The 56,719-nt window shown below is 68.7% G+C and carries 56 protein-coding genes and 1 tRNA gene (2 of these 57 cut by a window edge); 34 read left to right on the top strand and 23 right to left on the bottom strand.

From position 1 onward, the window contains the following. Nucleotides 1–641: the 5' portion of a transglycosylase domain-containing protein gene (locus tag HNR40_RS07345; RefSeq protein ID WP_184959144.1), read on the bottom strand. The gene continues 1,669 nt to the left of window position 1, outside the view; only the first 641 of its 2,310 coding nucleotides appear in the window; the start codon lies at nt 639–641; its stop codon lies beyond the left edge, outside the window. 12 nt (nt 642–653) lie between these two features. Between HNR40_RS07345 and HNR40_RS07340 the strand changes: the two genes are divergently transcribed. Next, on the top strand, nt 654–1,010 hold the full coding sequence (locus HNR40_RS07340) for a hypothetical protein (RefSeq protein ID WP_184959143.1): 357 nt from the start codon (nt 654–656) through the stop codon (nt 1,008–1,010). 130 nt (nt 1,011–1,140) lie between these two features. Here the strand turns inward: HNR40_RS07340 and HNR40_RS07335 are convergent, their stop codons facing one another. Continuing rightward, complete coding sequence (locus HNR40_RS07335) at nt 1,141–1,527, bottom strand: DUF5318 family protein (RefSeq protein ID WP_184959142.1); 387 nt, start codon at nt 1,525–1,527, stop codon at nt 1,141–1,143. 134 nt (nt 1,528–1,661) lie between these two features. Here HNR40_RS07335 and HNR40_RS07330 point away from each other — a divergent pair, with 134 nt between their 5' ends. Together HNR40_RS07330 and HNR40_RS07325 are read left to right on the top strand one after the other, a co-directional pair. Further along, a complete protein-coding gene (locus tag HNR40_RS07330; RefSeq protein WP_184959141.1) occupies nt 1,662–2,228 on the top strand; it encodes a PadR family transcriptional regulator in 567 nt (188 codons plus the stop codon). A gap of 13 nt (nt 2,229–2,241) precedes the next feature. Continuing rightward, nucleotides 2,242–3,321 carry an inositol-3-phosphate synthase gene (locus HNR40_RS07325; RefSeq protein WP_184959140.1) on the top strand — a complete coding sequence of 360 codons (1,080 nt, stop codon included), beginning with the start codon at nt 2,242–2,244 and terminating at the stop codon, nt 3,319–3,321. A 112-nt stretch (nt 3,322–3,433) separates the two neighbouring features. Here the strand turns inward: HNR40_RS07325 and idi are convergent, their stop codons facing one another. Then, nucleotides 3,434–4,024 (bottom strand): isopentenyl-diphosphate Delta-isomerase, encoded by a 591-nt coding sequence (gene idi / locus HNR40_RS07320; RefSeq protein WP_184959139.1) that lies wholly within the window; start codon nt 4,022–4,024, stop codon nt 3,434–3,436. 86 nt (nt 4,025–4,110) lie between these two features. Here idi and HNR40_RS07315 point away from each other — a divergent pair, with 86 nt between their 5' ends. Continuing rightward, the gene (locus HNR40_RS07315) at nt 4,111–5,400 is read left to right on the top strand and encodes an MFS transporter (protein ID WP_184959138.1); all 1,290 of its coding nucleotides are present in this window, start codon (nt 4,111–4,113) and stop codon (nt 5,398–5,400) included. 19 nt (nt 5,401–5,419) lie between these two features. On the opposite strand, the gene HNR40_RS07310 is transcribed toward HNR40_RS07315, so the two are convergent. Continuing rightward, nucleotides 5,420–6,823: a CCA tRNA nucleotidyltransferase gene (locus tag HNR40_RS07310; RefSeq protein ID WP_221339953.1), complete on the bottom strand. Its 1,404-nt coding sequence runs from the start codon at nt 6,821–6,823 to the stop codon at nt 5,420–5,422. Between the two features lie 112 nt (nt 6,824–6,935). Between HNR40_RS07310 and HNR40_RS07305 the strand changes: the two genes are divergently transcribed. The 8 genes from HNR40_RS07305 to trxA all read left to right on the top strand — a co-directional run bounded on the left by HNR40_RS07305 (nt 6,936) and on the right by trxA (nt 15,732). After that, nucleotides 6,936–7,457 (top strand): YbaK/EbsC family protein, encoded by a 522-nt coding sequence (locus HNR40_RS07305; RefSeq protein WP_184959136.1) that lies wholly within the window; start codon nt 6,936–6,938, stop codon nt 7,455–7,457. 47 nt (nt 7,458–7,504) lie between these two features. Continuing rightward, on the top strand, nt 7,505–9,598 hold the full coding sequence (locus HNR40_RS07300; RefSeq protein ID WP_184959135.1) for a DUF6049 family protein: 2,094 nt from the start codon (nt 7,505–7,507) through the stop codon (nt 9,596–9,598). Beyond that, nucleotides 9,595–11,190, top strand: coding sequence for a murein biosynthesis integral membrane protein MurJ (murJ, locus tag HNR40_RS07295; protein WP_184959134.1), 1,596 nt, complete (start codon nt 9,595–9,597; stop codon nt 11,188–11,190). Before HNR40_RS07300 ends, murJ begins: the two co-directional genes overlap by 4 nt. 165 nt (nt 11,191–11,355) lie before the next feature. Continuing rightward, nucleotides 11,356–12,861, top strand: coding sequence for a protein kinase family protein (locus HNR40_RS07290; protein ID WP_184959133.1), 1,506 nt, complete (start codon nt 11,356–11,358; stop codon nt 12,859–12,861). Nucleotides 12,862–12,875: 14 nt separating this feature from the next. Beyond that, nucleotides 12,876–13,502: an RNA polymerase sigma factor SigM gene (gene sigM, locus HNR40_RS07285; protein ID WP_184959132.1), complete on the top strand. Its 627-nt coding sequence runs from the start codon at nt 12,876–12,878 to the stop codon at nt 13,500–13,502. Next, the gene (locus tag HNR40_RS07280; RefSeq protein WP_184959131.1) at nt 13,492–14,349 is read left to right on the top strand and encodes an anti-sigma factor family protein; all 858 of its coding nucleotides are present in this window, start codon (nt 13,492–13,494) and stop codon (nt 14,347–14,349) included. The genes sigM and HNR40_RS07280 overlap by 11 nt, the downstream gene beginning before the upstream one ends. A 124-nt stretch (nt 14,350–14,473) precedes the next feature. Continuing rightward, nucleotides 14,474–15,406 (top strand): thioredoxin-disulfide reductase, encoded by a 933-nt coding sequence (gene trxB / locus HNR40_RS07275; RefSeq protein WP_184959130.1) that lies wholly within the window; start codon nt 14,474–14,476, stop codon nt 15,404–15,406. 11 nt (nt 15,407–15,417) lie between these two features. Beyond that, on the top strand, nt 15,418–15,732 hold the full coding sequence (gene trxA, locus HNR40_RS07270; protein ID WP_184959129.1) for a thioredoxin: 315 nt from the start codon (nt 15,418–15,420) through the stop codon (nt 15,730–15,732). A 66-nt stretch (nt 15,733–15,798) separates the two neighbouring features. Here the strand turns inward: trxA and HNR40_RS07265 are convergent, their stop codons facing one another. Continuing rightward, entirely contained in the window at nt 15,799–16,416 is a 618-nt protein-coding gene (locus HNR40_RS07265) for a GNAT family N-acetyltransferase (RefSeq protein ID WP_184959128.1), read from the bottom strand. 248 nt (nt 16,417–16,664) lie between these two features. On the opposite strand from HNR40_RS07265, the gene HNR40_RS07260 reads away from it, so the two are divergent. The 3 genes from HNR40_RS07260 to HNR40_RS07250 all read left to right on the top strand — a co-directional run bounded on the left by HNR40_RS07260 (nt 16,665) and on the right by HNR40_RS07250 (nt 20,887). Beyond that, nucleotides 16,665–17,897, top strand: a complete 1,233-nt coding sequence (locus HNR40_RS07260) for an aminotransferase-like domain-containing protein (protein WP_246508711.1) — start codon at nt 16,665–16,667, stop codon at nt 17,895–17,897. Between the two features lie 635 nt (nt 17,898–18,532). Further along, entirely contained in the window at nt 18,533–19,492 is a 960-nt protein-coding gene (locus HNR40_RS07255) for a D-alanine--D-alanine ligase family protein (RefSeq protein ID WP_184959126.1), read from the top strand. A 348-nt stretch (nt 19,493–19,840) separates the two neighbouring features. Then, entirely contained in the window at nt 19,841–20,887 is a 1,047-nt protein-coding gene (locus HNR40_RS07250) for a threonine aldolase family protein (protein ID WP_184959125.1), read from the top strand. A gap of 490 nt (nt 20,888–21,377) precedes the next feature. Here the strand turns inward: HNR40_RS07250 and HNR40_RS07245 are convergent, their stop codons facing one another. From HNR40_RS07245 to rpmH, 8 genes are all read right to left on the bottom strand, one after another. After that, the gene (locus HNR40_RS07245; RefSeq protein ID WP_184959124.1) at nt 21,378–22,337 is read right to left on the bottom strand and encodes a ParB/RepB/Spo0J family partition protein; all 960 of its coding nucleotides are present in this window, start codon (nt 22,335–22,337) and stop codon (nt 21,378–21,380) included. An 836-nt stretch (nt 22,338–23,173) separates the two neighbouring features. Beyond that, on the bottom strand, nt 23,174–24,109 hold the full coding sequence (locus tag HNR40_RS07240) for a ParA family protein (RefSeq protein ID WP_221339951.1): 936 nt from the start codon (nt 24,107–24,109) through the stop codon (nt 23,174–23,176). 137 nt (nt 24,110–24,246) lie between these two features. After that, a complete protein-coding gene (gene rsmG / locus HNR40_RS07235) occupies nt 24,247–24,918 on the bottom strand; it encodes a 16S rRNA (guanine(527)-N(7))-methyltransferase RsmG (RefSeq protein ID WP_184959122.1) in 672 nt (223 codons plus the stop codon). 674 nt (nt 24,919–25,592) lie between these two features. Then, entirely contained in the window at nt 25,593–26,084 is a 492-nt protein-coding gene (locus HNR40_RS07230; RefSeq protein ID WP_184959121.1) for a Jag family protein, read from the bottom strand. A 20-nt stretch (nt 26,085–26,104) separates the two neighbouring features. After that, nucleotides 26,105–27,034 (bottom strand): membrane protein insertase YidC, encoded by a 930-nt coding sequence (gene yidC, locus HNR40_RS07225; RefSeq protein ID WP_184959120.1) that lies wholly within the window; start codon nt 27,032–27,034, stop codon nt 26,105–26,107. A gap of 4 nt (nt 27,035–27,038) precedes the next feature. Next, nucleotides 27,039–27,317: a membrane protein insertion efficiency factor YidD gene (yidD, locus tag HNR40_RS07220; RefSeq protein WP_184959119.1), complete on the bottom strand. Its 279-nt coding sequence runs from the start codon at nt 27,315–27,317 to the stop codon at nt 27,039–27,041. After that, complete coding sequence (gene rnpA, locus HNR40_RS07215) at nt 27,314–27,676, bottom strand: ribonuclease P protein component (RefSeq protein ID WP_184959118.1); 363 nt, start codon at nt 27,674–27,676, stop codon at nt 27,314–27,316. The genes yidD and rnpA overlap by 4 nt, the downstream gene beginning before the upstream one ends. A gap of 65 nt (nt 27,677–27,741) precedes the next feature. Beyond that, entirely contained in the window at nt 27,742–27,879 is a 138-nt protein-coding gene (rpmH, locus tag HNR40_RS07210; protein ID WP_043614899.1) for a 50S ribosomal protein L34, read from the bottom strand. A 440-nt stretch (nt 27,880–28,319) separates the two neighbouring features. Between rpmH and dnaA the strand changes: the two genes are divergently transcribed. The 10 genes from dnaA (at nt 28,320) to HNR40_RS07160 (ending at nt 41,314) form a co-directional block, all read left to right on the top strand. Continuing rightward, nucleotides 28,320–29,858, top strand: a complete 1,539-nt coding sequence (gene dnaA / locus HNR40_RS07205) for a chromosomal replication initiator protein DnaA (protein WP_184959117.1) — start codon at nt 28,320–28,322, stop codon at nt 29,856–29,858. 523 nt (nt 29,859–30,381) lie between these two features. After that, complete coding sequence (dnaN, locus tag HNR40_RS07200; RefSeq protein WP_184959116.1) at nt 30,382–31,521, top strand: DNA polymerase III subunit beta; 1,140 nt, start codon at nt 30,382–30,384, stop codon at nt 31,519–31,521. A 33-nt stretch (nt 31,522–31,554) separates the two neighbouring features. Beyond that, on the top strand, nt 31,555–32,496 hold the full coding sequence (gnd, locus tag HNR40_RS07195) for a phosphogluconate dehydrogenase (NAD(+)-dependent, decarboxylating) (RefSeq protein WP_184959115.1): 942 nt from the start codon (nt 31,555–31,557) through the stop codon (nt 32,494–32,496). Between the two features lie 62 nt (nt 32,497–32,558). Beyond that, nucleotides 32,559–33,791, top strand: coding sequence for a DNA replication/repair protein RecF (recF, locus tag HNR40_RS07190; RefSeq protein ID WP_184959114.1), 1,233 nt, complete (start codon nt 32,559–32,561; stop codon nt 33,789–33,791). Then, on the top strand, nt 33,781–34,281 hold the full coding sequence (locus HNR40_RS07185) for a DciA family protein (protein ID WP_312896220.1): 501 nt from the start codon (nt 33,781–33,783) through the stop codon (nt 34,279–34,281). The genes recF and HNR40_RS07185 overlap by 11 nt, the downstream gene beginning before the upstream one ends. Before the next feature lie 311 nt (nt 34,282–34,592). Beyond that, a complete protein-coding gene (gyrB, locus tag HNR40_RS07180) occupies nt 34,593–36,536 on the top strand; it encodes a DNA topoisomerase (ATP-hydrolyzing) subunit B (protein WP_184959113.1) in 1,944 nt (647 codons plus the stop codon). A 21-nt stretch (nt 36,537–36,557) separates the two neighbouring features. Next, nucleotides 36,558–39,059 (top strand): DNA gyrase subunit A, encoded by a 2,502-nt coding sequence (gyrA, locus tag HNR40_RS07175; RefSeq protein ID WP_184959112.1) that lies wholly within the window; start codon nt 36,558–36,560, stop codon nt 39,057–39,059. Nucleotides 39,060–39,062: 3 nt separating this feature from the next. After that, nucleotides 39,063–39,713: a DUF3566 domain-containing protein gene (locus HNR40_RS07170; protein WP_221339948.1), complete on the top strand. Its 651-nt coding sequence runs from the start codon at nt 39,063–39,065 to the stop codon at nt 39,711–39,713. A 136-nt stretch (nt 39,714–39,849) separates the two neighbouring features. After that, nucleotides 39,850–39,923: transfer RNA gene (locus tag HNR40_RS07165), tRNA-Ile, on the top strand. A 230-nt stretch (nt 39,924–40,153) separates the two neighbouring features. Then, a complete protein-coding gene (locus HNR40_RS07160) occupies nt 40,154–41,314 on the top strand; it encodes a glycoside hydrolase family 64 protein (protein WP_221339947.1) in 1,161 nt (386 codons plus the stop codon). A 97-nt stretch (nt 41,315–41,411) separates the two neighbouring features. Here the strand turns inward: HNR40_RS07160 and HNR40_RS07155 are convergent, their stop codons facing one another. Next, nucleotides 41,412–41,696, bottom strand: coding sequence for a hypothetical protein (locus HNR40_RS07155; protein ID WP_184959110.1), 285 nt, complete (start codon nt 41,694–41,696; stop codon nt 41,412–41,414). Between the two features lie 18 nt (nt 41,697–41,714). After that, nucleotides 41,715–42,911 carry an MFS transporter gene (locus HNR40_RS07150; RefSeq protein WP_184959109.1) on the bottom strand — a complete coding sequence of 399 codons (1,197 nt, stop codon included), beginning with the start codon at nt 42,909–42,911 and terminating at the stop codon, nt 41,715–41,717. Nucleotides 42,912–42,994: 83 nt separating this feature from the next. Here HNR40_RS07150 and HNR40_RS07145 point away from each other — a divergent pair, with 83 nt between their 5' ends. Beyond that, entirely contained in the window at nt 42,995–43,474 is a 480-nt protein-coding gene (locus HNR40_RS07145) for an RrF2 family transcriptional regulator (protein WP_184959108.1), read from the top strand. A gap of 1 nt (nt 43,475) precedes the next feature. Here the strand turns inward: HNR40_RS07145 and HNR40_RS07140 are convergent, their stop codons facing one another. The 3 genes from HNR40_RS07140 to HNR40_RS07130 are packed head-to-tail and all read right to left on the bottom strand — an operon-like array spanning nt 43,476 to nt 45,542. Beyond that, entirely contained in the window at nt 43,476–44,747 is a 1,272-nt protein-coding gene (locus HNR40_RS07140; RefSeq protein WP_184959107.1) for a cytochrome P450, read from the bottom strand. A gap of 1 nt (nt 44,748) precedes the next feature. Beyond that, complete coding sequence (locus HNR40_RS07135) at nt 44,749–44,946, bottom strand: ferredoxin (RefSeq protein ID WP_184959106.1); 198 nt, start codon at nt 44,944–44,946, stop codon at nt 44,749–44,751. After that, a complete protein-coding gene (locus HNR40_RS07130; RefSeq protein ID WP_184959105.1) occupies nt 44,943–45,542 on the bottom strand; it encodes a TetR family transcriptional regulator in 600 nt (199 codons plus the stop codon). The genes HNR40_RS07135 and HNR40_RS07130 overlap by 4 nt, the downstream gene beginning before the upstream one ends. A 100-nt stretch (nt 45,543–45,642) precedes the next feature. On the opposite strand from HNR40_RS07130, the gene HNR40_RS07125 reads away from it, so the two are divergent. Genes HNR40_RS07125 through HNR40_RS07115 form a run of 3 tightly spaced genes read left to right on the top strand, consistent with a single transcriptional unit; the run spans nt 45,643 to nt 48,382 of the window. Beyond that, the gene (locus tag HNR40_RS07125) at nt 45,643–46,434 is read left to right on the top strand and encodes a DUF6461 domain-containing protein (protein WP_184959104.1); all 792 of its coding nucleotides are present in this window, start codon (nt 45,643–45,645) and stop codon (nt 46,432–46,434) included. A gap of 53 nt (nt 46,435–46,487) precedes the next feature. Next, nucleotides 46,488–47,957 (top strand): MFS transporter, encoded by a 1,470-nt coding sequence (locus tag HNR40_RS07120; protein ID WP_184959103.1) that lies wholly within the window; start codon nt 46,488–46,490, stop codon nt 47,955–47,957. Continuing rightward, the gene (locus HNR40_RS07115; RefSeq protein ID WP_184959102.1) at nt 47,954–48,382 is read left to right on the top strand and encodes a MarR family winged helix-turn-helix transcriptional regulator; all 429 of its coding nucleotides are present in this window, start codon (nt 47,954–47,956) and stop codon (nt 48,380–48,382) included. Before HNR40_RS07120 ends, HNR40_RS07115 begins: the two co-directional genes overlap by 4 nt. On the opposite strand, the gene HNR40_RS07110 is transcribed toward HNR40_RS07115, so the two are convergent. The 3 genes from HNR40_RS07110 to HNR40_RS07100 form a co-directional block, all read right to left on the bottom strand. Further along, nucleotides 48,377–49,123, bottom strand: a complete 747-nt coding sequence (locus HNR40_RS07110; protein ID WP_184959101.1) for a hypothetical protein — start codon at nt 49,121–49,123, stop codon at nt 48,377–48,379. The two genes, HNR40_RS07115 and HNR40_RS07110, sit on opposite strands and share 6 nt — an antisense overlap. 133 nt (nt 49,124–49,256) lie before the next feature. Continuing rightward, nucleotides 49,257–50,039 (bottom strand): class II aldolase/adducin family protein, encoded by a 783-nt coding sequence (locus HNR40_RS07105; RefSeq protein WP_184959100.1) that lies wholly within the window; start codon nt 50,037–50,039, stop codon nt 49,257–49,259. Further along, nucleotides 50,036–51,187, bottom strand: a complete 1,152-nt coding sequence (locus tag HNR40_RS07100; protein ID WP_184959099.1) for a lactate 2-monooxygenase — start codon at nt 51,185–51,187, stop codon at nt 50,036–50,038. Before HNR40_RS07100 ends, HNR40_RS07105 begins: the two co-directional genes overlap by 4 nt. An 89-nt stretch (nt 51,188–51,276) precedes the next feature. Here HNR40_RS07100 and HNR40_RS07095 point away from each other — a divergent pair, with 89 nt between their 5' ends. Together HNR40_RS07095 and HNR40_RS56105 are read left to right on the top strand one after the other, a co-directional pair. Then, nucleotides 51,277–52,350, top strand: coding sequence for a helix-turn-helix domain-containing protein (locus HNR40_RS07095; RefSeq protein WP_184959098.1), 1,074 nt, complete (start codon nt 51,277–51,279; stop codon nt 52,348–52,350). 47 nt (nt 52,351–52,397) lie between these two features. Further along, entirely contained in the window at nt 52,398–52,526 is a 129-nt protein-coding gene (locus HNR40_RS56105; protein ID WP_281395049.1) for a hypothetical protein, read from the top strand. On the opposite strand, the gene HNR40_RS07090 is transcribed toward HNR40_RS56105, so the two are convergent. Further along, nucleotides 52,513–53,244 (bottom strand): peptidylprolyl isomerase, encoded by a 732-nt coding sequence (locus HNR40_RS07090; RefSeq protein ID WP_184959097.1) that lies wholly within the window; start codon nt 53,242–53,244, stop codon nt 52,513–52,515. The two genes, HNR40_RS56105 and HNR40_RS07090, sit on opposite strands and share 14 nt — an antisense overlap. Nucleotides 53,245–53,387: 143 nt before the next feature. Here HNR40_RS07090 and HNR40_RS07085 point away from each other — a divergent pair, with 143 nt between their 5' ends. The 3 genes from HNR40_RS07085 to HNR40_RS07075 all read left to right on the top strand — a co-directional run bounded on the left by HNR40_RS07085 (nt 53,388) and on the right by HNR40_RS07075 (nt 56,081). After that, nucleotides 53,388–53,783, top strand: coding sequence for a DUF1801 domain-containing protein (locus tag HNR40_RS07085; RefSeq protein ID WP_184959096.1), 396 nt, complete (start codon nt 53,388–53,390; stop codon nt 53,781–53,783). Nucleotides 53,784–53,870: 87 nt separating this feature from the next. After that, a complete protein-coding gene (locus HNR40_RS07080; RefSeq protein WP_184959095.1) occupies nt 53,871–55,349 on the top strand; it encodes an MFS transporter in 1,479 nt (492 codons plus the stop codon). Between the two features lie 93 nt (nt 55,350–55,442). Next, nucleotides 55,443–56,081 carry a YoaK family protein gene (locus tag HNR40_RS07075; protein WP_184959094.1) on the top strand — a complete coding sequence of 213 codons (639 nt, stop codon included), beginning with the start codon at nt 55,443–55,445 and terminating at the stop codon, nt 56,079–56,081. Here the strand turns inward: HNR40_RS07075 and HNR40_RS07070 are convergent. After that, nucleotides 56,070–56,719, bottom strand: partial view of an SAM-dependent methyltransferase gene (locus HNR40_RS07070; RefSeq protein WP_184959093.1) — the 3' portion only. 166 nt of this gene lie beyond the right edge of the window; only the last 650 of its 816 coding nucleotides appear in the window; its start codon lies beyond the right edge, outside the window; its stop codon occupies nt 56,070–56,072. The two genes, HNR40_RS07075 and HNR40_RS07070, sit on opposite strands and share 12 nt — an antisense overlap.

The following is a 56,719-nucleotide window of genomic DNA, read 5'->3' as shown; positions in this document are numbered from 1 at the left end:
GCCCCGATGCCGTAGGTGCCACGGCCGAAGTAGATGGTGTTGAGGTACTGCAGAAGGATCTGGTCCTTGGACAGCGACTTGTTCAGCTTGACCGCGACGAAGATCTCCTTGACCTTGCGCTGCAGCGAGCGTTCCTGGGACAGGCCGTCGTAGTAGTTGCGCGCCATCTGCTGGGTGATGGTCGAGGCGCCCTGGACCTGCTGGCCGGTGGCGGTGCTCCACAGCGAGCGGACCATGCCGGAGAAGGAGATGCCGGAGTCCTCGCGGTAGGAGCTGTTCTCGGCGGCGATCACCGCGTCCTGGACGTGCTTGGGGATCTCGGAGATGTTGTCGACCGGCTTGCGCTTGGTGCCGATCCGCGCGAGGACCTTGCCGTTCGCGTAGCGGATCACACTGCCCTGGTCGTCGACGTTGGCCTGCGCCTGTGCCTGTGTGGGCATGGGCGTGAGCGAGTAGCCCACCATGATCATGCCGAACACGCCGGCGGCCACGACCACGACGCCGACCACGAGGATCTTCCAGCTCGGCAGGAACCGGCGCCAGTCGCGGCCCTCGCCGTCGCCCCTGCCGGGGCCGGCGGGCGGCGGCGGGCCTTCAGGTCCGCCACGGCCGCGTCCGCGGCGGGTCGGCACCTGGCTCACGACGGTGTCCTGGTGCTCCTGCGGGCGACGGCGCGAGGTGCGCTGCGGGCCCGTGCCCGGCTGCTCGGGGTGCGCGCCGGGCTGTCCCGGGTACGCCCCAGGGCGCCCCGGTTGCCCGGGTTGTCCAGGCTGGCCGGGTTGTCCAGGCTGCCCGGGACGTGGGCCGGGCTGGCCCTGCTGACCGGGTTGTCCAGGCTGACCGGGTTGACCGGGCTGGGCGCGACGGGGCTGCGGCGGGTCGAAGCCCGGCCCCTGCCCCTGCTGCGCGGCCATCGCGCCGGTCTGCTCGTAGGCTGCCTCCGGACGACGTGGCGGCTGCGCCGTACCCCAGGAACCGGTCTGGGGTGTCTGCCCCTGAGAGGCAGCTGAACGGGGTGAGCTTGAGCGACGGCGCCTTCCTTGGCGTCCCGTCCCCTCGTTGCTGCTGTAACTCACACGTCCTCGCATCGTCGTCGGATGGCACGGCGGGTGGGCGTGAGGCTCCTCGCCGCCCTCGGTCTCACGGTTGGCCGACGAGGTCAGGCGGTCCGTTGCCGAGGACGTACGAGACTGCCAGGTGGTTCCAGGAACAACCTTGGCAGACCTCGACGACGTACACCCTGAACTCGTCGTAATCATGGGCCATGTCGACGAGTTCTGACGTGGCCTTTGCTTGACCAGCATGGCGGCCCAGGGAATCCCCATAGACATAGGTCACGTTGGTGACGTTCTCCCTCTCGCACACCGGGCAGGTGCGTTCGGTGGGCTCGCCTAGGTGGCGCGCCGCGCGAAGGAGGTACGGCTGTGCGTCACAGACGTCACGGGGCACAGTGCGCCCAGAGCGCACCGAGCGGACCACCGCCCGCTTGGCGAGGCCGTAATCCACCACCCTTCGCTGTGACCACATGCGCGCCAGACTACGGCTTTTTACCGATTCATCCCAACGCCTTGGCAAAGTCATTAATTGCGGCCATATAGCGGAGCGACGTATCCTCAAGATGTATCGAGCCGATACATCGACGCGAGAGGAGGGCGGTTCCAATGGTCAGCGGACAGGGCAGAGTGCTGGAACTCGCCGTGCTCGGGTCGCTGCACGAGACGCCGCTTCATGGCTACGAGCTGCGCAAACGGCTCAACGAGCTGCTCGGCATGTTCCGTGCGTTCTCCTACGGTTCGCTGTACCCCTGCTTGAGGTCGCTCCTGGAGCAGGGTCTTATCGTGGAAGAGCAACCCACTCGGGTGAGCGGCAGATCGAAGATCGTCTACAAGCTCACCGGCGAAGGCAAAGAGCGGCTCCAGGAGCTGCTCACCCAGGCCGGGCCGTCCGCGTGGGAGGACGAGAGCTTCGGCATCCACTTCGCCTTCTTCCGCCACACCGAGGCCGAGGTGCGCCTGCGCATCCTCGAAGGCCGCCGCAGCCGGCTCGAGGAACGACTCGACGCCGTCCGCACCGCGCTCGCACGTACCAGGGAACGGCTCGACGCCTACACCCTGGAGTTGCAGCGTCACGGTCTGGAATCGGTCGAACGCGAGGTGCGTTGGCTGAATGAGCTGATCGCGACAGAGAGACGGGCCTCAGAGCCCGCGAGAAATAACACAGATGAGTAAGGGAGCGAGTGCGATGGGTTCGGTTCGCGTGGCCGTTGTCGGTGTCGGCAACTGCGCGGCATCGCTGGTCCAGGGCGTGCACTACTACAAGGACGCCGACCCGGACGCCAGGGTCCCTGGCCTGATGCACGTCAAGTTCGGCGACTACCACGTCGGTGACGTCGAGTTCGTCGCCGCCTTCGACGTGGACGCCAAGAAGGTCGGGCGCGACCTGTCCGAGGCGATCGTGGCAAGCGAGAACAACACGATCAAGATTACGGATGTGCCGCCCACGGGTGTGATCGTGCAGAGGGGCCACACCTTCGACGGTCTCGGCGAGTTCTACCGCGAGATCATCGAGGAGTCCGACGAGGCTCCGGTGGACGTCGTGAAGGTCCTCAAGGAGAACCGGGTGGACGTCCTCGTCTCCTACCTGCCGGTCGGCTCGGAGGAGGCCGACCGCTTCTACGCGCAGTGCGCCATCGACGCCAAGGTCGCCTTCGTCAACGCGCTGCCGGTCTTCATCGCCTCCGACCCCGAGTGGGCCGAGAAGTTCGAGGAGGCGGGCGTGCCGATCATCGGCGACGACATCAAGTCGCAGGTCGGCGCCACCATCACGCACCGCGTCATGGCCAAGCTCTTCGAGGACCGCGGGGTCGAGCTGCTGCGCACGTACCAGCTCAACTTCGGCGGCAACATGGACTTCATGAACATGCTGGAGCGCAAGCGCCTCCAGTCCAAGAAGATCTCCAAGACGCAGTCGGTCACCTCGCAGATCCCGCACGAGATGGGCAAGGCCGACGTGCACATCGGCCCGTCCGACCACGTGCCGTGGCTCGACGACCGCAAGTGGGCCTACGTCCGCCTGGAGGGCCGCTCGTTCGGCGACACCCCGCTGAACCTGGAGTACAAGCTCGAGGTCTGGGACTCCCCCAACTCGGCCGGCATCATCATCGACGCCGTCCGCGCCGCCAAGATCGCCCTCGACCGGGGCATCGGCGGCCCGATCCTGAGCGCCTCCTCGTACTTCATGAAGTCCCCGCCCGTCCAGCACAGCGACGACGAGGCGCGCGACTACGTCGAGAAGTTCATCCGCGGCGAAGTCTCCCGATAAGTTACGGCGAAGCCGCACCACCCCCACCCACCGACCATGGCTGGGGGCCTCCAGGAAGACGCTTCTGATGACGGCACAGGGCTGGGCGCCGCAACGGCGCCCAGCCGGCCCGCTAAGTGGCAGCCCGCGCGGCCGGAGGCAGTTCGGAGTCCGGCGCCGTCTCCCAGGCCAGCGGGTCGGCCCCCAGCTCGGCCAGCAGCGGAACCTGCTCCTTGCACCACGGCGAGATCGCCAGCAGGCCGTTGCCCACGCCCTCGGCGAACTCCTTCCACGGCATCCACAGGACCTCGCCCACCTCGTCGGGGTTGGCGTCCACCGGCCCCTTCACCGTGACTCGGTAGACCGGGCACAGCTCGTGCTCCGCGACGCCGTTGGCCATGACCGCCCGGTAGGAGAAGGCCGGCAGCATCAGGTCGACGTGCTCGACGTCCAGGCCCAGTTCGTAGGAGAGCCTGCGCAGCACCGCGTGCTCGACGGCCTCGCCGGGCAGCGGATGGCCGCAGCAGCTGTTGGTCCAGACTCCCGGCCACGTCAGCTTGTGCCCGGCCCGCCTGGTCAGCAGGACCCGGCCTGCCGGGTCGAAGACGTAGCTGGAGAAGGCCAGGTGGAGAGGGGTGTCCAGGCCGTGCACCGACGTTTTGGGGGCGGCGCCGATCGCGTTTCCCTCGCCGTCGACCAACACCACGTGTTCCTCAGTCGTCACAGAACGAAGCGTACGGGAACCTTTCCCCACGGAGAACGGGCAGAACCCGAAGCCGCGCTACAGCGGGCGGCGGCTAGGCTGGCTGCGTGTCATTTGTCGCCGATCTCCGTGTGGTCCTGCAGGGCCGGGACTACCGACGGTTGTTCGGCACCCGCCTGGTCTCCCAATTCTCCGACGGCATCTTCCAGTTCGGCGTGGCCGGATTCGCCTTCTTCAGCCCCGAGAAACAGACCACCGCACTGCAGGTGGCGGCGGGCATGGCGGTGCTTTTCCTGCCCTACAGCATCCTGGGGCCGTTCGTCGGCGTCTTCATCGACAGGTGGTCGCGCCGCCAGATCCTGGTGATCGCGCCGGTGGTCCGCGGGGTGCTGCTGCTGATCGCCGCCGCCCTCGTCGCCCTCGACACCCCTGACGAGTTCTTCTACGCGGCCGCGCTGGGCGTGCTCGGCGTCAACCGCTTCTTCCTGGCCGCGCTGGGCGCGTCCCTGCCGCACGTGGTGCCCAGGGATCAGCTGATGGCCGCCAACGCGGTCACGCCGACCTCCGGCACCGTCATCACCTTCGTCGGCGTCGGCGTGGCGACGCTGATGCGCGGCGTGTTCGGACCCGGCGACGTGGGCGTCGCCCTCGTGCTGGTCACCTCGGGGGTGCTGTTCAGCCTGAGCGCCCTGGTCGCCAGGACCATGCGACGCGACCTGCTCGGCCCCGACTTCGACCCCAACCGGCCGCAGGTCAAGGAGGCCGTGCGCAACGTGCTCAAGGGCCTGGTTGAGGGCGCCAAGCACCTCGCGCGCCGGCGCAGGGCCGCCGCGGCGATGGGCGCCATGGCCGCGCACCGCTTCATGTACGGCATGGCCACCGCGCTCGGCATCATCCTCTACCGCTACTACTTCACCGACGGCGACTCCGAGGCCGCGCTGAGGGGCATCGGCATCGTCGTGGCCACCTCGGCCGTCGGCTACGCCCTGGCGGTGATCGTCACGCCGCTGGCCACAGAACGTATGCCGGTCGAGCGCTGGGTGCCGATGATGCTGGTCACGGCCGGTGTCCTGAGCGCGATCCTGGTGACGCCCTTCCAGGAGTGGGGCCTGTGGATCTCCGGCTTCGTGCTGGGCCTGGCCGGGCAGAGCGTCAAGATCTGCGCCGACACCTCCGTCCAGCGCGACGTCGAGGACGCCTACCTGGGCCGGGCGTTCTCGCTCTACGACATGTTGTTCAACGGCATGTTCGTGCTGGCCGCCGGGCTCTCGGCGGCGATCCTGCCCGCCAACGGCAAGTCGTACCTGGCCGTCGGCATCATCGCGGTCGGCTACCTGGTCAGCGCGTTGATCTACCGGCTGGTCACGGCGCCGTCGCGCGTCCCCTCCGCGCACTGAGGAGAGGACGCGCCGGGCACTAGCCCTTCTGCTCCGCGGCCCACGTCAGCAACGCCTCCGTGGCCGCGTCCTTGCCGAGCACGCCCTGGTCGAGGCGGAGGTCGAGCAGGAACTTGTAGGCCTTGCCCACCATCGGCCCCGGGCCGATGCCGAGGACCCGCTGGATCTCGTTGCCGTCGAGCTCCGGGCGGATCTTGGCCAGCTCCTCCTCGTCGGCCAGCCTGGCGATGCGCTCTTCGAGCTGGTCGTAGGTACGCGAGAGGTGGGCCGCCTTGCGCTTGTTGCGGGTGGTGCAGTCGGCCCTGGTCAGCTTGTGGAGGCGGTCGAGCAGGTGACCGGCGTCGCGTACGTACCGGCGCACGGCGCTGTCGGTCCACTCCCCCGAGCCGTAGCCGTGGAAGCGCAGGTGGAGCTCGACCAGCCGGGCCACGTCGGCCACCACGTCCTTGGGGAACCTGAGCTCGGTCATGCGCTTCTTGGTCATCTGCGCGCCGACGAGCTCGTGGTGGTGGAAGGAGACGCGGCCACCGGCCTCGTGCCGCCTGGTCTTGGGCTTGCCCACGTCGTGCAGCAGCGCCGCCCAGCGCAGGATGCGGTCGGGCTTGCCGTCCTCCTCCTGGGCGATGGCCTGGTCGAGGACGGTCAGCGAGTGCTCGTAGACGTCCTTGTGCCGGTGGTGCTCGTCGATCTCCAGGCGGAGCATGGGCAGCTCGGGCAGCACGTGCGCGGCCAGACCCGTCTCGACCAAAAGCCCCAGCCCTTCACGCGGGTACGCGCCGCAGACCAGCTTGTCGAGCTCTTCGCGGATGCGTTCGGCGGAGACGATCTCGATCCGCTCGGCCATCTCGGTCATCGCCCTGAGCGCCTCGGGCGCCACCGTGAACCCCAGCTGGGAGGCGAAGCGGGCGGCGCGCAGCATGCGCAGCGGGTCGTCGTCGAAGGACTGCTCGGGCGTGCCCGGCGTGCGCAGCAGCTTCGCGGTCAGGTCGGAGACGCCGCCGTAGGGGTCGACGAACTCGTGGTCGGGCAGCCGCACCGCCATCGCGTTGATCGCGAAGTCCCGGCGCTCCAGGTCGGCTTCGAGCGTTTCGCCGTAGACGACCTCGGGCTTGCGCGACTTGGGGTCGTAGGACTCGCTGCGGTAGGTGGTGATCTCCAGCAGCCAGTTGCCCTTGCGGACGCCGACCGTGCCGAAGTCGATCCCGATGGTCCAGACGGAGTCGGCCCAGTCCTTGACGATCTCGAGCACCCGCTCCGGCCGGGCCTCCGTCGTCAGGTCGAGGTCGTTGCCGATGCGTCCGAGGAGGATGTCGCGCACCGAGCCGCCCACCAGGGCAAGCTCGTGCCCGCGGGCGGCGAACAGCTCGCCGAGCTCGTCGGCGACCGGGGCGATCTTGTGAAAGTGCTGATTTGAGTCGGACAAGCTGGGTAGGTCCTTCACGCATTACGGAACATATCCCCCGAGCCACACCAGGTCCGGGTTACCGTCGGTCAGAGACCGTCGGGGGCCATGGAACGAGGCTAGGAGCTCATCTATGAAGGACGCCCTCGCGATCCACCGCTGGCTCCTCGCACACCAGGTCCATCATGAGATCGTACGCCTTCCGCGCCCCATGACATGCGCGGACGAGCTGCCCGAAACGATCTCCGCAGCCCCCTCCCGCTGCGTGGTCGTGACAGTGTTCGAGGCGGTCACCAGGCTGGGCCGGGAGGCCGTCGCCGTCGTGTCCACCGTCGCCGCACCGCCCAGGCCGGGAGTGGTCGGGGGACTGCTCGGGGCCAGGAAAGTACACCTCGCCCCGGCCTTCGTGGTCAACGAGGTTACCGACTACGCCGCCGGGCTGGTCTGCCCTCTGCTGCTGCCGCCCGCCCTCGCCGTCCTCATCGACGACCGGATAAAACCCGACCATCAGTCCGTCTTCCTCGCCACGGGTGAACGCCACACGGCCCTCACCTTGCGCGCGTACGACCTGCTGTCACTCATGTCTGGCAAGTCCATGGACCTGCGGGCGCGAAGGCCCAGAGGTTCCCGCCAGACGGTCGCGCTACGGCACTGAGCCCGTACCATTGCGGGCGTGCGCCGTACTCCACCCCGGACTGAAGCGTGATCGGAAAGGCCGCGCTTCTCACAGTCCTCTCCGCCGCGTTGCTCGCCCCCGTGGTCGCGACAACGCCGGGTACGGCTGCCGCCATGACGGCCAAGCAGGAGCTGACCCTCACCGTCAAATCGATCACCCCTGAGCTGCCGACCAAACCCACCGACCAGGTCAAGCTGTCGGGCACCTTCCGCAACGGCACGGGGACGCCGCTGACCGGCGTGCGCGTGCGGGTGCGCTACGGCTTCCAGCGCATGACCGACCGCGCCGCGATGAAGGCCTTCGCCGAGGACCAGGCCGCCCAGCTCCCCCAGGCGTCCGACTCGTCGTTCATGGACTTCCCGCTGGTCAACAACGGCACCAGCACCGACTGGACGCTCACCGTCACCCCCATCCAGCTCGGCATGAACACCTTCGGCGTCTACCCGATCACGGTCGAGGTCGTCCCGGTCGCGGCGTCCTGGCAGCCGCTGGCCAAGGCCCACACGTTCATCACCTACATGCCGCCGACCACGCCGAAGCTGCCGCGCAACCGGCTGTCGGTGGCGCTGCCGGTGGTCGACGCGCCGCACCGCTCCGACGACGCCACGTTCGTCGACGACAAGCTCGCCGCCGCGCTGAAGCCCGGCGGGCGCCTGGCCGACCTCGCCGCCCTCGCCAAGACGGCGCCGAAGAACGTCACCTGGTTCGTCGAGCCCGGCCTGCTCGACGACGTGCAGGCGATGACCAAGGGCTACACGCTCAGAAACGGCAAGAAGCAGCCCGCCGACCCGGCCGCCGCGCCGTGGCTGGACTCCCTGCGCACCTCGCTGACCGGCGCGCCCGTCGTGGCGGTCCCCTACGGCGACCCCGACGTGGCCGCGATGGCCCACCACGGCCTCGACAGCGGCGTGAACACGGCGATCGCGGCCGCGGACGTGGCCGCCGCCCGGCACTTCAAGCGCGACATCCCCACCGCGACCAACTGGCCGGTGGCGGGCAAGCTCGACGACGACGCCCTCGACCTGCTGTCGGTCGGCAAGGTCGGCACCGTCCTGCTCAACCCGGCCAACGTGCCGACCCAGACGCCGGCCACGACCACGCTCGACGCGGCCACCACCCTCGACAGCGTCTCGGGCCCGGTCACCGCGCTCCTGCCGGACGAGGAGCTGAGCCGCATGTTCGAGCTCGACTCGGCCGCCGGGCGCACCGCCGTACTCAACAAGCAGCGTTTCATCGCCGAGACGGCGATGATCGCCGCCGAGCGCGGCCAGGTCAGGCCGAGAAACCTGGTCGTGGCGCCGTCGCGGCGCTGGGACCCGGACCCGGCGTTCGTCTCGGCGCTGCTCAAGACCGCGGCCAGGCTGCCGTGGCTGGCCTCGGCCGAGCTCGGCTCGATCAAGGCGGCCAAGGTGCAGACGCCGCGCACCGGGCTCGTCTACACCGAGCAGGACCGCAAGGAAGAGCTCAGCGAGAAGTACCTCGAACCGGTCAAGGAGGCCGCCGCCGAGGCCGATCTGGCCACGCGGATCACCACCGACAAGCGCTCGGCCGGGTTCGAGAACGCCGTGCTCCGCCTGACCTCCTCCGCCTGGCGCAACAGCACGCGGGCCGGGCGCGCGGCCACCAAGCAGGTCGTCACCGCCCTCAACACCCGGCTCGGCCTCATCACGATCAGCGGGGCCAGCCGCGACCAGCCGCGCACGCTGGCCGGCGTCGACGGCCAGGTGCCCATCAGCGTGCGCAACGGGCTGAGCACGTCGGTCACCCTGATGGTCGAGGTGTCCTCCAACAACCGCGAGCTGCTGCAGATCGACCCCAAGTACGTCAAGAAACGCATGACGATCGGCAAGGGCGAGATCGGCACCGTACAGGTGCCGATGACGGTCAAGACCAGCGGCGACGCGACCATCACCGTTCAGCTGGAGACGGCCGACGGCTTGCCGTACGGTGATCCCGTCAAGCTGACCATCAGGACCACCGGCTACACCGGCATCGCCCTCGTCATCGTGGGCGGCGCGCTGTCGGTCATGCTCGCCGCCGTGGTCACCCGCATCCTGCGGCGGCGCTCGCAGAAGCGTCCGGCGCGAGCGGCGCAGGCCCGGGAGAGTGAGAAGGTATGAGCCGCCTGATGAGGGCGAGCGCGATCATGGCCGCCGGCACGATGGTCTCGCGCGTCACCGGCTTCGTACGCACGATGGTGCTGGCCTCGGCGGTCGGCACCGCGCTGCTCGGCGACGCCTACAACGTCGCCTACGCCATCCCGTACTCCATCCTCGACCTGCTGCTGCTGGGCGTGCTGAGCAGCGTGATCGTGCCGATGATCGTGCAGGCGCAGCAGCGCGACGCCGACGGCGGCCGGGCCTTCGAGCAGCGGCTGCTCACCCTGGCCACGCTCGCGCTCATCGTGGTCGCCGCCCTCGCGGTGCTGGCCGCTCCCCTGCTCATCGACCTCTACACCAACTGGCGGCCCGGCTCCCCGCAGTACGAGGCCGCCGTCCTGCTGGCCCGGCTGATCCTGCCGCAGCTCGCCTTCTTCGGCCTGGGCGCGGTGGCCGGCGCCATCCTCAACACCCGCGACCGCTTCGCCGCCCCGATGTGGGCGCCGGTGCTCAACAACATCGTGGTCATCGGCGTGTTCCTCGCCTACTCCGGCGGCAAGGATCCGGCGACGGTCAGCGACGGCCAGCTCGCCCTGCTCGGCCTGGGCACCACCGCCGGCATCGTCGCCCAGGCGACCGTCCTGGTCATCGCGCTCAAGCGGGCGCGCTTCCAGTTCCGGCCCCGCCTCGACGTGCGCAACGCGCGGCTCGGCCAGATGGCCAAGGCCGGCGGCTGGACGATCGGCTACGTCGTCATCACCCAGCTCGGCTTCATGCTGATCACCAACCTGGCCAGCGCCGCCGGCGACGCGGTGCCCAACCACGGCGTCAGCCCGTACACCTACGCCTTCCAGCTCTTCCAGCTGCCCTACGGCATCATCGGCGTCTCGGTGATCACCGCGATGCTGCCCAAGATGAGCCGCGCGGTCACCGACGGGCGCATGGACGACCTGCGGTCGGAGTTCGGCTCCGGGGTGCGGCTGATCTCGTGCGTGATGGTTCCGGCCTCGCTGCTGCTCATGGTGCTCGGTCCCGCGATCACCGTGCCGATCTACGCCCACGGCGAGACCACCGTCGCCGACGCCGTCTACATCGGCAACGTCCTTCAGGTGTACGGCCTGGCCCTCATGCCCTTCGCCGTCTTCCAGCTCCTGCTCCGGGTCTTCTACAGCTTCGGCGACACCCGCACGCCGGTCTTCATCGGTGCCGGGACCACCGCCGCGGGCGCCGTGCTGATGCTGGTCGCCAATGCGTTGCTGCCTCCGGCCTACGTGGTGATGGGACTCGCGTTCGCCTACGCGTGCGCGTACGGGCTGGGTGCGGTGGTCGCGTGGATGATGGCCTCGCGGCGCGCGGCCGGGCTGGGCGGCTGGACCATCGGCACCGCGCTGACCCGCATGTATCTGGCCGCGATGCCCACCGCGGTGCTCGCGCTGGCCTCGGTCTGGGTCAGCCAGCAGGTCTTCGGGGAGCTCGCCTTCCTCAACTCTCTGATCATCCTGGCGGTCGGCGGCGGTCTCGGCGGGCTGCTCTACTTGGCCATTGCCCATAAGATGCGCATCCCCGAGGTCAACTCAATCGTTGGAATGGTCGCGGGACGGGTAGGCCGGTAAAGAACGCGGGCTTACACGGCGCGGCACTACGATGGTGCGGACACGCGCGAATGGCAGCAGGAGGGGCGTGGGCGGATCCACCCGACATAGCGTGCCTACGTGGGATTCCTCCACGAAGGTGTGTCGAGGCACGGACTCGCCCGATCAGCTGAGCGGAGAAGGTCAGTGAGCACGTCGGCGGTCGAACCGGGCACGCGCCTCGCTGAGCGTTTCCGGCTGGAGGACCGCGTGAGCGAGTCCGACGGTGCAACCCTGTGGAAAGCCATCGACGAGATCCTGGCCCGGCCCGTGGCCGTCCTGACCTTCGCCCCCGACTTCCCGCGTGTCCACGAGGTCGTCACCGCCGCCCGCGCCGCCAGCCGCCTCACCGATCCCCGGCTGACGCAGGTCTTCGACGCCGCCCAGGACGACGACCTCGCGTACGTCGTGAGCGAGTGGGTGACCGGCGAGTCGCTGTCGGACCTGCTGGCCGCCGGGCCGATGGACCCGGAGCGGGCCGCCGGCCTGGTCGCCGAGGCGGCCGAGGCTCTGGCCCACGCGCACGAGGCCGACCTCTACCACCTCTGCCTGCGCCCCGCCCACCTGGTGTGGACCACCGGCAACACGGTCAAGGTGCTGGGCGTGGCGGTCGACGCCGCGCTGGCCGGGCTCACCGCCGACCACCCCGCCCACGAGGACGCCGAGGGCCTGGGCCGGCTGCTTTACGCCGGGCTGACCGGGCACTGGCCGGGCGACGAGGACGAGGGCGGCCTGCCCGCCGCGCCCATGATCGACGGCCACTTCGCCACGCCCCGGCAGGTGACCGCCGGACTGCCCGGCTACCTCGACACGATCACCGTCCGGGCGGTGCTGCCCGAGTCGCGCAAGGGCCATCCGGCGCTGACCACCCCGGCCGAGGTCGCCGAGGAGCTGTCCGGCGTCCCGCGGCCCATGCCCATCTCCATCTCCTACTCCTCGCCCGCGCCGTCGGTCACCACGACCTCCCGCTCCGAGGGCCTCGACACCCGGCACGAGACCCCGCCGCCGCAGACCGTGATCTCCAACCGCCCGCAGAACAGCGGCGGCAGCATGCTCAACCGGCTGCTGATGACCGTGGTCGTGCTCCTGGTCATCGCCGCGGTCGGTGTGGGCGCGTGGACGATCGGCCGCAGCCTGGGCAGCCCGTCGGCGCCCGAGGCGGGCGGCGGCGAGCCGAGCACGTCGAAGACGGCCGCGGCCGAGATCCAGCCGGTCAAGCCGGCCAAGGCCGACGGCTTCGACCCGCTCGGCGACGGCTCGGAGAAGCCGGACCGCGCCTCCGCGGCCATCGACGGCAAGCCGAGCACGTTCTGGAAGACCGAGAACTACAACGACGCCGACCTCGGCGGGCTCAAGGACGGCGTCGGCCTGCTGCTCGACATGGGCAAGCCGGTCCAGGTGAGCGACGTGGTGGCCACGTTGTCGGGGGCTTCCGGCGCCGACGTCGAGCTGAAGGTGGGAGACTCACGGGAGCTGGGTTCGCTGAAGACGGTCGCGCGGCACAAGGACGGCTCCGGAAAGATCACTCTGACGCCTGAGCAGCCCGCAAGCGGCCAGTACGTTTTGATCTGGTTTACGCGTCTTCCTGCGGACGATGGCGGGTTTCATGGCACCATCTATGACGTAGTAGTGCATTCTCCCGGATCAGCATAATCAGGAACCCCCTTGTGAACTCCCCACCCGAGACACCCTCAGGCGCAGAGCAGTCCGATGCGGAGCTGCTCGCCGCGCACATCAACGGGGATCCACATGCGTTCAGCGAGATAGTCAAGAGGCACCGGGACCGCATGTGGGCGGTTGCCCTCCGCACCCTGGGCGACCCGGACGAAGCGGCCGACGCCGTCCAGGACGCCTTCGTCTCCGCATACCGCAAGGCCGCCAGCTTCCGCGGCGAGGCCGCGGTCACCACCTGGCTCCACCGCATCGTGGTCAACGCGTGCCTCGACCGGATGCGCCGCAAATCGGTCCGGCCGGTCGCCGACGACGAGCTCATCGAAGCCGCCGAACGTGACACACCGATGCCCGACCAGACACTCGAACGTGAAGTTTCCATGGAGGTTTCGGCTGCTCTCAAACTCCTGCCCGCCGATCAGCGAGCCGCTCTCGTGCTGGTCGACATGATGGGCTATTCGGTCGAAGACGCAGCTCAGGTGCTCGAAGTCCCCAGTGGGACGGTGAAAAGCCGCTGTGCGCGGGGACGCGCGAAACTTGCCCCAATTCTTTCGCATCTGCGGAACCGTTCGGACCTCGGTCGCGTCTCATCCGCGAAGGGAGCAGAACTTCGTGACGGGTGATACGCACTACGACCTCGAGATCCTGGCCGAGCTGGCCGAGGGTCTTCTAGACGTCGGCACGGCGCGCCAAGTACGCGAACACCTAGCGGTGTGCACCCCCTGCGGGGCGCTTTTGGCGGACTTGGCGGCGGTTCGCGAGGTGCTCGCGGCGACCCCTACACCGGCGATGCCGATGGGAGTCGCGCTACGCATCGACAACGCGCTGGCGGCCGAGGCCACCAGGGGCGGAGTCGGCCTGGCGGAAGCGCCCGACTGGGACGAGCTCATGCGGGACGCGCCGTGGGAAACGGCCGCTGAGGCGCCGGTTCGCCTCGGGGTGGTCTCCGATGACGGCACGATCGTCCCGGCTCGGCGAAGGGCCTCCCGACGGCGCCGGTGGGCCATGCCCGCGGTCGCCTCGGCCGCGGCCGCCGCTGTGGTGGTCGGCACCGCCGTACTGTCGAGTGGGGTGCTCACGGCTTCGGGCGGGAACGGCGGCGGCCTGCAGGTCGCTCAGCCCTCCACGCCTACGGCCACGCGCAACGAGGTCAAGAGCCGCGGCTACGCGCTGACCGACAGCAACCACAACTACAGCGACCAGGACCTGCGCCGGGAGATGGTCGGCTTCATGGGCAACGCCGAGGCACTGGGCGGCGGTGAGACGCCGACCGGCGTCTCCAAGTGCGTCAACCAGGTCTCCGCACGCACGAAGCTCAAGGCGTTCGCGGTCGACCAGGGCCAGTACAACGGTCAGGAGGCGTTGATCGTCGCCTCCTGGAAGAACCAGCCGAAGAACAAGCTCAGGCTGGACGTTGTCGACCCGTTCAACTGCAAGAACCTTCGCAAGCCCACAGTCGGCCGCTGGTAAGCGAAAGTCCACGTCAGAGCCCACTTCGGTGGGCTCTTTCGTTTTGTGGGCAGGGAAGGGAATCACGGCGGCCTAGGATCTGTTGACGCCACAGGCAACAGCAGAAGAGGAAGGCGTGAGAGCGTTGAGCGACGTTCGTAACGTGATCATCATCGGGTCCGGCCCCGCTGGATACACCGCGGCCGTCTACTCCGCGCGCGCCGAACTCAAGCCGCTGGTCTTCGAGGGGTCCGTCACCGCGGGCGGTGCGCTGATGAACACCACCGACGTGGAGAACTTCCCGGGCTTCCCGGACGGCATCATGGGCCCCGACCTCATGGACAACCTGCGCAAGCAGGCCGAACGCTTCGGCGCCGAGCTGGTCGCCGACGACGTGATCGAGGTCGACCTCGAAGCCAACCCCAAGGTCATCAAGACCTACAGCGACACGTACTACGCCAAGTCGGTGATCCTGGCGATGGGCTCCGGTTACCGCGAGCTCGGCCTGGAGAACGAGAAGCGGCTGTCCGGACGCGGCGTGTCGTGGTGCGCCACCTGTGACGGGTTCTTCTTCCGGCAGAAGGACATCGTGGTCGTCGGCGGCGGTGACACCGCCATGGAGGAGGCCACGTTCCTGACCCGGTTCGGGCGGATGGTCACGGTCGTCCACCGTCGTGATGAGCTGCGTGCCAGCAAGATCATGCAGGAGCGCGCGTTCGCCAACGACAAGATCCGCTTCATCTGGGACACCGAGGTCGTGGACGTCCTCGGCGCCGACAAGGTCGAAGCCGTCAAGCTGCGCAACGTCAAGACCGGCGAGCTGAGCGAGCTCGCGACCGACGCGCTGTTCCTCGCGATCGGCCACGACCCGCGCACCGACCTGGTCAAGGGCCAGATCGACCTCGACGAGGACGGCTACGTCCAGGTCTCCGCGCCGACGACCGAGACCAACATCGAAGGCGTCTTCGCCGCGGGCGACGTCGTCGACCACATCTACCGCCAGGCCATCACCGCGGCCGGCACTGGTTGCTCGGCGTCCCTGGACTCCGAGCGCTGGCTGGCCACCCACGAGAACTAAGGAGCGCAATCGTGAAGGCTGTAACCGACGCCACCTTCGAGGCCGAGGTCCTCAAGAGCGACAAGCCGGTGCTGGTCGACTTCTGGGCCGAGTGGTGCGGACCTTGCCGTCAGGTCGCGCCCATTCTCGAGGAGATCGCCAAGGAGCACGGCGACAAGCTGGAGATCGTCAAGCTGAACATCGACGAGAACCCCGAGGTGCCGCGCAACTACGGGGTGCTGCAGATCCCCACGCTCAACGTCTACAAGGGCGGTGAGGTGGTCAAGCAGATCATCGGCGCCAAGCCCAAGGCGATGCTGATGCGCGAGCTCGAGGGCATCATCTAGTCCGACTTCGCGGGCCCGGGAGACCTGGTTCTCCCGGGCTTTCGTCTGTCGGGGCCCAGAACGCCCTCAGACGGGGCGCAATGCCCTTTCCGGGCTCATTGACCCGAGGAGCCTCTCCAGCGCCACCTCGACGTCCTCACGCCACGAGACGGCCGTCTTGAGCTCAAGCCGCAGCCGCGGAAAACGGAGATGCGGCCGCACCGTTTTGAAGCCGACCGAAAGCAGATAGTCGGCGGGCACCACACAGCCCGGCTTCTCCCACTTCAGGTCCCCGAACGCCTCGATCGCCTTGACCCCGCGCCGGGTGAGGTCCTTGGCCACGCCCTGGATCAGCATGCGCCCCAGCCCGCCGCCGGAGAACTCCGGGATGATGTGGGCCGTCATCAGCAGCACCGCGTCCGCGCTGACCGGCGAGGTGGGGAAGGCCACCGAGCGCGGGCTGTAGAGCGGCGGGCTGTAGAGCACGAACCCCGCCGGAACCCCGTCGACGTAAAGAATCTTCCCGCAGCTGCCCCATTCCAGGAGCGTTCCGGAGATCCAGGCTTCTTTCTCAAGCCCGGGGTCGCCCGCGTCGGCCGCACGCTCCCCGCTGACCGGGTCAAGCTCCCAGAAAACACACCGCCGGCAACGGCGCGGCAGATCGTCGAGATTGTCCAGGGTGATGTTGACCAGCCGACGCGACAACTACGGCCCCAATCGTTGACCCGGAAAAGCGCGCGAAATCCGCGTCCCCAGCTGGCATCGTAGCCCAGTGACGAAGCGGGGAGCGGGTGCACGGCGATCGTGGCCAGTCACGTACTCTGGTCTCTCGGCTCCATTTGACACCTAGGAGGTGGACCGTGACGGAAGAGACGGATCACGGTCAGACGCCCGCGACCCAAGGGTCGCGCATCGACGCCTACGTCGATCGGTACGCCGCGCGAGCTACCGGGATGGTCGCCTCCGAGATTCGAGCTCTTTTCGCCGTCGCGTCGAGGCCCGAAGTGGTCTCGCTGGCCGGCGGCATGCCGTACGTCACGGCTCTGCCCCTCGACATGGTCGGCGAGCTGGTCTCCGATCTGGTCACCAGGCGTGGCCCGGTCGCGCTCCAGTACGGCTCCGGCCAGGGCGATCCGCATCTGCGCGAGCAGATCTGCGAGGTCATGCGCCTGGAGGGGATCGAGGCCGGGGCGGACGACGTGGTCGTCACGGTCGGCTCCCAGCAGGCCCTCGATCTGATCACCCGCATCTTCATCGACCCGGGTGACGTGGTGCTGGCCGAGGGGCCCTCGTATGTGGGCGCCCTAGGCACATTCAGCGCATACCAGGCGAAAGTCGTCCATATCACCATGGACGATCAGGGCCTGGTGCCGGAATCCCTGGCCCAGACCATCTACGCGCTCCAGGCCGCCGGCAACACGATCAAGTTCCTCTACACGATCCCGACCTTCCACAACCCCGGCGGCGTCACCCTCAACGTCGCCCGCCGCCAGCAGGTCCTCGACATCTGCCAGCGTGCCGGGGTGCTGATCGTCGAAGACAACCCTTACGGGCTGCTCGGCTTCGACGGCGAGCCCATGCGCGCCCTGCGCGCCGACAACCCCGACGGGGTCGTGTACCTCGGCTCGTTCTCCAAGACGTTGGCCCCGGGCTTCCGCGTCGGCTGGGCCCTTGCCCCGCACGCCATCCGCGACAAGCTGGTCCTCGCCATGGAATCAGCCGTGCTCTCCCACTCCTCCTTCACCCAGCTGGCCGTGGGCCAATACCTCGCCACCCAGCCTTGGCGGGAGCAGATCAAGACGTTCAAAGAGCTCTACCGCGAACGCCGCGACGCCCTCCTTAACGCGCTGACCGACCTCATGCCCACCGGCGTCACCTGGACCCGGCCCGCGGGCGGCTTCTTCGTCTGGGCCAGCCTTCCCGAAGGGCTCGACTCCAAGGCGATCCTGCCTCGGGCGGTGGCGGAGCGGGTGGCGTTCGTACCCGGCACCGGCTTCTTCTCCGACGGCAGCGGCAGCCGGCAGATGCGCCTGTCGTACTGCTACCCGGAGCCAGACCGGATCCGGGAGGGGGTACGACGGTTGGCCGGCGTCATCGAAGGCGAACTCCAACTCCGCGACACCTTCGGCACCGCCTCACCCCCCGGCCACCCCGGCGTAGACACCCCAGGCCCAGACCTCGCCTAACCCCCGGGGCCGAGCCACCTTCTCCAGACCTCGGCCCCACCCCTCCCTTTCCCTCGCCCTCCCCCACGCCCCCTCCCCGCGCCGCTCTCCCTGTGCGCCCCCACCTCATCGCGCCCTCCCCCGACTCCCTCCCCGCGCCGCTCTCCCACGCGCCGCCCGCCTCATCCCGCCCTCCCCCGCACCCCTCCCTTGCCCCGCGCTTCCGCACGCCGCCCGCCTACCTAGCGGCCTTCCCGCCCGCCTCCGCCTCAGCGCCACGGCCAGACGCCCCTCCCCTCCGTTCGCATCCCTCCCCGCGCCACACTCCTGCGCCACCTCCCCACGCCAAGTGTTGGCGGCCTTCCCGTGCCCCATCCCCCGCGCTCCCTTCCCTCCCCATGCGCGTCGATCCCGATAGCTCCCCCGGCCTTGCTTCGCTGGACCCTCAACACCGCTCTCCCGCCCTCCCCGCCTTGGCAATCCCTCCGGACGTTGGCGGTGCCGCTCACGCGCGATCGAGCCGCTGGGCGGGAGGGGAAGGCTGCTGCCTCATCAACGCGCAGGAAATGAGAGCTGACCCCGTCGCCACAGGGAAACGAATGACGGAGCCGAACCGGTACGGTTGGACGGCGTGCTTTTCGGCAGAGGGGAAAGTGATGGGCGAACTGGGTCACGTGCTCGTGCTGGCCGGTGGGCTCTCCTATGAGCGGGAGGTGTCCCTGCGCTCCGGTCGCCGGGTGAGTGAGGTGCTGCGGGCGGCGGGTGTCGACGTCGAGACCCGCGACACCGACGCCTCGCTGGTGCCGACGGTGCTGGCAGACCGGCCGGACGCCGTGTTCGTCACGCTGCATGGCGGAGCCGGCGAGGACGGCGCGATCCGCTCTGTCCTGGAACTGCTGAACGTCCCCTACGTAGGCGCCGATCCCGACGCGTGCCGGGTGGCGTTCGACAAGCCGACGGCCAAAGCGGTAGTACGCTCCGTCGGCCTGCGCACCCCCGACTCCATCACGCTGCCCAAGGAGACCTTCCACGACCTGGGCGCGTCCGTGGTCCTGGGACGCATCGTGGACCACCTCGGTCTGCCCCTGTTCGTCAAGCCCGCGAGGGGCGGTTCCGCGCTGGGCGCCTCGATCGTGCGTACCGCCGAAGAGCTGCCGGCGGCGATGGTCGGCTGCTTCGCGTACGGCGACACCGCGCTCATCGAGCGTTGCATCGAAGGCGTAGAGGTGGCCGTCTCGGTGGTGGACCTGGGCGACGGCCCGGTGGCACTCCCCGCCGTAGAGATCGTCCCAGACGAAGGCGTCTACGATTACGCCGCCCGCTACACCGCCGGCCACACCGAGTTCTTCGCCCCGGCCCGCCTGTCAGAAGCGGCAGCCGCCGCCTGCGCGGAGACCGCCGTCACCGCTCACACCGCGCTGGGCCTGCGCGACATCTCCCGCACCGACCTCATCGTCGACGCCACCGGCGCCCCCCACTTCCTGGAAGTGAACGTCGCCCCCGGCATGACCGAGACCTCCCTCCTCCCGATGGCCGTCGAAGCGGCCGGCCGCGACCTCGGCACCCTGTGCCGCGGCCTCCTGGAAATAGCCGCCACCCGCCACTCCTCCACCTGACCCCGAGACAGCTTCCCCCGCGCCCTCACACGGACTCCCCGCGCCCTCACACGGACTCCCCCGCGCCCTCACACGGACTCTCTCGCACCCTCACGCGGACTCCCTCGCACCCTCACACGGCTCCCCCGAAGCCAAGCGCGCGGAGTCCCTGGAGCGGGGCGCGCAAGCACCCGACTTCGCCGGTCAGCGCGGACGCGGTGCTGCTGATGACGGCCCACATCATCCCGGAGTTCTCCGGCGGCGGGCTGGGGCGCATGCTGACCCCCAATCCACAGAGGCACAGGCGGCAATCCTCACGCGCGGGTACGCGCGAGGCGTTCGCCAGAACCGCCTGAGTAGCCTTGCCATGTGCTGATCGACACGACCTACCCCAAGAGTTTCGCCAGCGACAACCACGCGGGCGTCCACCCGGCCGTCCTGGAGGCGATGGCATCCGCCAACGCGGGCGACGCCCCCGCCTACGGCGGCGACGACTGGACCTCCGCCTTCGAGCGTCAGATCAAACACATCTTCGGCGAGCAGGCGAACGGCTTCGCCGTGCTGAACGGAGCGGGCGCCAACCTGATCGGCCTGGCGCTGTCCCTGGGCCGGTTCGACAGCATCATCTGTCCCGAGAGCGCCCACATCGCCACCCACGAGACCGGCGCCGCCGAACGACTCCTCGGCGTCAAGCTGACCCCAGTCCCCACGATCGACGGCAAGCTCCGCCCGAACGACATCACCGACCGCCTCCACGTACTCGGCGCCCACCACGAGGTCCAGCCGACCGTCGTCTCCATCTCCCAGGTAACCGAACTGGGCACGTGCTACACCCCCGACGAAATCGCCGCCCTGGCCGAAACCGCACACAGCGCGAACCTGCGCCTCCACGTGGACGGCGCCCGCCTGTCCAACGCCGCCGCCCATCTCGACTGCGACCTCCGCACGATCACCACGGACGCCGGTGTGGACATCTTCAGCTTCGGCGGCACCAAGAACGGCGCGATGGCCGCCGAGGCGGTCATCCTTCTCGATCCATCGCTGAGCAAGGCGGTCCCGTTCCTCCGAAGGCAGTCCCTGCAACTGGCCTCGAAGATGCGCTTCATCTCCGCCCAGCTAACCGCTCTCCTGACCGACGACCTCTGGCGCCAGAACGCCACCCACGCGAACACGATGGCCCACCGCCTGGCCGACGGTGTGAAAGATCTCCCGGATGTCGGCATCGCCTTCCCGGTGGAGTCGAACGCCGTCTTCGCCTCGCTCCCCCGCGACGCCGTACGGACACTCAAGGAGCGCTTCCGCTTTGAGTACTGGGACGAGAACATCAACCTCGTCCGCTGGATGACCGCCTTCGACGCGACCCCGGATCACGTGGACGACTTCCTGGCAGCCATCCGCAAAGCCGTCACCCGCTAGCCTCACGCATGCTCCTCAGCGAACGCCGCGCACCCACTGCTCCCCCGTTTCACGTGAAACAGCGCCGGTCCTCCACATCATGTTTCACGTGAAACGACCCTCACAAGGCGTCGGCCGCTCAGCCTGTTTCACGTGAAACAACCCCCCGCGCAACGCCTCCACCGCCCTAGCCACCGAACGCCGGGCGACGCTCAGGACACCAGCCGCTCGGCCTGTTTCACGTGAAACCGCGCGTACCACGCCAAGCTTCGGCTCCCCCATGGGGATGCTCTACGGCGAGAGCACGGCAAAGAACACCTTCGGCGGAATCGGGCCCACTCGGCGTCAGACTGGCTCGCCGGGTTCAGATGAAGCTCACGGTTTCACGTGTAGCTCGTGGTTTCACGTGTAGCTCGTGGTTTCACGTGAAACAGTGCGCCAACACAGGGGGCCGTCGACTGCAGACGCTCTCTACATGTCCACCTGTCGCTCCACGTACAGGCGGAGGCCGTCAGGACTCGTGGTCGCGGATGGCGCGGGCGGCTTCTGGTGCCATCGTGCCGATGATGCGCTCCAGGTCGTCGATCGTGGCGAACTCGACCACGATGCGCCCCTTCCGACGCCCCAGGTCGACCTTGACCTTGGTCTCAAAGTGGTCGGAGAGACGGTCGGCCAGATGAGTCAGGCCGGGCGCGGTGGGCTTGTTGGGCTGGCGTTCGCGGGGAGCCTTACCGGATCCTTTGGAGCCGCCCAGGGCGACGATCTCTTCGACCGCGCGGACTGACAGGAGCTCGGCCACGATTCGCTTGGCCAACTGGATCTGCTCGTCGGCGCTGTCCAACCCGAGAAGGGCGCGGGCGTGGCCCGCGCTGACCGTGCCGGCGGCGACCTTCAGCTGAACGTCCGGCGGGAGATTCAGGAGGCGCAGGGTGTTGGTGATGTGGGAGCGGGAGCGACCGACCTTCTGGGCAAGCTGTTCGTGCGTCGCCTGGAAGTCGTCCAGGAGCTGCTGGTAGGCGGCGGCTTCTTCGAGTGCGTTCAGCTGCTCGCGCTGAAGGTTCTCGATGAGGGCGTCACGGAGGAGCTCGTTGTCCTGGGTGTTCCGGACGATCGCGGGGACGAACTCCAAGCCGGCCAACTTGGACGCGCGCCAGCGCCGTTCTCCCATGATCAGCTCGTAGTTGCCACCACCGACCGAACGGACCACGATCGGCTGGAGAAGTCCGACCTCCTTGATGGAGGCGGCCAGCTCTTCCAGACGCTCCTCGTCGAAGACCTCACGCGGCTGACGCGGGTTGCGGACGATGGCGGTGAGAGCGATCTCCTTGAAGTACGCGCCCGCGATCGGCCTCGGACCGGACTCCGGAGCCGTCCCGTTGTCGGCCGCCAGAGCTCCGGTGCCGTCAACGATGGGACCGGTCGGGATCAGCGCCCCGAGCCCCTTGCCCAATCCCCGCCGCTGCTGACTCACTGCGTCTCCTCACCGTCCCGGTCGTTTCCGGTCACACCACGAGAGGTTACCGGTGCGAACGCCGCACGGTGTCCCGTCGCCACACGCGCTTCACCGCATTTACTCCCGAAGCCCCCAGATTTCCCCCCGATCCCCTCCCCTCTCCTGTCCGCCCCTCGCCCTCCCCCTCAGCTCTCCCAATCCCCACGGGCTCATCGCTGTGCACCCATAGCCTCATGCGTCCCTACAGCCCACCTGACGCACCCCACTCGTTCCCCCGTACCCCCTTCGCCCTTTGTGCGTGGCGGTCCCCCGTATGCGCCTCGCTGCCTCCCGTGGGCACTCATATCCCGACACCCCGAGAGATTGGGTGACGCACTGCCGGATGAGACTCGGCAGTCATCACGAGACAGCTCTCCTGCCATCCCGGCTCGGCGCTGTTGCACACGCTGCTCACACGAGATCGAGGCGCGGAAGCCCCACGCGAGAGGGCACGGGTACCTCGCCCGTGAGCCAGGCACGGGAGCTGTGCGCCAGAAGCGAGAGCCATAGAGCGGCGGGCGCCGCGCGGCGGGGAGGACCGTCGTGGTGAGGGGATGCCAAAGCCTAAGAGCGGCAAGAGCGAGGGCGACCGCGGGATGGGGGGTGCGGGGCCGGGGGCGTGCGCAGGCTGGGGGTGCGGGTCGAGGTGCCCGGGTTGGGATGCCCGGATTGGGGTGCCGGGTGGGGGCGCGGAGTTGCGGGCGTGCGGGGTGAGGCGGAAGCCGAGTGGGGCGGCGAGGTGGAGCGGGAGGCGGGGTGGAGTGGAGAGGCGGAGGTTGGGGGTGGGGGTGGGGGTGGGGGTGGGGGTGGGGGCTTTAGACCTTGCTGGCGCGGTAGGCGATCTCGCGGCTGGCGTCCATGTAGGCCATCGCGCCGCTGGAGCCCGGGTCGTACGTCATGACGGACTGGCCATAGCTGGGCGCCTCGGACAATCGGACGCTGCGTGGGATGACGGTGTTGAGGACCGTGTCGCCGAAGTGGGCTCGGACCTCGTCCGCCACCTGTGAAGCCAGGCGGGTGCGGCCGTCGTACATCGTCAGCAGGATGGTGGAGAGGTTGAGCGTCGGGTTCAGGTGGGCCTTGATGAGGTCGACGTTGCGGAGCAGCTGGCCGAGGCCCTCCAGGGCGTAGTACTCGCACTGGATCGGGATCATCACCTCGTCGGCCGCCACGAGCGCGTTGACGGTCAGGAGGCCGAGCGACGGCGGGCAGTCGATGATGATGTAGTCGAACTCGATGGCGTCGTACGCGGCCAGGGCGCGGCGGAGGCGGGCCTCGCGGGCGACGAGTGAGACGAGTTCGATCTCGGCGCCGGCTAGGTCGATGGTGGCGGGTGCGCAGTATAGGCCGGGCATTTCCGGCACTTCCTTGACGATGTCCGCCATCGGGAGGTCGTCCACCAGGACCTGGTACACGTCGGGGATGTCGCCACGGTGTTCGGTGGCCAGGGCGGTGGAGGCGTTGCCCTGGGGGTCGAGGTCGACGACGAGGACGCGCTGGCCGTTCATCGAGAGGGCGGCGGCGATGTTGACCGATGTGGTCGTTTTGCCGACTCCACCCTTCTGGTTGGCCACGGCGATCACGCGGGTTTTGGACGGTCTTGGCCAGGCGCCTCGGGTATCGCCGGGGGCCTCACCCGCGGCGGGGGCCGATTGGACAGCAGATGTTTCACGTGAAACCACTGAGCTGAGCGCCTCTCGTACCAACGGCGAATCACCGGGGTTAAGGGGGGTCTGGGTCACGATTGCCATCCTTTCAACCAGAGGCACGGTCGTGTCGGGAATTCGCTGTCGCGACACGCCCATTTCGGGCCAACCAACCCCCGCTGGGCTGTCCGAGGAGGGGACGGCGGGCCAGCCAAGGCCACATGCGGCCACTGGCACAACGGTCACCTCCTTCGTCGACGCCTACCACGTTCCGGCGTACGACCTGCTACCACCCGAACCAATGTTGCAGGCGGCTCGACCTTACCGTGCCCAACGGTCACAAGCTCAGCCGTTCGCGCCCCGCCGGCCTTCAACTGCGCGTCGGCCTCGGCAAGTTCCTCGGCCGCGCGCTCTCCCTTCATAGCAATGAGCTCGCCGCCTTCACGAAGAAGCGGCATCGCCCACTTCAAGAGCCGATCAAGCGGCGCCACCGCCCGCGCGCTCGCCACATCGAACTCACGTTTGCCAGCCAGCTCCTCCGCCCGCCCGCGCAACACCTCAACGTTGTCCAGCTTGAGCGCCTCGACGCTCTCCTCCAGGAAGACGGTACGGCGCAGCAGCGGCTCCAGCAGCGTCACCCGGATGTCCGGCCGCACGATCGCCAGCACCAAACCGGGCAATCCCGCCCCCGACCCGATGTCCACCAACCTGACATCCTCCGGTACGGCTTCCGCCACCACCGCGCAGTTGAGCAGGTGCCGATCCCAGATCCGCGGCACCTCCCGCGGGCCGAGCAGCCCACGCACCACACCGGGCCCGGCCAGAATCTCGGCGAAAGCCCTCGCCCGATCCCATGCCTCTCCGGTGAAGACTTCCCGTGCGATGTCGGGCGGAGCCGGTAGCTCTTCGCTCACTGGTTGGTGGCCCTTCCAATAACGCCGATGTCGATGGATACAAGGCTAGGGGTCACAGAGGGGTGCGACGTCGCGGACAGCCCAGCACCACCCGGCCTTCTCACCCCCCGCTCTCGGCATCCCGCCGCCAACCACGGAACCACAAGGGTCAACAGACGGGAGGTGCGCCGGGCGCCGGGTGCCAGGCCGAGTGCGGAGTGCCGGAAGGCGGGTGGTCCCGCCTGGGTGGAGGGTGGGGGCCGCGCCGGGTGGGGTGGAAAGTGCGGAGTGGCAGGTGGGGTGGCGCCGGGCGGGTAGATGGGACCGAGTGCTCGGTGGCAGGTGTGCCAGGTGGCGGGTGCCAGGTGGCAGGTGTGGCAGGTGGCGGGTGCCAGGTGGCAGGTGTGGCAGGTGGCAGGTGTGGCAGGTGGCAGGTGTGGCAGGTGGCAGGTGCCAGGTGGCAGGTGGCAGGTGCCAGGTGCCAGGTGCCAGGTGGCAGGTGCCAGGTGGCAGGTGGCAGGTGCCAGGTGGCAGGTGGCGGGTGCCAGGTGGCGGGTGCCAGGTGGCGGGTGGCGGGTGGCGGGGAGGGCGTGGGTTGGGGGTACGGCGTGGCGGTGCCGTACATGAGAAAGGGGGATAAGGGAAAGGCCGTCGTGTCCGCAGGGGGACAGACGGCCTTTGTGGGGTGGAACTGGTTAAACAGGTAGAACCACTACGAAGCGCAGCGGCTCCTCGCCCTCGGACTCGCTGCGCAGCCCGGCCGCCGCCACCGCGTCGTGCACGATCTTCCGCTCGAACGGCGTCATAGGCTGCAGCGACTTCGGTTCGCCATTCCGCTTGACCTGAGCCGCGATCTCGTTGCCAAGCTTGCTGAGCTCTGCCCGGCGCTTCTCGCGGTACCCGGCGACGTCCAGCATCAGCCGCGACCGCTCCCCCGTCTGCCGATGCACCGCCAGCCGGGTCAGCTCCTGCAGGGCCTCCAGGACCTCTCCCCCAGGCCCGACCAAGTCATCGCCCTTGACCCCGACGACGGAGACGAGCGCGCGGTCGCCCTCGACGTCCATGTCGATGTCGCCGTCGATGTCCGCGATGTCCAGCAGCCCCTCGACGTAGTCGGCGGCGATCTCGCCCTCCTGCTCCAGGGCGTTGAGGTCGGGTGCCGCCTTCTCCTGCTCAGCCTCGGTCATGGCGAGCGTCTCCTTTATGATCAAGACTTCTTGCTGCCGGTGCGCTTGCTGCGAGACTGCCGGCTGGGCTGGTTCCGCACGATCTTAGGCTGCTCGGGCTCCGGTTCGGGAGCCTCCTCCACGGGAGGGGTCTTCCGGAACCTGGCGAGCAGTCCGGGCTTGGCCTTCTCGGGGATCACGTTGCCCTTGGCATCGAACTGCGGCATCGGGTGCCGGCTGTAGAACCAGTGCTGCTGACCGAGCGTCCACAGGTTGGTGGTGACCCAGTAGAGGATCAGACCGAGGGGGAAGTTCAGGCTGAAGAAGGCGAACAGCGGCGAGATGTACATCAGGATCTTCTGCTGCTGCGCCATGGGGTTGTCCGGCATCTGCTGCATGGAGCGGGTGACGCTCTGCCGGACGGTGAGGAAGGTGGTCAGCGAGCTGACCGCGACGAAGACGCCGATGATGACCTTGCTCGTGACAGCCTGGGCGGAGAAGAAGGTCTCCGAGATGCCGGCGCTGAAGATGTGCGCCTGCTTGGCGCTGTCGACGACGGCCTGGGTCATGCCGTACTTGGTCGCCGTGCCGTTGGCGATCGCCTGGAGCACCGTGAACATCGAGATGAAGATCGGGAACTGGGCCACGATCGGCAGACAGCCGCCGAGGGGGTTGGCGCCCGCTCCCTGGTACAGCGCCATGACTTCCTGGTTCATGCGCTGCTTGTCGTTCTTGTAGCGCTTGCGCAGCTCCTGCACCTTCGGCGCGAGCTCCTGCATCTTCTTCGACGAGCGCATCTGCTTGAGGAAGAGCGGGAAGATCAGGATCCGCATGATGACGGTGAGCGTGATGATGGTCAGCGCCCAGTTCAAGCCGCTCGCGGGGTTGATGAAGGTGCTGTAAGCCTGGTGAATCCAGGTGATGACTTGCGCGATGGCTGTGTACAGCCAGTTCAGCCAGGCGAAATCCACCGAGCTAGCTCCCTTGCGTTTCGTGTGACCGGACCGGGCGTGGAGGGACCGGATCCAGTCCTCCGGGGTTGAACGGATGACAACGCCCGATGCGCCGGACGGTCAGCCAGATGCCCCGAAGAGCACCGTGTACGGCTATCGCCTCGAGTCCATAGGCACTGCATGAGGGGTAGAAACGGCAGCGCGGACCCAGCATCGGGCTGATGAAAGCCCGATAGAACCGGATCGGGGCGATAAGGACCCGGGCCGGGAGGCTCGGCTCGCCCTGCGGCTGCTCCGTCATCTGTGTCCATCCGTCGCGGACTCGCGCCTCTTCAGCAAACGATTCAGCGCGGTGTCGAGTTCTCCGGCGAGAACCTCGCTTGGCGCTGACGCCGCCGGTGGGTTGGCGCGTATCACCAGCAGGCTACCTCGCGGGAGGCGGTCGAGACGCTCGCGCATCAGGTGTCGAAGACGGCGCTTGACCCTGTTGCGCACGACAGCCCCGCCGACCGCACGGCTGACCACGAAACCCACCAGAGGTTCTTCTTCACCAGAAACCCTCAGATGAGCCACCAAAGTGGGGCGACCGGCACGCTGGCCGCGCTTGACCGCAGCGGCGAAGTCCTCGCCCCGCCGCATCCGGGAGCTTGGGGATAGCACTGAAGACGCCTATCGCCCGCCGGCGAAGGTCACCGGCGGGCGGACGAATCGGGCGCAGCGAGCCGTCAGGCCGACAGCTTCTCGCGGCCCTTGCGACGCCGGGCGGCGAGGATGGCGCGGCCGGCGCGCGTGCGCATGCGCAGCCGGAAGCCGTGGGTCTTCGCGCGGCGGCGGTTGTTCGGCTGGAAAGTACGCTTGCTCACGGGTGGGCTCCAGGCTTGATGATGCGCCCGAGCTGGGCGCCTAACACTCATGGACGGGCCCGCCACGGGCATGCAGAAGCGCCGTCGTGTGGCAAGCCGACCGTCGTACGTTACGGGTCTTATATGGCCCAGGTCAAACCAGCACCGGTTATCCACGTATCCACATGTGGGTTTTCCACCGCCCCGGCCACGTCCACAGTATGTGCACCGAGGTACCACTAGGCTGTGGACAACGTCTTGAACACAGCTGTGCACATCGATACTGTCGGCCCTTCTAGGCCCGCCGTGAGCCTGTGCACAGCTTGTGGATCACTTGTGGACACTGTGCGGACAACACACGGCCACCCTGTTGTGGACGGTGAGGCTGATCACCGAGCGAGCGGCCATCGGGTGTGGATAAACGATCGCGGGGGGCCGCGAAAGGGAGGAGCAACCGGACTATGGACCTCGGCGGCGTATGGGCGAAGGCACTGGACAACTTCCTCAACGAGAGCGTGCCGGTCCAGCAGCGAACCTGGCTCTCCATGGTCCGGCCGATCGCCCTGGCGGACGACACGATCGTGCTCGGTGTGCCCAATGACTTCCTGAAAGACCTCATCGAGGGCAAGTTGCGGCCGCTGGTGGCGCACGCGCTGTCGCAGGAGCTCGGCCGGGCGATGCGGCTGGCGGTGATGATCGACACCACGGCGCCGGCGCGGCCGGTGCCCGAGGCTCATCCCCAGCCTGTGACTCAGAGTTATCCCCAGAGTGTGGATCACTTTCCACAGCCTCCGCAAACCCCGAGTTACCAGGTCTCAGAGCCACCCCAGTTCTATTCCCCACAGCCTGAGGCACAGCCGGTATCCACCGATTATCCACAGCGCCAGTTCGGTTATGAACAGGAGAAGGCACCGGAGCCGGCCCAGCCCCGATGGGAAGCGAAAAGCAGCAAACCCAGCGAACCGGCCAGGCTCAATCAGAAGTACACCTTTGAGACATTTGTTATCGGCGCCAGCAACCGGTTCGCCCACGCGGCAGCCGTGGCGGTGGCCGAGTCTCCGGCCAAGGCGTACAACCCGCTGTTCATCTACGGCGACTCGGGCCTGGGGAAAACCCACCTTCTCCACGCCATCGGGCATTACGCGCAATCCCTGTACGACGGCGCGCGGGTCAGATACGTGAGCTCCGAGGAGTTCACCAACGACTTCATCAACAGCATCCGCGACCACAAGGCCGACGGGTTCCGCAGCCGCTACCGCGCGATCGACATCCTGCTCGTGGACGACATCCAGTTCTTGGAGGGCAAGGAGCAGACGCAGGAGGAGTTCTTCCACACCTTCAACACGCTCCACAACGCCAACAAGCAGATCGTCATCTCCAGCGACCGGGCGCCCAAGCAGCTGATCACCCTGGAGGACCGGCTGCGCAACCGGTTCGAGTGGGGCCTGATCACCGACGTCCAGCCGCCCGAGCTGGAGACCCGCATCGCGATCCTCAGGAAGAAGGCCATCCAGGAGGGCCTGGCCGCGCCGCCCGAGGTGCTCGAGTACATCGCCAGCCGGATCTCCACCAACATCCGCGAGCTGGAGGGCGCGCTGATTCGGGTCACCGCGTTCGCCAGCCTCAACCGGCAGGGTGTGGATCTCCAACTGGCCGAGGTCGTGCTCAAGGACCTCATCACCTCGGAGTCCGGCCCCGAGATCACGATCGCCAACATCATGGCCAAGACCGCCGAGTACTTCGGCATCAGCATCGACGACCTCTGCGGAAGCTCGCGCAGCCGCGCGCTCGTCAACGCCAGGCAGATCGCGATGTACCTCGCCCGCGAGCTGACGGACCTGAGTCTGCCGAAGATCGGACAGCAGTTCGGCGGCCGCGATCACACCACGGTCATGCACGCCGAGCGGAAGATCCGCTCGCTCATCGCGGAGCGCAGGTCGATGTACAACCAGGTCAACGAGCTAACAATGCGCATAAAGCAGACGTCGCACGGGTCCTAGTCGTCATGCACACCCTGTGGATAACACTGTGGATCAGCGGAAACTCCCGGAGAACGGGGGTTCGCCGCCCTAATGAGCCCGAAAAGTCCTACACGATGCCTGGGGATAAATCTGGGGACATCCTGCGGACAACTTGGGGACTACCAGTGGACGACTTGGGGACAGCCTGTGCACAGTGGTTTCGGGGGTCACCTGGAGCTCCGTTTACCCCGTGGATAACCGGTGGAAACCCAGTGGATAACCCGTGGATGAACACCCTGTGATCTGGGGACGGCCTGTGGGGAACGACTGTTCATCCCCAGGCGCGAGAGTTACCCCCAGGCGTCACCCACACGGGCAGTGGATGAAAACTGGGCCGCTGAGCTGCGGGAACTCGGGTTGTCCACAGTATCCACCGCCCCTAGTGTGATGACCTCTTATCTCTCTTACAAAGAAACTCAAGACCCATAGAGGGGTTCCGCCCGTCCAGAGGTGCGGGAGAGTGAACACTTGAATCAGCGACGAAACCAGGAGGTTGATCACCGTGATGTTCCGAATCGAGCGAGACGTCCTCGCTGAGGCGGTGGCATGGACGGCACGCAGCCTCCCGGCGCGACCGTCGGTGCCCGTCCTGGCCGGCATGCGCCTGGAGGTCACCGGGGAGCAGAAGCTCAAGCTGTCCGGCTTCGACTACGAGGTCTCCGCGGAGGTGACGCTCGAACTACAGACCGGTGAAGCGGGCGTCGTCCTGGTGAGCGGCAAGCTGCTCGCCGAGATCACCCGCGCCCTTCCCGCACAGCCTGTGGACTTCGTGGTGGAAGGCGCGAAGGCCGTGGTCACGTGCGGCAGCGCGCGCTTCACCCTGTTGACCATGCCGGTGGAGGACTACCCGTCCCTGCCGACGATGCCGCCGGCCGCGGGCCGGGTGGGCAGCGACGTGTTCGCCTCGGCCGTCGGCCAGGTCGCCGTCGCCGCCGGGCGCGACGACACGCTGCCCATGCTCACGGGCGTGCGCATGGAGATCGAGGGCGACACCGTGACCCTCGCGGCCACCGACCGCTACCGCCTCGCCGTACGCGAGCTGAGGTGGCAGCCGGGGCAGCCGGACTTCGCCGCGATCGCGATGATCCCCGGCAAGACGCTCGCCGACACGGCCAAGGCTCTCGGTTCCACGGGCGCCGAGGTGGAGATCGCGCTAAGCTCGGCCGGCGGCACCGGCGAGGGCATGATCGGGTTCTCCAGCGCCGGGCGCAGGACCACGACGCGGCTGCTCGACCCCGAGTTCCCCAAGTACCGCTCCCTGCTGCCGACGGAGTTCGCGGCCAAGGCCGAGTTGTCCACAGCCCCGTTCGTCGAGGCGGTCAAGCGCGTGGCCCTGGTGGCCGAGCGCAACACCCCGGTGCGCATGGCGTTCAGGGAGGGCGAGGTCGTGCTGGAGGCGGGAAGTGGCGACGAGGCGCAGGCCGTGGAGGTCCTGCCCGTGGACTACGAGGGCGAGGAGATGAACATCGCCTTCAACCACCAGTTCCTTCTCGAAGGCCTCGGCGCCATCGACTCCGACGTGGCCAGGCTCCAGATGACCACGTCCACCAAGCCCGCTATCCTCACCGGCGGCAAGCCTGTGGATGGCGATGCGGCGCCCGACTACCGATACCTGATCATGCCCATCCGCTTGTCGAGCTGAAATGATGGAAGCCTGACAAGGGGGTTTTAACCAATGCAGATCGGCATGGTCGGACTCGGCAAGATGGGCGGCAACATGGCCGAGCGGCTCCGCCGCGGTGGCCACGACGTGGTCGGCTACGACCGCGACCCGTCCGTCAGCGACGTGGGGAGCCTCAAGGAGCTCGTCGAGCGGCTGAGGGCGCCGCGCGTGGTGTGGGTCATGGTGCCCGCGGGCGCACCGACCCAGCAGACCGTCGACGAGCTGGGCGAACTGCTTGCCGAGGGCGACATCCTCGTCGACGGCGGGAATTCACACTATGTGGATGACCAGAAGCACGCCGAGGAGCTGGCCAAGCGCGGCGTCGGCTTCGTCGACTGCGGCGTGAGCGGCGGTGTCTGGGGGCTGCAGAACGGCTACGCCCTCATGTGCGGCGGCGAGAAGTCCAATGTGGACAAGGTCATGCCGATCTTCGAGACGCTCAAGCCGGAGGGCGAGGACGGCTTCGTCCACGCCGGCGAGGTGGGCGCGGGGCATTTCGCGAAGATGGTCCACAACGGCATCGAGTACGGCATGATGCAGGCCTTCGCCGAGGGCTGGGAACTGCTGGAGGCCTCCGACGTCGTCAAGGACGTGCGCGGCAGCTTCAGCAGCTGGCGCACCGGCACCGTCATCCGCTCGTGGCTGCTCGACCTGATGGTCCGCGCGCTCGACGACGACGAGCACCTGGACGAGCTCAAGGGTTATGCACAGGACTCCGGCGAGGGCCGGTGGACGGTGCAGGCGGCTGTGGATCACGCCGTGCCGCTGCCGGTGATCACCGCCGCGCTGTACGCCCGCTTCGCCTCCCGCCAGGACGACTCGCCGGCGATGAAGGTCGTGGCGGCGCTCCGCAACCAGTTCGGCGGCCACGCGGTCACCGGGACGGCGGGCTCGGACGAAAAGGGAGCCGACTCCCCCGGCGCCGATGTCAAGCCGCCCAAGGAAGCCAGTTAGGTTTTCCACAGGCGGCACGGCGGTGACCCCAGGGACCGGTGTGGCCCACTAACCTTCCTTGGGTGCATGTCGCCCATCTCTCGCTGACCGACTTCCGGTCCTACGCGTCGGTGGAGCTCGGCCTGGAGCCGGGCATCACCGCCCTCGTGGGGCCGAACGGCCAGGGCAAGACCAACCTGGTCGAGGCCCTGGGCTATGTGGCGACGCACTCCAGCCACCGCGTCGCCAACGACGCTCCCCTGGTACGGCAGGGCGCCGCGCGGGCCATCGTCCGCTGCGCCGTACACAGGGATGAAAGGCGGGCACTCGTCGAGCTGGAGATCAACCCGGGCAAGGCCAACCGGGCAAGGCTCAACCGCTCCCCCGTCTCGCGGCCCAGGGACGTGATCGGGCTGCTGCGCACGGTGCTGTTCGCGCCGGAGGACCTGGCGCTGGTCAAGGGCGACCCGTCGGAGCGGCGGCGCTTCCTCGACGACCTGCTGGTGTCCAGGGCGCCGCGGTTCGCGGCGGTGCGGGCCGACTACGACCGGGTGCTCAAGCAGCGCGGCGCGCTGCTGCGCACGGCCGCGCAGGCCCGCAGAGGCTCCAGGAGCGCCCGGCGGGCGGAAAGTGACACCGCGTTCGCGTCGGCGGGCGCCGGGGACGTCCTGAGCACTCTGGAGGTCTGGGACGCGCATCTCGCGCGCCACGGCGCCGAGTTGCTTCAGGCGCGGCTCGATCTCGTGGACGCGCTGCGGCCGCTGGTCGCCGGAGCCTATGCCGCGCTGGCCCCGGCGAGCGGCGCCGCGACCCTGTCGTACCGCAGCACGTTGTCCACAGGTGGGGATGATCCTGAGGGCGAAGAGCCCGGCGGACGTGGATCTTCTGATACACAGACGTTATCCACAGACTTGGGGAAAACCCTTGAAGAGCGGCTGCGCGAGCGGCTACAGGAGGTGCGCTCCGCGGAGCTGGAGCGGGGGGTCACGCTCGTCGGCCCGCACCGCGACGATCTCGTTCTCGGCCTCGGCGAGCTGCCCGCGCGCGGCTACGCCAGCCACGGCGAGTCGTGGTCGTTCGCGCTCGCGCTGCGTCTGGCCGCCTACGACCTGCTGAAGGCCGACGGCGGCGATCCGGTGCTGATCCTGGACGACGTCTTCGCCGAGCTCGACACCCAGCGCAGGCGCCGGCTGGCCGAGATCGTGGCGCCGGCCGAGCAGGTCCTGATCACGGCGGCTGTGGATGACGACGTGCCCGGCGAGCTGGTCGGCGCCCGCTACGACGTCGCTGAGGGGAGTGTGAGCCGTGTCCGATGAGGAGAACCCGGCGGCGCGTGGCGCCGCGATGGCCAGGGAGAAGCTGGCCCAGGCCAAGGCGGACGCGGCCAAGCGCGGCCAGCTCCCCCGGCGCGAGCCCCGCCGCCGGGCCGCCGGGCCGTCGCGCGGAGCGAGTGATCCCCAGCTTTTCGGCCGGGCCATCATGGATTTGCTGTCGGACCGCGGCTGGGAGCGCTCCGCCGCGGTCGGCGGGGTTTTCGGTCGCTGGGCCGACATCGTCGGCACCGATCTCGCCGCGCACACCAAACCGGAGTCCTTCGAGGACGGCGAGGTGCTCGTCGTGGCCGACTCGACGGCATGGGCGACGCAGGTCAGGCTGCTCGCGCGCACCCTCGTACGCAGGCTGAACGAGGAGCTCGGTGACAACACGGTCACAAAAGTGAAGGTCAGGGGCCCACAGAACGCGCCGCGCCCCACCGGCGGCCTGCGCGTGACCGGCAGCCGGGGCCCCGGAGACACCTATGGCTAGCGGCGTCCGGCCGCTCCGGGCGATCAGAGAGCCACAGACGCGATGAGCCCCCCGAGCAAAGGGGGGATGCTTAAGCGGGGGGAAAACGAGCTAGAGAGCATCACAGGCGCGTTCAATGCCACCTTCGGCGCTCCGAGCCGGTAGAATGAAAGCGGATTCCGGACACGTCCGCTTGCGTGTCACCCCGGCAGCAAGCCGACTCCCCCGGGTGACCGCGCATCGGGGCACTCACGACGGTGACGGGCACGGCAGGGGCAGCTCGCAGTTGACTGCTTACCCAGCCGCGTGTCCGCGGCAGGAGGATTTCGCACTTGTCCTACGACGCTAGCTCAATCACCGTACTCGAAGGGCTTGAGGCGGTCCGCAAGCGCCCGGGTATGTATATCGGCTCCACCGGCGAGCGCGGCCTGCACCACCTTGTCCAGGAGATCGTGGACAACGCTGTGGACGAGGCCCTCGCGGGTTTTGCCAAACACATCGACGTCACCCTACTTCCCGACAACGGCGTGCGCGTCGTTGACGACGGCCGCGGCATCCCGACGGGCATCCACCCCGTCGAGAAGCGTTCCGCGGTCGAGGTCGTCCTGACCACGCTGCACGCCGGCGGCAAGTTCGACGGCAGCTCGTACGCCGTCTCCGGCGGCCTGCACGGCGTCGGCTCGGCCGTCGTCAACGCGTTGTCCACAGCCATGGACGTAGTGGTCAAGCAGAACGGCTACTACCACCACCTGCGCCTGGAGAACGCCAAGCCGCTGGCGCCGCTCCAGCAGGGCGAGCCGACCGACGAGACCGGCACCGAGATCACCTTCTGGGCCGACGGCACGATCTTCGAGACCACCACGTGGAACTTCGAGCTGCTCTCGCGCCGCTTCCAGGAGATGGCCTTCCTCAACAAGGGCCTGACGATCACGCTCACCGACGAGCGGCCGGACCACATCAACGGCGAGGTGCACCACGTCGAGTACCTCTACGAGGGCGGTCTGTCCGACTTCGTCAAGCACCTCAACGGCAAGAAGGAGCCGGCGCACGCCTCGATCATCGCCTTCGAGGAAGAGGGCGACGGCATCTCGGTCGAGATCGCGATGCAGTGGAACAACTCCTACTCGGAGTCGGTCTACTCCTTCGCCAACGTCATCAACACCGCCGAGGGCGGCACCCACGAGGAGGGCTTCCGCGCGGCCCTGACGTCGATCGTCAACCGCTACGCGCGCGAGCAGAAGTTCCTCAAGGAGGGCAAGGACGAAAACCTCTCCGGCGAGGACGTCCGCGAGGGCCTGACCGCGATCATCTCGGTGAAGCTGGCCGACCCGCAGTTCGAGGGCCAGACCAAGACCAAGCTGGGCAACACCGAGGCCAAGTCGTTCGTGCAGAAGGCCTGCAACGACCACCTGCGCGACTGGTTCGAGCGCAACCCCGGCGAGGCCAAGGACGTCATCAACAAGTCGCTGCAGGCCGCCCGCGCCCGCGTCGCCGCCCGCCAGGCCCGCGACCTGACCCGGCGCAAGTCGCTGCTGGAGTCCGGCAGCGGCCTGCCGGGCAAGCTGGCCGACTGCCAGTGGAACGACCCGGAGAAGTGCGAGCTCTACATCGTCGAGGGCGACTCGGCCGGTGGTTCCGCCAAGGGCGGGCGCGACTCGCGCTACCAGGCGATCCTCCCGATCCGCGGCAAGATCCTCAACGTGGAGAAGGCCCGCATCGACAAGGTCCTCAAGAACAACGAGGTCCAGGCCCTCATCACCGCGCTCGGCACGGGTGTGCACGACGAGTTCGACATCTCGAAGCTGCGCTACCACAAGGTGATCCTGATGGCCGACGCCGACGTCGACGGCCAGCACATCAACACGCTGCTGCTGACGTTGCTGTTCCGCTTCATGCGGCCGCTGATCGAGGCCGGGCACGTCTACCTGTCCTGCCCGCCGCTGTACAAGATCAAGTGGAACCGCAGCGGTGACGACGCCTCGTACGCCTACTCCGACGCCGAGCGCGACGCGGTCATCCAGGCCGGCATCGACGCGGGCAAGCCCGACCCCCGGCCGCGCGACAACGTCCAGCGCTTCAAGGGTCTCGGCGAGATGAACGCCGGCCAGCTCTGGGAGACCACGATGAACCCGGAGACCCGGCTGCTTCGCCTGGTCACGCTCGACGACGCCGCGCAGGCCGACGACCTGTTCAGCGTGCTGATGGGCGAGGACGTCGAAGCAAGGCGCGACTTCATCATCCGTAACGCCCGCGACGTCCGCTTCCTCGACGTTTAGCCAGAATAAGGATCACCACCTGTGACGGAAGTGAACACCCAGTTCCCGGCTGAGCGCATCGAGCCGGTGGACATCCAGTCCGAGATGCAGCGCAGCTACATGGACTACGCGATGTCCGTCATCGTGTCCCGTGCGCTGCCTGACGTCCGCGACGGCCTCAAGCCGGTGCACCGCCGGGTCCTCTACGCGATGTACGACGGCGGCTACCGTCCCGATCGCGGCTACTTCAAGTGCGCGCGCGTCGTCGGCGACGTGATGGGCACGTACCACCCCCACGGCGACACGTCGATCTACGACGCGCTGGTACGGCTGGCGCAGCCCTGGTCGCTGCGCTACCCGCTGGTCGACGGCCAGGGCAACTTCGGCTCGCCGGGCAACGACCCGGCGGCGGCGATGCGCTACACCGAGTGCAAGCTCGCGCCCATCGCCATGGAGATGCTGCGCGACATCGACAAGGACACCGTCGACTTCCGCCCCAACTACGACGGCAAGTCGCAGGAGCCGGACGTCCTTCCGGCGAGGTTCCCGCAGCTGCTGGTCAACGGCTCGGGCGGCATCGCCGTCGGCATGGCCACCAACATCCCGCCGCACAACCTGCGCGAGGTGGCCGCCGCGGTCAAGTGGTACCTGGAAAACCCCGAGGCCCCCGACGAGGAGCTGCTCGAAGCGGCGATCGGGCTGGTCAAGGGGCCCGACTTCCCGACCCGCGCCCTCATCGTGGGCCGCCGGGGCATCGAGGACGCCTACCGCACCGGCCGAGGTTCGATCACCATGCGCGCGGTGGTCGAGGTCGAGGAGGACGGCAAGGGCCGCCAGGCGCTGGTCGTCACCGAGCTGCCCTATCAGGTCAACCCGGACAACCTGGCGCTGAAGATCGCCGAGCTGGTCCGGGAAGGCAAGCTGACGGGCATCGCCGACGTACGCGATGAGAGCTCTTCGCGGGTCGGGCAGCGGCTGGTGATCGTGCTCAAGCGCGACGCGGTCGCCAAGGTCGTGCTGAACAACCTCTACAAGCACACCCAGCTGCAGGACACCTTCGGGGCCAACATGCTGGCCCTGGTCGACGGCGTGCCGCGTACGCTGCGGCTGGACCAGTTCGTCCGGCACTACGTGGCCCACCAGATCGAGGTCATCGTCCGCCGGACGCGCTACCTGCTGCGCAAGGCCGAGGAGCGGGCGCACATCCTGCGCGCGCTGCTCAAGGCGCTCGACCGGCTGGACGAGGTCATCGCCCTCATCCGCGCCTCCGAGTCGGCCTCGCACGCCCAGCAGGGCCTGATGTCGCTGCTGGACATCGACGAGGTGCAGGCGCAGGCCATCCTCGACATGCAGCTGCGCAAGCTCGCCGCCCTGGAGCGCCGGTCGATCCAGGACGAGTACGACCAGCTGATGACCATGATCGCCGAGTACAACGCGATCCTGGCCAGCGAGGCACGGCAGCGGGAGATCGTCAACGAAGAGCTGACGGAGATCGTCAACAAGTTCGGCGACGAGCGGCGTACCGAGATCATCGCCTACGACGGCGACATGTCGATCGAGGACCTCATCGCCGAGGAGGGCGTGGTCGTCTCGATCACGCGCGACGGCTACGCCAAGCGCACCAAGACCGACCTCTACCGCCAGCAGAAGCGCGGTGGCAAGGGCGTGCGCGGCGCTCAGCTGCGCCAGGACGACATCGTCGACCACTTCTTCGTCACCACGACGCACCACTGGCTGCTGTTCTTCACGAACAAGGGGCGCGTGTACCGGGTCAAGGCATATGAGCTGCCTGACGTGGCACGGGACGCAAGGGGCATGCATCTTGCGAACCTTCTTGCCATGCAGCCCGACGAAACAGTCATGGAAGTTCTGGATTTGCGTGACTACGACGTCGCGCAGTACCTGGTGCTGGCAACACGCAGCGGCCTGGTGAAGAAGACGCGCCTGGAGGAGTATGACTCCCCCAGGACCGGCGGCCTCATCGCGATCAACCTGCGCGACGACGACGAGGTCATCGCCGCCCGGCTGGTGTCGGAGGAGGATGACCTGCTGCTCGTGTCGAAGGGGGCGCAGTCGATCAGGTTCACCGCCTCCGACGACGCGCTACGCCCGATGGGGCGCGCGACCAGCGGTGTCATCGGGATGAGGTTCCTCGAAGGCGACGAACTTCTCGCCATGAATCGCATCGCGGACGGTCAAGATGTGCTTATTGCCACTAAGGCTGGGTACGCGAAGCGGACGCCCGTGGACCAGTATCCAGTTCAGGGCCGTGGCGGTAAGGGCGTGCTGACGGCGAAAATTGTCAGCGCACGTGGCAAGCTGGTTGGAGCCGTCATGGTCAACCCGGAGGACGAGGTCTTCGCGATCACGTCAGCGGGCGGGGTGATCCGGACGAGTGCCGGACAGATCAAGCAGTCCGGCCGCCAGACCATGGGAGTGCGCTTGATGAATCTCGCCGAAGGCGACAGCGTGGTGGCTCTCGCCCGAAACGCCGAGTCGTTGGAGGCTTCGGTCGAGGCAGAGGAAGACGGGGGAGGAGAGTAACGGATGAGCGCCGCCCAGGGTGGTCCGGCCAAGACCAAGCCGGTCGTTCGCGAGAACGGCCAGTCGCAGCAGCAGCCGCCTCAGAAGAACAAGCCGGCGGAGACCGTCGACTCGGTCAGGGAAGAGCAGAGGGCGCCGGAGGCTCCGGCACCTGAAGAGGGCAACGAGACGGTCCGTATCCGGCCGTCCCTCGCCACCGAGGCTCCCCCTCCGCCGGCCAAGATCGAGCTACCCACCAAGAAGAAGCCCGCGGGGGGCGCCGCCGGAGCCAGGCTGCCGCGCAAGGCCCACCTGGTCCTGCGCCGGATCGAGCCTTGGTCGGCCATGAAGTTCAGCTTCGTGGTGTCCCTGGTCTGCTTCGTGGTGCTGTTCGTAGCGGTCGCCGTGCTTTACGGCGTGCTGTCGGCTCTGGGCGTCTTCGACTCGCTGGTCGACCTGGTCAACCAGCTCGGCAAGGGCGAGCAGGGCCAGAACGCCATCCCGATCAACATCGCCTCCTGGTTCGAGCCGGTGCGCATCCTGGGCTACACGGCGCTGATCGGCGCGGTGAACGTCGTGCTGATCACCGCACTGGCCACGTTGGGCGCGGTTATCTACAACATCGCCTCCGATCTGGTGGGCGGCGTCGAGGTGACCTTCAGCGAGGCCGAGTAGCCACCGCTTGTCTTCGCCGCCCCCGTGATTCGTGGATGGGGGCGGCGCAAGCAGTGGGGCGGGCACGGTAAGCTTTTCCTCGTCCGAACAACCGGTTCGCACCCGTTCGGCGGATGCGATAACGTTCGGTGTGCGCGGGGCTATAGCTCAGACGGTTAGAGCGCTTCCCTGATAAGGAAGAGGTCCCAGGTTCAAGTCCTGGTAGCCCCACTCAGCTCAGAGGCCATTTCCCAGACCGGGAAGTGGCCTTTTTTGATCTTCTGGGTGACAAATGATCTCGGAGCGTCCGTTGGAGCACCGTGAGCTGCAGAGTTGAGAGAGCGCTCTTTTGAGGATGTCTCCTCTCGGCGATTGACTTGACCAGGTTCTGACTGGACGCTGAGAGCGCTCTCTCGAAATCCAGTCAGGAGGGTCGACCGATGTTCCGTCCCTTAGCACGAGTGGTTCTCACGGTCGCGCTGACCGCCGGGTCCGTCGCCGTGGTGCAGCCACCGGCGCATGCTGTCCCCGCGACGATCCCGCTCACCGTCAAGAACAACTCGGGCCGCAACGACGCGGTCTATCTCTACGTCCTCGGCACGAATCTGACCACTGGCCGTCTCGGCTGGGCCGACGCCAACGGCGCCTTCCACCAATGGGCGGCCGGCAGCATCCCGCCGTCACCGGCACCGGATGTCTCCATTGCCGGCCCGGCCAACGGCCAGACCAAGACGATCCAGATACCGAAGCTGTCCGGCCGCGTGTATCTCTCGCTCGGTGCGAAGATTCGGTTCTTCCTGACCCCGACCGGTCTCGTGCAGCCCGCGCCCTGGAACCCGTCTGACGTCAACCGCGACGTCCTGTTCGACTGGAGCGAGTACACCCTCAACGACGCCGGGCTCTGGATCAACAGCTCACAGGTCGACATGTTCAGCGTGCCGCATGCCGTTGGCGTGAAGAACACGGCGGGCGCGGTGAAGAACACCGGAAACCTGATCGCCAACGGTCGTAACTCCGTGTTCGACGCCCTTGCCGGCCAGCCGGGCGGCTGGGGCAACCTCATCTACACCCGTCCATCGGACGGCCTGCGCCTTCGTGCTCTGGCGCCGGGCAAGGGCATCGACGCCGGGCGGCTGAGTCCCACGATCATGGACAGTTACGTCACCCGATCCTGGGACTTCTACCGCACCCGCACGCTCACCGTCATCCCGTTCGCCAATGAGCCGAACACCCGCTTCTTCGGGCGGACGGCAGGCAACGCGATGGTGTTCACCAACACCTCCGGGCAGACCGTGGCGACCTTCCAGAAACCGAGCACGGCCAACGTCTTCGGCTGTGACGGGGCGCTGCACGCGCCCAACGATCTGGTGGTCGGACCGATCGCACGCACGCTTTGCGCGGCCCTGAACCGGTCTACTTTGGCCGGCATCACCACACAGCCATCCCTGAACCCGGCGCAGTTCTATCTGGACCCGGTGACGAACCACTACTCCCGCAAGATTCACGCCCGGATGGTGGACGGAAAGGCCTACGGCTTCGCCTTCGATGACGTCGGCGGATTCGAGTCGCTGGTCCACGACGCCGATCCGAACACCGCCTACATCACCCTGACACCGTTCTGACGAAGGATCTCGCGGGTTCAGCCTGAGTTGGTGATGGGCCGTGGTCGGAGAGGTCGGTGAGGTTGCCGTTCGGACAGACGCACATCCCGGAGCGGGTTCAGCAGGGGTAGACGGAGATGCCGGGCGGGTCCTGTAGGCAGGCGAACGTGCCGTCGGGCAGGGCGATGACGACGACCTCGATGGTCTGGCCGTCGTCGGCCTGGGTGCTCTGCTTGGGCTCGTACTTCACCAGCGAGTCGGCGGGGAAGTCGCGGTCCAGGGTGCGGCCCATGATGAGGCTCACCTCGTAGAGGCGGCTCTTGACCTCTTCGGTGAGCCGCTTGACCCGCGCGCGGTCGTCGGTGCTCAGCGGAACGCGGGTCTGTTCTGTGGTGCTCGTCATGATGTGTCCCTTTCCTGGTTACTTGGACTCATCGTGCGGTCGCGGCCCTCCCACCGGCATGAGCATCCCCCTACTCAACCTGGTCACGGGGATGAGGGTCAGCGCCGTCACCGCCGCGAGGGCGCCGAAGGCCAGGCGGAAGTCGCCCGTGGTGTCGCGCAGGGCGCCGACGAGGACGGGGGCGAGGGCGGCGCAGCCGTACCCGATGAAGAAGGCCATCGCGCTGATGCGGCCGGCCTGCGCGGCGTCGCGGCTGAGGACCACGGGCAGCGTGAGGACCAGCGTGAACAGGCCGCCGTGGCCGACGCCCAGCACGGTTATCCACAGCCAGGTCGCGGTGGCGGGGGCGAGGGCCAGGCCGGTGAAGCCGACGGCGGTGAGGGCGGTCGTCAGCGCGAGTCCGACGCGCCGGTCGCGCCGCTCGCCCAGCAGCGCGGGTACGGCCAGCATCGCCGCCACCTGGATGCCGATCATCACGGTCAGCAGGCCGCCGCCGCCGGCGCCGTTCTCCCGGAGGAGGGGCACGATCCAGGCCAGTTCGCAGTAGTAGAGGGCGGAGTTGGCGGCCGACAGGATGGTCACCCGCCGGGCCACGGCGCTGCGCCATGGCAGGCCTCTGGTGGCGGGGCCCGCCGGGGCGGTCACGTCGGACAGGGCCAGTGCGCGGCGCGACGCCGTCCAGACGGCGGTTCCGGCGAGCGCGAGCAGGGACCAGGACGCCAGCGCGCCCGGCCAGGAGCCCAGGAAGCCGGCCAGGGGAGCGCTGACCCCGGCCGCGACGGCGCCGCCCGCGCCGAGCCCGGCGGTGTAGACGCCGGTGGCGAGTCCGGCGCGGTCGGCGAAGCGGGTCTTCACGACGGCGGGCAGCAGGGTCTGGGCGATGGCGATCCCGGCTCCGACCACCGCCGCGCAGCTCAGCTGCAGCCACGTGGACGCGCCGGCGACCCGGGCGGCCGTGGCCAGGGTGATGACGGCCAGGCCGAGCAGTACACCTCGCTGAAGCCCGAGACGCCGGCCGGCCACAGCGGCGAGCGGCGCGCACAGGCCCATGGCCAGGGTCGGGATGGTCGTCAGGAGCGCGACGGCGGTCGCGGTCAGGTCCAGGTCGGCGCGGATGCGGTCCACGAGCGGCGAGACCGCGGCGATCGCGGGCCGCAGGTTGGCCGCCGCCACGAACATCGCCAGCCCGGCCATGCCGAGCGTCTGCTTGCCCATCGTCCAGCCTCCATTGATCTCGGATATTTTCTGTCCGAGTTCTATCACACAACTCGGACAGAAAATGTCCGTAAGATGGAGTCATGAAGCTGTCGAACGGGGTGGAGTGGGCGCTGCACAGCTGCGTCACGCTCAGCCAGAGCCGCGAGCCCGTGCCCGCGGCCCGGCTCGCGGAACTCCACGGCACCCCGCCCGCCTACCTGGCCAAGCAGCTGCAGGCGCTGTCGCGGGCGGGCATCGTGCGCTCCACGGCCGGCCAGGTCGGCGGCTACTCACTGACCAGGCCCGCGGCGGAGATCTCGGCGCTGGAGGTGGTGCGGGCCATCGACGGCACCGAGCCCGCCTACCGGTGCACCGAGATCCGTCAGCGCGGGCCGCTGGCGCTACCGGCCGAGCGGTGCGAGCGGCCGTGCGCGATCGCCCGCGCGATGGCGGCCGCCGAGGAGGCCTGGGCGCGGGCGCTGGGCGAGGTCACGGTCGCGGACCTCGCCGAGCGCATCGACGCCGACAGCGGGGGTACGGCGATGGCCGCCGTCGGCAGGTGGCTCACCACCACCCGTTAGATCACCGGCGCCGGATCGGAAGGGTTCTGGGGCCGCGGACCTGCCCGGTGGCCCAGGTGACCGCGTCCGGATCGGCCAGCGTGAAGGACGGCACACGCTCCAGCCACACCTCCAGCGCGACCCGCATCTCCATGCGGGCCAGGTGCGAGCCGACACAGCGATGGATGCCGAGGCCGAACGCGACGTGCCGGTTGGCCTCGCGGTCGATCACGACCTCGTCGGCGCGCTCGAAGTAGGCGGGGTCGCGGTTGGCGGCGGGGAATGACAGCAGGATCCAGTCCTCCGCCTTCATCTCCACGCCGTTCCAGCTCAGGTCCTCCTTCACCAGCCGCGCCATGGTCACCGGCGCGTAGGCGCGCAGGAACTCCTCCATGGCGGTCGGCAGCAGCTCCGGCTCGGCGACCAGGCGTTCGCGGTCGGCGGGGGTCTTGGCCAGGTGCCACAGCGAGGCGCCGATCGCGCTCCACGTGGTGTCGATGCCCGCGATGAGCAGCAGGGCCATGGTGCCGGCGACGTGGTCGGGGGTGAGCTTCTGGCCGTACAGCTCGGCGTCGATGAGGAACGTGGTCAGGTCCTCGCGCGGGCGGTCGACATGGTCGCGGATCTGGACCAGCAGGTAGTCGAAGAGCCGGCCCATGTTGGCGACGCGCTCGTCCGGCGGCAGGTTGACGCCTTCCAGCGCGCTCTCGATGAACTCGCGGAACCTGGGCCCGTCCTCCTGCGGGAAACCGAGCATGTCGGCGATGACGCGTACTGGGATGTGCTGGGCGTAGTCGCGGGCGGCGTCCACGACCTCCTGACCCTCCATGGCGTCGATCAGCGCATGACAGAACGCCCTGGTCGCCGCCTCCCTCTTGCTCACCTCGGTCTTGGTGAAGGCGGGCAGCAGCAGCTTGCGCGCGTCGTGGTGGAAGGGCGGGTCGGAGGAGATCGGCGGCACGCCGCCCACGGGCGCGATCTCCTTGGGCGGCCGGAAATTGCTCATGATGATCGAGCGCGAGGAGAAGCTCTCGGTGTCGTAGGCGATCGCGGCGACGTCCTCGTAGCGGGTGGGCAGCCATCCGCCGCCGAACCGCTCGGTGTGCGCGATGGGACACCGCTGCCGCAGATCGTCCTGAATGGGGTAGGGATCAGCCGCCCATTCGCCCTCGGTGTGGGAGAAATCCGTCGCCCAGTCGGCGACGGGACCGGTGATGATCTCGTTGCGGGTGCCTTCGAGCGGGGCGTCCTGCCGGTCGTCCGCGGCTGGGGTGAAGCGGTCGTCAACGGTCATCTCACGCCTCCTGTACGGCTATCGCGCGTTCCGGGCAGTTGGCCGCGGCCAGCCGGGCGGCGGCCACGTCCGCGCCCAGCACCAGGCCGTCGCCGGCGACCTGCCCGTAACCCTCGTCGTCCTCGGTGAACAACTCGGGCGACAGGTCGTAGCAGCGCCCGTGACCCTGACATCGTTCGGCGTTGATGTGGACTTTCACTGCTTGTGCTCCTGTGCTCCTAGCGCGGTCACGACGCGGGAGAGCAGCTTGGCCCACTCCCTGGCGTCGACGGCGTGCAGGTCGGGGGTGATCAGGGCGCTGCCCATCGCGAGCAGGAGGCAGAAGTGGGCGAGGGCGTCCGGCGACAGGTCGGACTCGATCTCCCCGGCGTGCTGGGCCGCCTCCACCAGCCCGGCCAGCCAGTCGGCGCGCTCGCCGACGTACCCGCGCATGGGCCTGGCCAGTTCCTCGTCCCGCCGGGCGGCCACCAGGGCCTCGACGATCAGGTAGCCGGCGGCCTCGCGCCGCTCAGGCAGCCGGTCGCCGACGATGAGAAGCAGATCGGTGATCGACCGGTCGGGCTCGGCAGTGAGCAGTTCGGCCAGCAGCCGCGGGCCGTGCATGCGCAGGGCGGCCACGAGCAGGTCGGCCTTGGAACCGAAGTGCGCGTAGAGCGCCCCGTTGCTGACCCCGGCGGCGGCGGCGATGTCGGCCACCCTGGTCCCGTCGTACCCGCGCTCGGCGAACGCCTCGGCGGCGGCGTGCAGCAGCCGTTGACGTGTCTCGGCGGCGGTGACACCGGCGATGCGGCCCATCCCCGAATTAAAAGACCGTTCATTTGATACGTCAAGGTCTCATTTCGGTGATGTCTGAGGCGCGGGGGCAGGGCATCAGATCCATCGATAGTTTCTGCTCATGTCCGATGCCGACTTCACTCCCCTTCGCGTCACCTACCGGGTGCCCCGGCTCGGCCGCACTCAGATCCTGGACTGGGCGAGAGCGAACGGATACCTGGTCAGCGGGCGTGGCCGGATGGCTCCAGAGGTCACCGAGGCCTTCTTCGCCGCCCACCCCGAGATTCTCGAGCAGGCGAGCACGTTCGAGATGGTCCGCGCCACCGCGAGAACCCCCGGCGCGTCACCGGAAGACTACGCGTGGCAGGAGGAGAGCCGGCTCGGGGGCATCTATACGATCTCCTTCGTTCGCGGGCTCGACGAGCACGAGGCGCTACGCCGGCTCGGCGCCGCGGACGAGAACATCCGGCTGATCGACGATGGGGACTACACCTATCCGGAAGGACCTCAGATCATCACCGTGAGGCGGATCGGGGACTGGACGGTCGCGATCGAGGACTGCGGCTGGCGCGGCGCGCAACGGGAGACTTTGGACGCCCTGTCACACGACGGAGGGGAGGCCGTGGCAGTGCTGCGGCATGACTACGCCCAGCACCACGTCGCCTACGCCGTCGACGGCCGGCTCATCACCGACATCAACCCGGGATTTCCCATCCACAGGCAGGGCGCGGATCCCGACCGGCTCAATCGCCACCTCCGCGAGCTGGGCATCGATCCGGCCGCCGACGACAGCATCGACAACCCCATCCCGGCGGCCCTTGCACTCGCCGGCCGCATCACCGGCATCGTCGTGACCCCACAGCACCTTCGCCGCCCCGTTCTCGGCGCCGCCATACCCGGCTCCTCGTTCTGACCATCCAGAGTGCTCTTGGGGCAGGTATTTAGTTATGCGAATATAATTATTGTATGCCTATAACCAATAGGACGTCCGTCGCCCCTGCGCTGAGTGCCCGTCGGCGGATGCTTGTGCTGGCGATCTGCTGTATGAGCCTGTTCATCGTCGGCCTGGACAACACGATCGTGAACGTGGCGCTGCCCGCCATCCGCCGTGATCTGAACGCCTCCGTCTCCGGACTGCAGTGGATCATCGACGCGTACACGGTGGTGCTGGCGAGCCTGCTCATGCTGGCCGGGTCGACCGGTGACCGGGTCGGGCGGCGCCGTACGTTCCAGGTGGGGCTGGCGCTTTTCACGCTTGGCTCGCTCATGTGCTCGCTCGCGCCCGGCCTCGGGTGGCTGATCGCGGCGCGGGCGCTGCAGGCTGTCGGTGGGTCCATGCTCAATCCGGTGGCCATGTCGATCATCACGAACACGTTCACCGAGCCGCGGGAGCGGGCGCGGGCCATCGGTGTGTGGGGGAGCGTGGTCGGGATCAGCATGGCGCTGGGGCCGCTGATCGGCGGGGCGCTGGTGGACTCGGGTGGGTGGCGGGCGATCTTCTGGATCAACATTCCGGTGGGGCTGGCGGTGTTCGTGCTGTGTGCGCGGTTCGTGCCGGAGTCGCGGGCGCCGCGTCCGCGCCGGGTGGATCCGGTCGGGCAGGTGCTGGTGATCGTGTTGCTGGCCGTTCTGACGTTCACGCTCATCGAGGCGCCCGCGGCCGGGTGGGGGTCGCCGCGGACGTTCGGTGGGTTCGCGGTCGCGGCGGTGGCGCTGGGCTGTCTGGTGCCGTACGAGCTGCGCCGTGCCGAACCCTTGATCGACCTGCGGTTTTTTCGGAGTGCGCCGTTCGCCGGTGCCACGGTCATTGCCGTGTGCGGGTTCGCGGCCTTTGCCGGGTTCATGTTCCTCAACACGCTCTACCTGCAGGACGTGCTGGGCCTGTCCGCCCTGCACGCCGGGCTCTACACGTTGCCCATGGCCGGGCTGACCGTGGCCTGTTCGCCGCTGTCCGGCCGGATCGTCGGGACCGCCGGGCCGCGGGTGCCGCTGCTCGTGGCTGGGGTCACCATGGGGGGCAGCGGGCTGATCATGACGGGGCTGACGGCGGACACGCCCGTGTGGCGGCTCATGGCTGCCTATGTGCTGTTCGGGGTGGGATTCGGCATGCTGAACGCGCCGATCACGAACACGGCCGTGTCCGGCATGCCGCGCACTCAGGCCGGGGTGGCCGCGGCGGTGGCCTCCACGAGCCGGCAGATCGGGCAGTCGCTCGGGGTCGCGGTCATCGGGTCGCTGGTGACCTCGGCGGTGGTCGGATCGTTCGCCACCGGGTTCCCTGCGGCCAGCCGTATCGGCTGGTGGATCGTCGTCGGCTGCGGGGCGGCCATCGTGCTGCTCGGTATCCTGACCACGACCGGCTGGGCCCGCCGCAGCGCCGGCCGTACCGCCGAACGGCTCGCCCAAGCTCCCGACAGAACGGCGGACGCCTCATGAGCGACACCCCCGACCAGGAGGCGGTGGCCCGCGTCTGGTCCGCCATGTACGACCTCGTCCTGCGGCAGGAGGACCGGCGCAAGGAGGTGGCCGAGACGCTCGGCGTGAGCTTCTTCCGGGTCAAGGCGCTGCGCCGGTTGCTGGCCGGGCCGAAGACCATGCGGGAGCTGACCGCCGACCTGTCGACCGACAAGCCGTACACGACGCTGATGGTGGACGATCTGGAGCAGCGCGGCTACGTGACCCGCAGCGTCTCGCCCGACGACCGGCGCAGCAAGATCGTCACGCTGACCCCGGCGGGGACGGCCGCCGCCGAGGCCGCCGAGCGCATCCTGGCCCGCCCGCCCCGCTCCATGCTCGCCCTGGACCCCGGCGACCTGGCCACCCTCGACCGCATCATGACCAGCCTGCGCACCCCGTCATGACCGGGGGACGTGGGTGATCTTCTTGGTGGAGCGGCCCGGGTAGACGACGATCAGGTGTTCCTCGCCTGGGGCGTCGGGGTCGTTGTCGCGGGCGTACACGCGCATCCGGTAGTGGCCTGGGCCCTCGGCCAGGTCCGGGAGCGGGCCGAGCGCGCCGCTGTCGCCGTCCTCGGGGTATCGCTCCACCACCAACCGGCCGGTACGGCTCGCGATCCCCACCTCGCTGATCTGCCCGATGCCGATCGTGGCCCTGCTCCAGCGACCGTCGCGGCGCTGTCCGATGAGGATCATCACCATGCAGGCGAGGCCCGGCAGCGCGACCAGAACACGGCCGGCGGAGGGCAGGTAGCCGAGGAAGTCCACCCCGAGGTCGGCCAGGCAGAGCGCGATGGCCATCGCCCGGAACCAGGCCGGGACGCCCGCCATGACGTGGAGCAGCAGGATCACCGTGGCGGCCCACAAGCCCGCGCTCGCGAAGTCCTCCACGGTGTCGGACAGCTCTTCGACGAGCTCCCAGAGGCCCAGGTCGCCGACGATGCCCGCATAGATCAGGCGCCGCAGCCAGATCACGCTCGGCGGTAGGTTCCCCGCGCCCGGCAGTGCCGGACCGCGTAGCACCTGCCACAGCGCCCAGGCGTTGAGTCGGCAGATCCCGGCGAAAATGGGCCCCAGCCAGTCTCTCACCGCGAAGGGGGCGACCCAGAGCGTGGCCATCGACAGCAACCGAAGGTCGCCGGACACGGCGGCGTGCACCGCGGCGGTGGCTGCGGCGATCAGGTAGAGCGTGACGATGACGGCCGCCGCCCGGCCGAAGCGGTATCGGCGGACGGCGGTTCGGAGGCGAGTGACGATGTGGTGATCTTAAGGGGAAAGATCAGTCGAAAAGGTCGGGCTCGGTGCGGATGATCTGCTCGTAGAGCGGCTGGAAGTTGAGCCAGCCGACGAAGTCGTTGCCGATCTGGCCGTGGGTGAGCTTGGCCTGGTCGTGGTCGATCTGCACGGTCGGGCCCGCGGCTTTCGCCAGCAGCTGCGCCTGGCACGAGCGCTCCATCGTGATGAACCACCAGGCGGCGGCCTCCACCGAGTCGCCCACGGTCAGCAGGCCGTGGTTGCGCAGGATGACGGCCTTGTGGGAGCCGAGCGCGGTCGCGATCCGGCGGCCCTCCTCGGTTTCCACGACGACGCCGGTGTAGTCGTCGAACAGGCCGTGGTCCTCGTAGAAGGCGCAGGCGTCCTGGGTGAGGGGTTCCAGCGGGGCGCCGAGTGACGACAGGGCCTTGCCGTACACGGAATGCGAGTGCGCGGCGGCGACGGCGTCGGGGCGGGCCTGATGGACCATCGCGTGGATGGCGAACGCGGCCTGGTTGACGTGGTGGCGGCCGTGGACGACGTGGCCCTCGTGGTTGACCAGGATGAGGTCGCTGACCTTGATGTGCTTGAAGCTCATGGCGAACGGGTTGACCCAGAAATGGTCGGTGTGCTCGGGGTCGCGGGCGGTGATGTGCCCGGCGACGCCCTCCTCGAAGCCGAAGCGGCCGAACAGCCGCAGCGCCGCGACCAGCCGCTCCTGGCGGTGGCGCCGCTCCTGGGCGACGTCGTCGAACTTCGCGGGCGTGGGAAAGAACAGCTGGTCGGTGGGGATGGGTTCCAGGTTCATCGTTCCTCCAGGATCGACGGGTCGAGTTCGGCCGGCGTGCGGAAGCCCGCCAGGCCAAGGGTGAGGTCGAGGTCGGCGAGCAGCGCGCGCACGACGTGCCGCACGCCGTCCTCGCCGCCGCACGCCAGCCCCCACACATAAGGCCGCCCAAGGAGTACGGCTCGCGCCCCGAGGGCGAGCGCCTTGACCACGTCCGCCCCGGTACGGATGCCGGAGTCGAACAACACGGTCAGCCGGTCGCCGACCGCCGCGACGACCCCGGGCAGCGCGTCGAGCGAGCCGAGCGCGCCGTCCACCTGCCGGCCGCCGTGGTTGGAGACGACGACGCCGTCCATGCCCGCGTCGGCGGCGCGCCGGGCGTCGTCCGGATGCTGGATGCCCTTGAGCACGATCGGCCCGTCCCAGTTGTCGCGCAGCAGCGGGAGCTGGTCCCAGGTGTGGGCGCGGCCGTTGAACATGGGCGCCCACGCCATGATCGCGGCGTCCAGGTCCTCCTCGACCGGCCGCTCCAGCCGGGATCGGAAGACCGGGTCGGACAGCGGGATGGCCAGCCCGGTCCCGCGCAGGAACGGCAGGTAGGAGCGGTCGAGGTCGTTGGGCCGCCAGGCCAGAGTGAACGTGTCGAGGGTGACCACGAGCGTGTCGTAGCCGCTCTTGCGGGCGCGTTCGAGCAGGCTGAGCGTGACCTCGTCGTCGTGCGGCCAGTACAACTGGTACCAGCGCGGCCCGCCCGCCTCGGCCACCTCCTCCAGCGTGTGCGAGGAGGCGGTGCTCAGGATGGTCGGCAGCCCCAGCGAGGCGGCAGCGCGCGCGGTCGCCAGCTCACCGTGCGGGTGCACAATCGACTGCACGCCGATCGGCGCCAGCGCGAGCGGCGCGGGATAGGTGCGGCCGAACAGCTCGGTGCTCAGGTCGCGCTCGGTGGTCTCGCGCAGCATCCTGGGCACGATCGCGCGCCGCAGGAACGCCGCCCGGTTGGCCGCGTCGGTCTCACCACTGCCGGCCGAGCCGGCCACGTACCAGTAGGGGCCCTCCTCCAGAAGGCTGCGGGCGGTCTCCTGGAGCTTGGCCGGGTCCACCGAGTACGGCGGGAGCGCGCCGGTCAGGCCGTTGAGGTAGATCTCGAGCTGAAAGTCGGAGTAGGCCACCCCACCAGCCTGTCCCGCCGATCACCGGCGGGCAACGTCCACCGGTCGCGAATCCGGTTCGGCAGGTTGTGTCGTGGCACAATGAGCGGGTGGATTTCAGGTTCGCGGCGCTGAGCGCGCGGCTGCTGGAGCGGGTGGACGACCTGGGCGGTGAGCTGGCCAGACGGGTGCACGCCGCCGAGGCCGAGCTCGCCGTGGTGCCGCCGGACGACCTGGCCGCGGTCTGCGCCGAGCAGTTGCGGCTCTCGCTCACCCACCTGTCGGGCGGCACCGAGATCTCGACCGCCTCCACCGAGGCCAACGCCCGCCGCCGCGCCGAGCGGGGCGTGCCGCTGGCCGCGCTGCTGCACAGCTACCGCGTGGGCACCCAGTTCCTGTGGGAGTGCTTCGTGGCCGAGGCGGGCGACGACGAGCACGCGATCCTCATCGCCAGCGCGAGCGAGATGTGGCTTGGGCTCGACCTCATGTCGGAGGCCATCCGCACCGCCTACCGCGAGGTGGAGGCCGAGCGCGACCAGCGGGCCAGGCGGGATCGGGACGTGCTCTTCGACGCGCTGCTGGGCACCGATCCGGTGCGGATCCGGCAGAGCGCCGACGCGCTCGGGCTGCCGCACCGGGGGCGCTTCCATGTGATCGCCGCCGAGGTCACCGCGGGGCTGCCGGCCGCCGCGGTCTGGCGGTATCTGCCGACGGAGCGGCTGGCCGTACTGTCGCTGCAAGAGAACGCGGCGTTTCCCGCGCTGACGGGCGGACGCTACGGGGTGAGCCCCGCCTACGAGCAGATCTCGCAGACCGCGGCGGCGCTGCGGCTGGCCAGGCTGGCGCTGGCGGCGGGCGCGGAAGGCGTCTCCCACTACGGCGACCGCCCGGTGGCCACGCTGGTGGCCAGCAGCCTGGAGACGGCCGACGACCTGGCCCGCAGGGTGCTCGGCAGGCTGCTGGACCTGCCCGTCGACGACCGGGACGCCCTGCTGGCCACCGCCTACACGTGGTTCGCCGAGGGCGGCTCGACGGCGCTCACGGCGCAGGCGCTCTTCTGCCACCGCAACACCGTCCGCTACCGGCTGGGCCGGGTGAAGGAGCTCACCGGCCGCTCGGTCGACCACCCGCGGCAGGCGGCCGAGCTCTTCCTGGCGCTGGAGACCGTCTACGTCCGCAGATAGGCGGCGAACGGCTCCCGCACCTCGTGGGCGAGCGCCGCCTCATTGGGGTGGGCCGGACTGACGCGGGGGAGAAGGCCGAGCTGATCGAGCAGTTCGTGGCGGCCCTCACGGCCAGGATGGGCAACGGGCCGAGGGAGGGCCGCGAGGCCCATGAGCATCAGTTCAGCGGCGGCTGATCCTCGCGTCCTTGATGTCCGCGGGAAGGACCGGCTTGCCGTCCACGGGCGGCGTCGGTCCGTCCGGGCTGGGCTGGATGCCGCCGGCCGCGATCCGGTCGAGCGCGGCCAGGCCGGGGCCGTCGATGGTGCCGAAGACCGTGTAGTTGGGCGCCAGCCCGGAGTCGCCGATGACCAGGAAGAACTGGCTGCCGTTGGTGTTGGGCCCGGCGTTGGCCATGGCCAGCAGGCCGCGCGCGTACGTCTTGCGCACCCCCGTCGGATCGCCCGGCCACGGCGGCAGGTCGGTGGGCAATTCGTCCTTGTACTTGTAACCGGGTCCGCCCTCCCCGGTGAAGCTCGGGTCGCCGCACTGCAGCACCTTGAGCCGGTCGTACGCGGTCAGCCGATGGCAGGAGGTCCGGTCGTAGAAGCGGTGCCTGACCAGGTGCACGAAACTCTGCACGGTGCACGGCGCCTTGACGGGGTCGAGCGTGAGGCGGATGTCGCCGTGGTTGGTCTCCAGCACCGCGGAGACCGGCCGGGTGGGGGTGCGGCGCGGGTCCGGCGGCAGATGCACCCAGCGGGCCGGGGGCTCGTCGGGCGTCTGCGTGTAGGCGCACGGCCCCTTGGTCGTCCTCGGCGGCCGTTCGGCCTGGGCCGCCGAGGCGGGGGTGGCTACGAGCGCGACCAGCGAGCCCGCCGCCGCTGCGGTTAAGGCGAGTCGTACCAGCGACATCTGTCCTCCACAGGGGTTGTCAACGGATCAACCCTAGGCCGTCAACCCGAGACCGTCGACAGCGGAAAAAGCTTGGCTGAGGTGTGTCGAGAACGGGGGGTCGGCTTCTACGTATCGGGTGAAGACGTACATGAGGAGGAACGATGTCCTACACCCGTGACCCGCGAGTCGACGCCTACATCGACGCCCTGCCCGAGTGGCAGCAGGCGATCTGTCAGGAGGTGCGTGATCTGGCTCATGAGGCCGACCCTGAGCTGAGTGAGACGGTCAAGCGCACCGTCCTGCCGTACTTCGTGCTGCGGGGCAACGTCTGCGCGCTGCTGGCGGCCAAGGGTCACGTCAACGTGTTCCTGTATGACGGCGCGATCGTGCCCGACCCCGAAGGGATCATCACCGCGGGTCACGGCAACAAGACCGCCCGGATGATCTCGATACGGCAGGGCGAGCCGATCAACAGGAGCGCCCTGCTGACCATGCTGCGGCAGATCATCGCCAACAACCGGGCCGGAGGCTGGCGCAAGATCAAGGCTCAGGGCTAAACGTCGTCCGCCTCTTGCGCACACTGTTCTCTGTGAGTACGGTGTTCTCATACGGGAACGACGTACTTCGCAGCTGGAGGCAACCCCATGGACGCCCGCAATCCCCGCAGGTGGCTCATCCTCATCGTGTTGTGCCTGAGCACACTCGTGCTGGTCATCGACAACATGGTCCTCACGGTGGCCATCCCGCCGCTGGCCGTCGACCTCGGCGCCACCGCGCAGGACGCCCAGTGGATCCTGGACTCCTACATCCTGGTCTTCGCCGGTCTGCTGCTCACCGCGGGCAGCCTGTCCGACCGGTTCGGCCGCCGCCGGGTGATGATCATCGGACTGGCCCTGTTCGGGTTGTCCTCCCTGGCCGCCACCTTCGCGACCGACCCGGGCACGCTGATCGCCGCCCGCGCCGTCATGGGCATCGGCGGCGCGCTCATCATGCCGAGCACGCTGTCCATCCTGATCGTCGTCTTCGACGAGGAGGAGCGGCGCAAGGCCATGGGCGCCTGGTCGGCCGTGGCCATGCTCGGCCTGGTCGGCGGCCCCGTCCTGGGCGGCGCGCTGATCGCCTGGTTCTGGTGGGGCGCGGTCTTCCTCATCAACGTCCCGATCGCCGCCATCGCCATCGTCGCCGCGCTCGTCCTCATGCCCGAGTCCCGCGGTCCCGTCACCAAGGCCGACCCGCTCGGCGCGATCCTGTCGGCGGTCGGCATGGTCACCCTGGTCTGGACCATCATCGACCTCCCGCACGGCCTCAACTGGGTCAGCCTCGTGACCTCCGTCGTCTCGCTCGCCGCCTTCGTGGTGTGGGAGCTGCGCACGCCGTACCCGATGGTTCCGCTCGCGCTCTTCCGCAACCGCACCTTCTCCGGCGCCAGCTTCTCGCTCACGCTCGTCCAGGTCGGCAACGGCGGGCTGCTGCTCGTGCTGACCCAGTTCCTGCAGTACGTGCTCGGCTACACGCCCACCGAGGCCGGCATGGCGTTCATCCCGATGGCCATCGCCTCGCTGGTGTTCAACGGGCTCGGCGCCGGGCTGGGCGCCAAGATCGGCAACCGGCTGCTGATCGCGGGCGGCATGCTGGTCATGGCCGGCGGCTTCTTCCTGCTCGCCTCCCTGGGCACCGGCTCCGGCTTCGTGCTGACGGCGGTCGCGCTGTTCGTCCTGGGCGCCGGTGGCGGGCTGGCCATGCCGGCCGCGATCGCCGCGCTGATGGGCACCGTCCCGCCGGAGCAGGCCGGCGTCGGCTCCGCGCTCAACGACACCATCCAGCAGGCCGGCGCCGCGCTCGGCATCGCCGTCCTGGGCAGCATCCTCACCTCCGGCTATACCGGCGCGCTGCCCGCCGGCGCCCCCGACGCGGCCAAGAGCTCCATCGGCGACGCCCTGGCCCTCGGCGACGCCGGTCTGGCCACCGCCGCCCGGGACGCCTTCACCACTGCGATGTCCAGCGCCTTCACGCTGAGCGCGATCGGTGTCGCGGCGGCCGCCCTGCTGGCCGTCCTGGTCATCAGGGACCGCAAGCCCGCCGCCCCCGCCGCCCCCGAGCGGGAGCTGACGCTCACCCACTGAGACGAAAGCCTCTGACCCCGGCCTGGACCAGGCCGGGGTCACACGCGTGTCGGGACAGGGGCGGGCGGCGGCGCGGGGTTAGCCTGCGGTGCGATGAAGAGTGCCGCCGCCTGGCTGCTCCCCGGCGAGGAGCGCGGAGTCCTGCCCGCCATGCTCGTCGTCCTCACCGTGGTGACGGGGATCGTGGACTCGGTCAGCTTTCTCGGCCTGGGCAACGTGTTCGTGGCCAACATGACGGGCAACGTGGTGTTCGTCGGGTTCGCGCTGGCGGGGGTCACGGAGCCGAGCCTGTGGGCCTCGCCGCTGGCCATCGCGTCGTTCGCGCTCGGGGCGTGGGCGACGGGGCGGGTGGCGCGCGGGGTGTCGTTCACCGTGTTCACGCTGGTGCATCTGGGACTGCTCGTCGCCGCCGTTCTCGTGCTGGCCGGGCCTGGGGCGGACGCGGTGGTGATCGTCCTGCTGGCGCTGGGCATGGGCATCCAGAACGCCTCGGTACGCCACACCGGCATCCCGGACATGACCACCACGGTGCTGACCACCACGCTGACCGGCCTGGTCGCCGACTCGCCCGGCACCGCGGTGCGGCGGCGGGTGGTGTCGATCGCGGCCATGTTCACCGGCGCGCTGATCGGCGGATTCCTGCACCTGCACGCGGGTGACGCCGCCGCGCTGACGGTCGCCGCCGTCCTGCTCGCCGCCGTGAGCGCGGTGCTGGTGCGGCTATCCGGCTGAGGGCAGCCGGGCCACGCCGCCGAGCAGGCCCGGCTTGCCGAAGTCGGGCTTGTGCTCATCCCACTCCGGACGCCAGGCGTCGACCGGGACCACGCCGGGATCCAGCAGGTCGAGGCCGTCGAAGTAGGAGCCGAACGTGTCGGCGCCGCGCGGCACGACGGAGCCCGTCGAGGAGCCCCGGTAGACGGCCTGCCCGGCGCGGACGGTCTCGGTCGCCAGGTCACCGGCGTAGCCGTGCGACATGGCCAGATAGCTGCCGCCTGCCATGGACGCGCGCAGCCGGGTGACGATCGAGGCCGCCTCCAGGTCGGACGGCACGAAGTGCAGGATCGCGAACAGCAGCACCGCGACCGGCCGCCCGAAGTCGAGGTGGGCGCGGATCTCCGGATGGCCGGTGATCGTCTCGGGCCGCCGGAGGTCGGCGTCGACGACGATGGTCCGCGTGTTGTCGGCCAGCAGTGCGCGCGCGTGGGTGAGCACGATGGGGTCGTTGTCCACGTAGGCGATGCGGCAGTCGGGGGCGGCGCCGAGCGCGACCTCGTGCACGTTCTGCTGTGTGGGCAGCCCGGCCCCGATGTCGACGAACTGCCGCACCCCGGCCTCGACCAGCACGCGGACCACCCGGATGAGGAAGTCGC

The sequence above is a fragment of the Nonomuraea endophytica genome (assembly GCF_014203235.1).
GTDB lineage: Bacteria > Actinomycetota > Actinomycetes > Streptosporangiales > Streptosporangiaceae > Nonomuraea > Nonomuraea endophytica.
Note: the sequence above shows the minus strand (reverse complement) of the source record. Positions and strands in the feature narration are given on the sequence as shown.

Bases quoted from the DNA above. Each gene is read 5' to 3' on its own strand.
- HNR40_RS07335 (WP_184959142.1), bottom strand. From the start codon at position 1,527: ATGTGGTCACAGCGAAGGGTGGTGGATTACGGCCTCGCCAAGCGGGCG.
- HNR40_RS07330 (WP_184959141.1), top strand. From the start codon at position 1,662: ATGGTCAGCGGACAGGGCAGAGTGCTGGAACTCGCCGTGCTCGGGTCG.
- HNR40_RS07325 (WP_184959140.1), top strand. From the start codon at position 2,242: ATGGGTTCGGTTCGCGTGGCCGTTGTCGGTGTCGGCAACTGCGCGGCA.
- HNR40_RS07305 (WP_184959136.1), top strand. From the start codon at position 6,936: ATGAAGGACGCCCTCGCGATCCACCGCTGGCTCCTCGCACACCAGGTC.
- murJ (WP_184959134.1), top strand. From the start codon at position 9,595: ATGAGCCGCCTGATGAGGGCGAGCGCGATCATGGCCGCCGGCACGATG.
- HNR40_RS07260 (WP_246508711.1), top strand. From the start codon at position 16,665: ATGGTCGCCTCCGAGATTCGAGCTCTTTTCGCCGTCGCGTCGAGGCCC.
- HNR40_RS07255 (WP_184959126.1), top strand. From the start codon at position 18,533: ATGGGCGAACTGGGTCACGTGCTCGTGCTGGCCGGTGGGCTCTCCTAT.
- HNR40_RS07240 (WP_221339951.1), bottom strand. From the start codon at position 24,109: ATGGCAATCGTGACCCAGACCCCCCTTAACCCCGGTGATTCGCCGTTG.
- HNR40_RS07230 (WP_184959121.1), bottom strand. From the start codon at position 26,084: ATGACCGAGGCTGAGCAGGAGAAGGCGGCACCCGACCTCAACGCCCTG.
- yidD (WP_184959119.1), bottom strand. From the start codon at position 27,317: ATGACGGAGCAGCCGCAGGGCGAGCCGAGCCTCCCGGCCCGGGTCCTT.
- dnaA (WP_184959117.1), top strand. From the start codon at position 28,320: ATGGACCTCGGCGGCGTATGGGCGAAGGCACTGGACAACTTCCTCAAC.
- gnd (WP_184959115.1), top strand. From the start codon at position 31,555: ATGCAGATCGGCATGGTCGGACTCGGCAAGATGGGCGGCAACATGGCC.
- HNR40_RS07170 (WP_221339948.1), top strand. From the start codon at position 39,063: ATGAGCGCCGCCCAGGGTGGTCCGGCCAAGACCAAGCCGGTCGTTCGC.
- HNR40_RS07155 (WP_184959110.1), bottom strand. From the start codon at position 41,696: ATGACGAGCACCACAGAACAGACCCGCGTTCCGCTGAGCACCGACGAC.
- HNR40_RS07150 (WP_184959109.1), bottom strand. From the start codon at position 42,911: ATGGGCAAGCAGACGCTCGGCATGGCCGGGCTGGCGATGTTCGTGGCG.
- HNR40_RS07145 (WP_184959108.1), top strand. From the start codon at position 42,995: ATGAAGCTGTCGAACGGGGTGGAGTGGGCGCTGCACAGCTGCGTCACG.
- HNR40_RS07140 (WP_184959107.1), bottom strand. From the start codon at position 44,747: ATGACCGTTGACGACCGCTTCACCCCAGCCGCGGACGACCGGCAGGAC.
- HNR40_RS07130 (WP_184959105.1), bottom strand. From the start codon at position 45,542: ATGGGCCGCATCGCCGGTGTCACCGCCGCCGAGACACGTCAACGGCTG.
- HNR40_RS07125 (WP_184959104.1), top strand. From the start codon at position 45,643: ATGTCCGATGCCGACTTCACTCCCCTTCGCGTCACCTACCGGGTGCCC.
- HNR40_RS07120 (WP_184959103.1), top strand. From the start codon at position 46,488: ATGCCTATAACCAATAGGACGTCCGTCGCCCCTGCGCTGAGTGCCCGT.
- HNR40_RS07115 (WP_184959102.1), top strand. From the start codon at position 47,954: ATGAGCGACACCCCCGACCAGGAGGCGGTGGCCCGCGTCTGGTCCGCC.
- HNR40_RS07105 (WP_184959100.1), bottom strand. From the start codon at position 50,039: ATGAACCTGGAACCCATCCCCACCGACCAGCTGTTCTTTCCCACGCCC.
- HNR40_RS07090 (WP_184959097.1), bottom strand. From the start codon at position 53,244: ATGTCGCTGGTACGACTCGCCTTAACCGCAGCGGCGGCGGGCTCGCTG.
- HNR40_RS07085 (WP_184959096.1), top strand. From the start codon at position 53,388: ATGTCCTACACCCGTGACCCGCGAGTCGACGCCTACATCGACGCCCTG.
- HNR40_RS07080 (WP_184959095.1), top strand. From the start codon at position 53,871: ATGGACGCCCGCAATCCCCGCAGGTGGCTCATCCTCATCGTGTTGTGC.
- HNR40_RS07075 (WP_184959094.1), top strand. From the start codon at position 55,443: ATGAAGAGTGCCGCCGCCTGGCTGCTCCCCGGCGAGGAGCGCGGAGTC.